Source organism: Marinactinospora thermotolerans DSM 45154, from assembly GCF_900167435.1.
Lineage (GTDB): Bacteria > Actinomycetota > Actinomycetes > Streptosporangiales > Streptosporangiaceae > Marinactinospora > Marinactinospora thermotolerans.
Map to the genome: position 1 here is coordinate 56062 of NZ_FUWS01000005.1, position 46854 is coordinate 102915.

Here is a 46854-nt window from a genome sequence, read left to right on the forward strand (position 1 = left end):
GCGCAGCGCTCCAGGAGGCGGGAGTGCAGGTAGAAGACGTCACCGGGGTAGGCCTCGCGGCCCGGCGGGCGGCGCAGCAGCAGCGACACCGCGCGGTAGGCCTCGGCCTGCTTGGTCAGGTCGTCGAAGACGATCAGGACGTGCTTGCCCTCGTACATCCAGTGCTGGCCGATGGCCGAACCGGCGTAGGGGGCGATGTACTTGTAACCCGCGGGGTCGGACGCCGGGGCGGCGACGATGGTGGTGTACTCCATCGCGCCGGCCTCCTCAAGGGCGCCGCGCACGCTGGCGATCGTGGAGCCCTTCTGGCCGACCGCGACGTAGATGCAGCGCACCTGCTTGGTCGGGTCGCCGGACTCCCAGTTGGCCTTCTGGTTGATGATCGTGTCGATGCAGACCGCGGTCTTGCCGGTCTGCCGGTCACCGATGATCAGCTGGCGCTGGCCACGGCCGATCGGCGTCATCGAGTCGATCGCCTTGATACCGGTCTGCAGCGGCTCGCCGACCGGCTGACGCTGCATGACGTTGGGGGCCTGCAGCTCCAGCTCGCGACGGCCGGACGCGATGATCTCGCCCTGACCGTCGATCGGGCGGCCGAGGGGGTCGACCACACGGCCGAGGTAGGCGTCGCCCACGGGAACGGAGAGCACCTGGCCGGTGCGGCGCACCGTCTGGCCCTCTTCGATGCTGGTGAAGTCACCCAGGACGACGACACCGATCTCGCCGATCTCCAGGTTGAGGGCCAGGCCCAGCGTGCCGTCCTCGAATTCCAGCAGCTCGTTCGCCATCGCCGAGGGAAGGCCACCGACGCGGGCGATCCCGTCACCGGAGTAGGTGACGGTTCCGATCTCCTCGCGTGCGGCGGCGTCAGGCTCGTACGACTGGACGAAACGCTGCAGCGCGTCCCGGATTTCCTCCGGTCGGATCGTCAGCTCCGCCATCTCACGTATGTCCTTGCTCTCGTTGGCGCCGCGTCCCCGGCGCCGTGCGTCTTGCGGTTGCGGATCGTCTCGTTCAGCCGGCCAGGCGCCGTCGCACCTCGGCGAGTCGCCCGGCGACCGTGCCGTCGATGACCTCGTCGCCCACGCGGATGGAGAGCCCACCCACGATCTGCGGGTCGATGTCGATGTTCAGGTGGATCGCCCGCCCGTACAGACGGGTGAGCACGTCCTGAAGCCGGTCCTGCTGAGCCTGGCTCAGCGGGACGGCCGTGCGCACCACGGCCACATAGCGCTTGGCACGCTCGGCCACCAACTGCCCGAAGTGGTCGATCGCCTGCTCCAGGGTACGTCCCCGGGGACGGATCACGGCCTGGGTGACCAGGGTGATCGTCGCCGGGGCCGCCTTGCCCGACAGCAGGTCGGCGACCAGCGTCCGCTTGTGCTCGTCGGCGACACCCTCGCGGGTGAGCGCGGAGCGCAGCTCCGGCTGCGCCTCCACGATCCGGCCGAACCGGAAGAGCTCGTCTTCCAGTTCACCGAGGCGCTGTGTCCCCTCGGCCCCGGCCGCCGTGGCGAACACGGCGGCCCGCTCCGTCGCCTCGACCATGTCGCGGGCCTTCGACCACCTGGCCTGGACGATGTCACTGACCACGATGACCGTGGTCGGCGACACCTTGTTCTCCAGCAGCCGGCCGATCAGCCCGGACTTGCTCTCAGAAGCGTTGGCCGGGTCGGCCAGCCACCGCCGCAGGGAGTGCTCCCGCTCAAGGAGCGACACGACCTCGAAGAGCTCGCGTCCCAGCGCGGCGGGGTCGGACGACGACAGCACGGCCTCGAGGCGCCGCGTCACCTCTTCCAGCGAGACTCGGCTGGCCCCCCGCATCAGCGCACCTCAGCCTGCTGCTGAGCGGTGGCGCCCTGCTCCAGCTCGTCCAGGAACCGGTCGATGACCCGGCTCTGGGCGGCGCTGTCGCTGAGGGTCTCGCCCACGATACGGGTGGCGAGGTCCGTGGACAGCGCGCCGATCTCGGTGCGGAGCTGCTGGAGCGCCTGCTGGCGGTCGGCCTCGATCTGAGCGTGCGCCGCCTCGATGATGCGACGCGCCTCGACCTGGGCCTCCTCCTTCGCCTCCGCGATGATGGCGGCACGCTGCTCACCGGCCTTCTGCAGCTCGGCTGCGTAGGACCGATGTGCCTCTTCCAGCTTTTCCTTGTACTGCTGCCGCAGTTCCTCGGCTTCAGCCTCGGCGTTCTTCGCCCGCTCGATACCGCCTTCGATAGAGTCGGCGCGCTCGTCGAGCATCTTCGTGATCCGCGGAACGGCGTACTTGTACACCAGACCGAAGATCAGAGCGAAGGCGATGAGGCCGAAGACGAGTTCGTCGATGTGGATCCGCAGAACGTTCTCTTCGGCGGCCAGGCCCAACATGGTCAGCGCCCCTTCACGTTCGGTTGCCTACTTCCTTCGCCGGTACGCCTACTGGATGGCGAACGCGAGAACGAAGCCGAGCAGGGCAAGGGCCTCGATCAGGGCGAAACCGATGTAGATGTTGGTCTGGAGGGGGCCACGGGCCTCGGGCTGGCGGGCGATGGCCTGCATGCCCATACCGAACACGATGCCCACACCGATGCCGGCACCGATGACGCTGATGCCGTAACCGATGACGTTCAGGCTGCCTTCCATTGTTTCTCCTTGAGAATCGTGGCCCGGGGGCCATCTGGGTCGTGCGCGACCCGGTCGGGCGCGCTGGGCGGTGGAAGTCGAAGAATCTCCGCAGAGACCTACCGGATCAGTGGGCCTCTTGCGCCTGGCCGATGTACAGCGCCGCGAGGAGCGTGAACACGAAGGCCTGAAGGAACATGATCACCAGCTCGAAGGCGGTGAACACGATGAAGGCCAGCAGCGAGGCACCGGAGAACAGCACCGAGATGGTGCCGAACAGCGGGCCCGCGGCAGGGTTGAACATGTACCAGCCGGCGGCCGCGAAGGTCGCCAGCAGCAGGTGGCCGGCGAACATGGTCGCGAACACACGGATGGCGTGGGTGGCCGGCCGGATCAGGAAGTTGGAGATGATCTCGATCGGCACGAGGATGGGCAGAATCCACCACGGTGCGCCCGAGGGGACCACGGCGCCCTTGAAGTACTTGGCGACCCCGCCCTGCGCCCGGATGCCCACCACGATGAAGGTGATGTAGACGATCGCGGCCAGACCCGCCGGGTAGGACAGGTTGCTCGTGACCGGAAGCTGCAGGAAGGGGATGAGCCCCATGACGTTCATCGCGAACACGAACAGGAAGAGCGACAGCAGCAGGGGCATGTACTTGTCGCCCTTGACCCCCATCATCGGCCGCGAGATCTGGTCGCGGACGAAGAGGAAGGTCAGTTCACCGATGCCCTGGGAGCGGCCGGGAACCACCGACTGCCTGCGGGCCGTCCACCACAGGAACAGCGCCACCAAGGCCGTGGCCACCAGGAGGAGGACCACGTACTTGTTGAAGCCGCCGGTGTAGGGGAGGTTGTAGTCGGCCCACGGGGACGGGAAAAAGATCCCGACGGAGGGGGCCTCGAACCCGGGGCCTCCCGGTGTGAACAGACCACCACCGCCCTCGGCAGCGAGGTTGAGCGTGTCAGCACTCACGGCGAACCCTTCCGTCGTGAATCAAGAGGATCTGGTCAGTTCTGAGCGGACCGGAAGCGACGGTCTGCGGAGATGTCTGCGGCGCGGCCGCGGAGTCGGTCGCCCCCTCGCCCGCACCGGTGAACCCCGGCCAGGCGCCGAGGCGGCTGAAGAGGGCCGGTCCTAGGACCGCGGGTGCAGTCGAAGGAAGACCATGTACAGGCCCAGGCCCATTCCGAGAAGGAGTCCGATGGGCAGGAAGAGCGCCTGGTGGTCCGTTAATCGGTCCAGCAGCCAGCCCGCACCGCCCCACACGATCATGCCCGACATGAGCAGGGAGACCACGTGCATGCCGTCGACCTTGGGCTCGTCGACGTTCTCGGGGGTCTGGTCGTGGCGCTTCCCCGGAGTCTCGCGCGGCCCGCTCATCTCGCTCCGATCGGCACGAGGGGGGCGCGGACCATCGCACATCGCGCGTCACGCGCATCACGTGGTCTCATGCCCGGACTCCGCACCAGGGGAAACCGCGCTCGGGACGGGATCGACGTGCAGGCTCTTGGAGGTGGCGATGACACGCACGTGCCCGGCCAGCCAGGCGATCACGCCGAGCAGCGCGCCGGCCGCGAAGGCCGTGGTGTCCATCCAGGTCACCGAGTCGCTGCCGCGCAGCAGCACCAGCGCGACGGCCAGGACGACCGCCTTGACGAGGAAGCCGCCCAACGTGGCCGGCATGAAAAGGTCAGGGTTGCGCTTGGTGATCTTGGCCACCACGAAACCACTGACCCCGAAGAAGGCGAGGACCAAGAGGAGTGCCACCACGGCGCCGATGGCGCCGGGCACGCCCGAGATCGCCGAGAACACGGCGGTACAGCCGGCTCCGACGATCAGAGTGGGAATCGCGGCGCCGCGGAGAACCTTGGCGTCGTGTTCCTGCATGCGTGAACTCCGGTGGGGTCAAAAATGGGGTTGCCTGCTCGTGAAAGCTATCACAAGGTTTTCCGATGCCAGCACGGGGTATCCCGTAACGTCGTTTCACGGGAGGCCCCGGGGCGCGGCGCCCGACACGATGACCCCTGGCCAGCGCGTCCAAGGACTCCATGCCCTTGACATCTCACCCTCTCTTTTTACCCGTGCGTAGCACCTGTTCTGTACGAGTTTCCGGGCATGCTCATGAATTGTGATGTTCCGTGACCTCTGCATCCCCCTGCAAACGGGATTTTCGGCGCTGGAGCCGGGGCAACGTGATCAGTCCCACGGCGCAGATGGCCACCAGGGTGGTCACCGCAAGGACCATGGACGGCTGGTCGAAGACCGACAGGGACACCGACGCGAAGGCGATGATGGCCGCCCACAGGTACATCAGCAGGACCGCCCGGGCGTGGGAGTGTCCCAGCTCAAGAAGCCGGTGATGCAGGTGCTTCTTGTCCGGGGCGAACGGCGACTTGCCGGCCAGGGTGCGGCGGACCACCGCCAGCACCAGGTCGGCCAGCGGCAGCGCCAGCACCAGCAGCGGGAGCAGGATCGGCAGGAAGACCACCAGGCCGCCGGCGTTGAACTCGCGGGAGGCGTTGACGTCGAACTGGCCGGTCACCGTGATGGTGATGGAGGCCAGGAGCAGGCCGATGAGCATCGACCCGGTGTCGCCCATGAAGACCCGCGCCGGATTGAAGTTGTGCATCAGGAAACCGATGCACACCCCCGCCAGGATGATCGCGATCATCGCGGGATAGGACTGGCGGTCGAACCCCTTGTCGACCGCGACGACGTAGTAGTAGGCGAAGAAGGCGAACGCCGAGATGGCCACGATCCCGGCCGCCAGCCCGTCCAGGCCGTCGGCGAAGTTCACCGCGTTGATGGTGACCACGATCAGCAGCACCGACATGACCGCGCCCAGTTCCGGGCCGAGGATGAGGGTCGTGCCCGGCAACGGCAGCCACAGCAGCTGCACCCCCTGCCAGACCAGGATCCCCGCCGCCGCGATCTGACCGGCCAGCTTGCTGATGGGGTCCATCCCCCAGCGGTCGTCGATCACCCCGATGACGGTGATCAGCCCCCCCGCCATGAGCAGCCCACGCCAGGTGGGCCCGAGGAAGACCTCCTGGAGGTGCGGGAGCTGCGCCGAGATCAGCAGCGCCGCGGCGAACCCGCCGTACATCGCGATACCGCCCAGCCGTGGGATCGGTTCGGTGTGCACGTCGCGGTCGCGCACCGGGGGGACCGCCCCGAAGGTGATCGCGGCACGCCGGACGAAGGGGGTCAGCAGATAGGTGACCGCCACGGCGATGATGAACGTCAGCGCGTACTCACGCACGGCTTTTCCGAGAGCCTTCCATGCGCCCGGCACGCCGAATCGACGGCGTGACACGGGGTGGGTCTGAGGATGCCCCCGACGCTAGCACTACTCGGGGGCGCTTGCCCCGGCTTCTCCCGCATCGGGCGGGCGGCCGGATCTGTTCACTCCGCCTTGGGTTCGTGTCCTCCGGCTCCTCGGTCTTCGGTTCCCCGCGGGTCGGATTCCGTCGCCTTCTCCGCGGAGGCGGCCTCAGCGGCGCCCGGGTCGTGAACCTCGGGGTCGGGCTTGGCCGCGGGCGCGGTGGTGCCGATGACCGTACCGCAGACCGCGCGCAGGCGCTCGATCGGGATCGCGCCGTCGCGCAGGACCCGGGGCACCGCGTAGGTGAGGTCCACGATCGTGGAGGGGACGTCGTCCGCGCAGGGGCCGCCGTCGAGGTAGACCGCGACGCTGTCGCCGAGCTGGGCCCGGGCGTCGGCCGCGGTCGTCGCGGCCGGCCGGCCGGAGATGTTCGCGCTGCTGACCGCCATCGGGCCGACCTCCTTCAGCAGCTCCAGCGCCACCGGGTGCATCGGCATGCGCACCGCGACCGTCCCCTTGGTGTCACCGAGGTCCCACGACAGGCTCGGTGTCGCGGCGCAGACGATCGTCAGCGGTCCCGGCCAGAACTCCTCGATGAGGTCCTGGCCGTGGCTGCCCAGATCGTCGATGAGGGCGTGGGCGGCCCGCACCGATCCGACCAGCACGGGCGGGGGCATGTCCCTGCCCCGTCCCTTCGCCTGGAGCAGGCGCGCGACGGCGGTGGGGCTGAACGCGTCGGCGCCGATGCCGTAGACCGTGTCCGTCGGTAGCACCACCAGCTCGCCCCTGCGCACGCTGGAGGCCGCGTCGGAGATCCCGCTCGCGCGTTCCTCGTCGCCGGAGCAGTCGTAACTGCGGCTCATGACCCGCCTTTCCGATTGTTCGCTCTTGACGTCGCTGCGACGCGCCGGCGGGGGCTCGGTCCCGGGGACCGCGGGTCTCCGCGGGCGCGTCAGTCGTCGGCCCGGCGCATCACGACGAAACGGTCGCGGTGCGCGAGGTCCTTGCAGTTGCGCACGTCGCGCCAGCCGAGTTCCTCGGGGAACAGTCGGGGAATGTCGATCCCCTGGCCGTCGCCGTGCTCGATGGCCATGGCCCCGCCGGGGCGCAGCAACCGTCGGCCGACCCGCTCCAGCTCGCGGATCATGTCCAGGCCGTCGGCCCCCGACCACAGTGCCGGGGCCGGGTCGTAGTTGCGCACCTCGGGCGGGATCTGTCCGGCCTCCCGCGTGGGCACGTAGGGGGGGTTGCTGATGAGCAGGTCGACCCGCCCGTCGAACTCGGGCAGCGCCGTTCGCATGTCCCCCTGGTGCGCGGTGACGCGATCGGCGTGCCCGCTGGAGTCGATGTTGCGCCGGGCCCAGGCGAGCGCCGCGGAGTCGATCTCGACGGCGTGGACGCGGGAGCGGGGCACCTCCTGCGCGATGGAGATCGCGATGGCGCCGGAGCCGGTGCCCAGGTCGACGACCAGCGGGTCGGCGACGTCCATCGCGCGCAGCGTGTCGATGGCCCAGCCGACCATGATCTCGGTCTCGGGGCGCGGGACGAACACGCCGGGACCGACCTGGAGCTCCAGGTAGCGGAAGAACGCCCGTCCGGTGATGTGCTGCAACGGCTCCCGGGCGGCCCGCCGCGCGACACACTCCCAGTACAGGGCGTCGAAGTCGCCGTCGGGGACGTTGTGCAACTCTCCTCGACGAACACCGTGCACGAACGCCGCCAGCTCCTCGGCGTCGGTACGAGGCGAGGCGACACCGGCTTCGGCCAGCCGCAGCGTGGCCCGCGCGACTTCGTCGAGCAGGAAGTTCATTACGACGCCTGTTCCAGCCTCTCCTTGGTGTCCGCGTCCATCAGGGCCTGGAGCACACCGCTCAGGTCGCCGTCGAGCACCTGGTCGAGGTTGTAGGCCTTGTAGCCGACCCGGTGGTCGGAGATGCGGTTCTCGGGGAAGTTGTAGGTGCGCACCCGCTCGGAGCGGTCGACCGTGCGGACCTGGCTCTTGCGCTCGGCCTGCGCCTCGGCGTCGGCGCTGGCCTGGGCTTCGGCGAGGAGCCGCGCCCGGAGCACGCGCATGGCCTGCTCCTTGTTCTGCAACTGGCTCTTCTCGTTCTGGCACGACACCACGATGCCGGTGGGCAGGTGGGTGATGCGCACCGCGGAGTCGGTGGTGTTGACGCTCTGCCCGCCGGGGCCGGAGGAACGGTAGACGTCGATGCGCAGGTCGTTGTCGTGGATCTCGACCTCGACCTCCTCGGCCTCGGGGACCACGAGCACGCCCGCCGCCGAGGTGTGGATGCGGCCCTGCGACTCGGTGACCGGGACCCGCTGCACGCGGTGGACCCCGCCCTCGAACTTCAGCTGGTTCCACACACCGCGGCCGGGCTCGGCACCGGCCTTGGCCTTGACCGCGATCGTGATGTCCTTGTAGCCACCCAGATCGGAGTGGGTGGCGTCGATGATCTCGGTCTTCCAGCCCTGCCGCTCGGAGTAGCGCAGGTACATCCGGACGAGGTCGCCGGCGAACAAGGCGGACTCCTCACCGCCCTCGCCGGCCTTGACCTCAAGGATGACGTCCTTGTCGTCGTTGGGGTCGCGCGGGATGAGCAGCCGGCGCAGACGCTCGGTCAGCTCCTCCTTCTGGACGGCGAGCTGCTTGGCCTCCTCCGCGAAGGAGGGGTCCTCGGTCGCGAGCTCCTCGGCGGCCTCGATGTCGCTCTCGACCTGGAGGAGTTCACGGTAGGCCGTGATGATGGGGGTGAGCTCGGAGTAGCGTTTGCCCAGCCTGCGCGCCTGGGACTGATCAGCGTGCACGGCGGGATCCGCGAGCTGCTGTTCCAGCTCGTAGTACTCACCGAGAAGGTCGTCCAGCTTCACTTCTTCGTCCCCATCGAAAGCGTGTGGTGTGGCCTGCGCCTGCCTGGGACGGCACGCTGCCGTCCGTCGAACCCATCGCCGCGGCGCCGGGCCACGCGCGACCGCGCGTGGCCCGGCGCCGCGAGGCTCGGCGCTACTTGCGCTTGCCGAAACGCTTCTCGAAGCGGGCGACCCGGCCACCGGTGTCCATGATCTTCTGCTTGCCCGTGTAGAACGGGTGGCAGGCGGAGCAGATGTCGGCACGGATGGTGCCGCTGGTGGCGGTGCTGCGGGTGGTGAACGTGTTACCGCAGGTGCAGGTCACCTGGGTGACGACGTACTCGGGGTGGATGTCGGCTTTCACGTGGATCTCCTCGCTAGGTGCGGTCGCCGGACGCATGTGCGCCGTGTGGCCGGGGGGCCGCTGCGGGCATGCGTGAACCGGTACCGCGGCGGTCGATATACCAGTTTGCCAGACCTTCAAACCTCAACTGTCCAGCTCGTATTCCCGGCGAGGCGGAGGAAGGTCGTAACCGCCCTCCGGCGAGGGCTCCGAGGGGCGCGGAACCGGGGTGGGCTCCGGGGACCGCCCACCGTCCGGGGGCGCGGTCGCGGACCGCTCCGACGGGCACAGCGCGGCCTCGATCAGCTTCCAGGCGGGCGGATCGGGATCCTCGGCGAACCGGGCCTGGAACAGGGTGACGTGGCGGTCCGCGGTGTGGACGGTCCACGTGCGGTACCCCGAGATGTTGCCCGAGTGCATCCACACCCGCACCCCACAGGAGAGGGTCTGCCTGCGCGGGCCCAGCCCGTAGCCGACCCCCTGCTCGTCGGTCGCGCGGACCTTGAGCATCTCCGTCAGCATCCCCTCGTCGAGGACCTCCCCCTCGAACAGCGCCGTGTAGAAGCGGTTGACGTCGGTGACCGTGGAGACGATCTGCGCGGTTCCGTACCAGCGGCTGGGGTCGAACTCGGTGATGCCGACCGGCTCGGGGGGCGCTCCCGGCGCGGGGCGGATCGCGAGATAGGCCCGCAGGACGGGCTCGGGCATCTCCGGCCCCTCGGGGATCGAGGTCCCGGTGAGCCCCAGCGGTTCGATGATCCGCTCCCTCACCTCCTGCGCGTAGGGACGGCCGGTGACGCTCTCGATCACCAGCGCGGCCAGCACGTAGTTGATGTTGGAGTAGGCCACGTCGGTGCCCGGTTCGAACACCGGGCCCTGCTCCTCGGCGATCTCGACGAGCTCGGCGGGTTCCCAGCGGCGCAGCGGATCCTCGACGACGGGGGGCATGGCCCGGTTGTAGCTGAACAGGCCGCTGGTGTGGCTGAGCAGCATCTCCAGGGTGATCTGCGCGCCGCCGTCGACCAGGCCGGGCAGGTGCTGTTCGACGGTGTCGTCGAGTTCCGCCCGCCCCTCCCCGACGAGCTGGAGCAGGGTGGCGGCGACGAAGGGCTTGGACAGGCTGGCGATGCGAAAGTGCGCGTCGGGATCGACGGGCGCACCCGTCGACCTGTCGGCGACCCCCGCCACCCCGGTCCAGGAGTCGGATCCGCCCTTCCCCGTCTCGACGAGCTGGGCCACGGCACCGCTGGAGCCCTCTGTGACGACCTCGTCGAGCACGTGTTGCAGGTGGGCGCGCTCGTGCGAGGACAACCGGGGAGGCGCGGGGACCATCTGGGCCACGACACGGGTGGGGGCGCCGGCCGCGAACGGTGAACCGGGCCACACGACCGGCTGGAGCACCTGGACGAGAAGCAGTGCTCCCACACCCGCCGCGCCCACCGTGGCCGGCGCGAGCCATCGTTTGCTGGTCATCGACTGGAATCCCACCACGGACGACCGTTTTTGGCGAACGGAACACGGGAATGACTACTCGGATCAGCCCCCAGCGGCCTCTCCCGGCCACCTCCCCTCCCGCGGCCGGACGCCGGCGGCCCCGCGTGCCCCGCGCGTGGCCGATGAAGCGGCGGTCGGAGCCGTCCCTGTCCGGGCGCCGGCTCAGCGGGCCGCGGTGGCGCGCATCCGGACCACCACCGCCGCGAGCACCACGAGCAGCGCCGCCAGCACCCCCAGGCCCGGGTTGAGGCCGATCCCGTAGGTCATCAGGTAGGCCAGCGCACCGGCCATCACCAGGTAGTAGGCCAGGGGCAGGAGGGTCTGGCGGATCATGTCCCCCTCGCGCCCGGCCAGTCCCACCACCGCCGAGGCCGCGACGACGTTGTGCACGGTCACCATGTTGCCCGCCGCGCCACCGACCGCCTGCGCCGCCACCACCGTCTCCGGTGCCACGCCGATCCGCTCCCCGGTGGAGAACTGGAACAGCGAGAACATCAGGTTGGAGACGGTGTTGCTGCCCGCCACGAAGGCCCCCAGCGCGCCGATCCACGGCGCGAGCAACGGCCAGGAGGCGCCGGCCAGCCCGGCCGCGCCCTCCGCGAGCGTGAGCGGCATGCTCGCCGTCATCTCCGCGCCGAACTCCGGCCCGCTGTTGATGAACACCCGGACCAGCGGCACGGCGCACAGCAGCGCCACCGCCGCGCCGGCGAGCTGGCCGCCGGCCATCCGCCACGCGGCGGCGACGCGCGCCCGGCTCATCCGGTGGAGCAGGCAGGTGACGAGGCAGACGAGGATGAAGACGCCGCCCGGGGAGTACAGCGGCTGGACCGCCTCACCGATGGAGGTGCCGAACAGGTCGCCCACCCCCACCTGCACCGCGGACAGCGTCTCCTTCAGCCACGGCACGGTCCGGGTGGCCACCAGGATCGCGGCGACCATCAGGTAGGGGGCCCAGGCCCGCGCCACGCCCATGCGGCCGGTCTCCCCCACCTCGACGTCGCCGTCGCCGGGCCGCAGCCGGCCGCTCCACCGGGCGGGCCACTCCTCTCGGGGCGGGAAGTCCCACGTGGTCTTGGGCATCAGGAAACCGCGCCTGGCCGCGGCCACCACGATGAACAGGCCGGTCAGTCCGCCGAGCAGGGAGGTGAACTCCACCCCGAGGAAACGGTTGAACAGCACCGAGGGGACCGTCAGGGCCAGCCCGGCGAACAGCGCGAAGGGCAGCACCTCAAGGCCGTCGGCGAACCTGCGGCGCCCACCGTAGAAGCCGCACAGCATGCAGCAGAGGAAGACGGGGATCACCGTCCCGGTGAGCGCGTGCAGCACGACCGTCTCCCAGCCGATCCGGGCCACCAGCTCCGGAACGGCCACCCCCAGTTCCCCGGCCCGCGCGGCCACCTCGGCCGAGCCGGACAGCCCGCCGTTCACACCGACGAGGATGGGGGTCGCGACGGCGCCGAAGCTGACCGGGGTGCTCTGGATGATCAGGCCGACGAACACCGCCGCCATCGCGGGAAAACCCAGCGCGAGCAGCAGGGGCGCGACGACCGCGGCCGGGGTGCCGAACCCCGAGGCCCCCTCGATGAAACCACCGAACAGCCAGCCGATGATCACCGCCTGGACCCGGCGGTCCGGGCTGATGCCGGTGAAGGTCGCCCGGATGGTGTGGATGGCGCCGCTCTTGGTGAGGGTCGCCAACAGCAGCAGCGCTCCGAAGATGATGTAGAGCAGCCCCACCGCGAGGATCAGCCCCTGGATGGTGGAGGCCACGACGACCTGCCAGCGCACCCCCCAGAGCAGCGTCGCCACGGCCACCACCACCAGGTAGCCGATGGGCATCGCGTAGGCGGCCGGCCAGCGCAGGCCGACCAGGAGCACACCGACGACGAGGATGGGGGCGAGGGCGAACAGTCCGAGCAGGGCGAGGTTGTCCATCCGCTGTGCTCCCTGGGGGTGGGGCCATGACCGGGTTCACGGATGGTGGGACGATAGACCGCCCTCCTCACGCCAGTAAAGCGACAAATGTGTCACCGGTCACTGCGTGGGACGGACGGGACCACTCCTTCCCCAGCAGCGCGCCCTCGCGAACTGGGACGAAACAAAAGCGGCCCTCCCCATCGGGGAAGGGCCGCCTTCGGACACGGACCGATCAGTGGTCGTTCGGACCGACCGTGGTCTTTTGGATCTGGAGCAGGAACTCCGCGTTGCTCTTGGTCTCGCGCATCTTCTCCAACAGCAGCTCCAGGGCCTGCTGGGTGTCGAGCGCGTGCAGCACGCGGCGGAGCTTCCAGATGATGTTCAGCTCCCCGCTCGACAGCAGGATCTCCTCCTTGCGGGTGCTGGACGCCTCGACGTCCACCGACGGGAAGATCCGCTTGTCGGCCAGGCCCCGGTTGAGCTTCAGCTCCATGTTGCCGGTGCCCTTGAACTCCTCGAAGATGACCTCGTCCATGCGCGAGCCGGTCTCGACCAGCGCCGTGGCGAGGATCGTCAGGGAGCCGCCGTTCTCGATGTTGCGGGCGGCGCCGAAGAAGCGCTTCGGCGGGTACAGCGCCGTGGAGTCGACACCACCGGACAGGATGCGCCCGCTCGCCGGTGCGGAGAGGTTGTAGGCGCGACCCAGCCGGGTGATGGAGTCGAGCAGCACCACGACGTCCAGGCCCATCTCGACCAGCCGCTTGGCCCGCTCGATGGCGAGCTCGGCGACGGTGGTGTGGTCCTCGGCCGGCCGGTCGAAAGTGGAGGGGATGACCTCGCCCTTGACCGTGCGCTGCATGTCGGTGACCTCTTCGGGCCGCTCGTCGACGAGGACGACCATGAGGTGGCACTCGGGGTTGTTCTCGGTGATCGCGTTGGCGATCGCCTGGAGCACCATCGTCTTACCCGCCTTGGGCGGGGAGACGATGAGGCCGCGCTGTCCCTTACCGATAGGCGCGATCAAATCGATGATGCGCGTCGTCAGGATGTTCGGCTCGGTCTCCAGGCGCAGCCGCTCCTGCGGGTACAGGGGGACGAGCTTGGAGAACTCGGGACGGTTGCGCGCCTGCTCGGGCGCCATGCCGTTGATCGTGTCGAGGCGGACCAGCGCGTTGAACTTCTCGCGGCGCTCCCCCTCGCGCGGCTGACGGACGGCGCCGGTGATCGCGTCGCCCTTGCGCAGACCGTGCTTGCGGACCTGGGCCAGGGAGACGTAGACGTCGTTGGCGCCGGGCAGGTAGCCGGTGGTGCGCACGAAGGCGTAGTTGTCGAGGATGTCCAGGATGCCGGCGACGGGCAGCAGCACGTCGTCGTCGCTGATGACGGGCTCCGGCTCCTGGCGGTCGCGGCCCCGGCGGTCGCGCCGGTCGCGCCGCCGGCCCCGACGACGGCCACCGCCGAAGTCGTCGTCGTCGGAGGGTCCGCTGCCACCGCGGCCCCCGTCCTGCTGGGCGCCGCCCCGTGGCTGTTCGGCGGCGTTGTCGTCACGGTTGGCGCGGCGGTCGTCGCGGTTGCGCCGGTTGCGCTGACGCTCGCGGCCCCCACCCTGTCCGTTCTGGCCGGACTGGTTGGACTCGGAACCGCTGGTCTGCGTGGTGCTGGATGTCTTGGTCACGCTGCTCGCGGAGGTAGAGGATTCGGTGCCGTCGGGCGGCGCCTGCTGGACGCTGTTGTCGTCCCCGCGCTTACGGGACGACCGACGGCTACGGGCGGGCCGCTCGGAACGGTCGGTCTGCTCGGCAGGGCTGTCGCCCGACGTCTCGGTCACCGCCGGAGCCTCGCTCTTGACGGCGTCCTGGGCGGGCTCGCCCTCCTTCTCGGAGGTCTTCCTGCTGGAACGCCGGCTCTGAGCCGGACCGTCGGTGGAACCGACATTACCGCTTGTAGCCGCGGTATCGGCCTTCTTCGCGGATCTGACGGTCGGCGCGGCGACCGGACCGCCCTGCTTGGCCTCGATGGCCGAGATGATGTCGTTCTTGCGCATGCGCCCCGTACCCGTGATACCGAGACTCGACGCCAGACGCTGGAGCTCGGGAAGCTTCAGCGCGGACAGCCCGGTGCCACCGGAACGGCTCCGGGAGCGCGAGGACGTGCTCTTACCGGCCGGGGGTGCGGCGTCGCCGGCATCCGCACTGGGCGCGGTCGGATTGTGCGTACTGACCGCCGCGTCCGTGTGGAGTTCGGTGGTGTCGCTCACTAAGGGTCCTTCCCAAGGAGCGGGCTGAGGCCGTCTGCGTGCTCTAACGGCCAGCCCGGTGGTGCGAACCGGCAGGGGCCGGGTCGGGCGTGCCCCACCTGGATGTGCAAAACCGCTGAAGCGGTCCTTACCCAATCGCGGCGGGCTCTGGGTACAGCCAGACAGTGGGGCGATGGGCTCGATGGTGCTGCCCGGGGACCTTCCTGTCGTCCTCGTGCGAGGAGAACGAGGGCTCGATGAGCCGGGCAGAGCCACGGGTGCGCCGTGAACTCGACACAGTGGCGACCGTGCGCAGCGCTCGCGCGGAAGAGACCGGAGAGACCACTTGCGCGGAAGGCGCGGAAGACACTGTGGCGGATGAGCACACGCCCCGCATTGGGGCATCTGGTGCTTCACCTAGCCTAACATCACCGGAGCCCACAGCTATTCCTCGACACAAGTCTATGAACGGGGAGAACTGATACATACCCCTGCCGGATCGATTCTTAAGGGGCGTATGTGCCAACCCGTACCCGTTCGTTCTTGAATTGAATCCGCTAGATCATCACTGTTTTGCACCGGACGGCGCTCCCTGTCCGTCTCAACGTCAGCGTCGGGAACGTGGCCGAGGACCAGCACGGTCGGCCCGGCCCCCGACACGACCGCGGCCAAGCGGTCGCGCTCACGCAGCGTACGGATGAGTTCGGCACTGGCCGGCATGGCCGGTGCCCGGTAGGACTCGTGCAGCCGATCCTCGGTCGCCTCGAACAACAGCTCGGGGTGACCGGAAACGGCCGCCACCAGCAGCGCGGCACGCCCCGCCGAGAACGCCGCGTCACCGTGTGGAACCGAGGTCGGCAGGAGCCCACGAGCGCGCTCGGTGGACAGACGCTCCCCAGGGATACAGACCACGGGCCGCAACCGCGGCGAGGGCGGTACGGACAGCACTCGCCACGCCTTTTCCCCGCGCCAGGCGATCGCGAAACCTCCGTGGACACAAGGGGCCACGTTGTCAGGGTGTCCCTCGATGTCCGCGGCGAGCTGGAACACCCGATCCCGGTCGAGTTCACCGGTCTCGGGGTCGCCGCCGCCCAGCAGCGTCGTCGCCGCGCTCACCCCTGCGACGATCGCCGCGGCCGAGGATCCCAGCCCGCGTCCGTGCGGGATGCGGTTGCGGCAACGCAGCTCCAGGCCGGGAAGCCGCTCGCCCGCCGCCTCGAACGTCTCGCGCATCGCGCGGACGACGAGGTGGCGCTCGTCCTGGGGCAGCTCCCCCGCGCCCTCGCCGTCGACCTCGACGACGACGCGCTCGTCGTCGCGGAGACGGACCTCGATCTCGTCGTACAGCTCCAATGCCAGGCCCAGGGCGTCAAAGCCCGGGCCGAGGTTGGCACTGGTCGCCGGGGTGCGGACGTGCACCGCGGTGCGGCGCGGTCGGGGCATGCGCTGGCTCCGGAGGAGAGGTGGGGATGGGACGGGTCCGCCCGACGGGCGGAATACGAGTCAGGCCAGGCCGAGGGCCGTCGCCGCGGCATGCGCGTCGACCGGGACCGTCGTCGCCGACGAGGCTCCGGCCAGCGCCCAGTCGGGGTCCTTCAGCCCATTGCCGGTCACGGTACACACGACGCGGCTGCCCCGCTCGATCCGCCCGGCCTCGACCGCCTGCATCAGGCCGGCGACGCTGGCGGCGGAGGCCAGCTCGACGAACACGCCCTCCTCGGCCGCGAGCAGCCGGTAGGCCGCGAGGATCTGCCGGTCGGTCACCGCGTCGATACGCCCGCCGGACTCGTCGCGCGCCTTCTCCGCGGACTGCCAGGAGGCGGGGTTGCCGATGCGGATGGCCGTGGCGATCGTGCGCGGCTGGAGGACCGGCTCGCCGTTGACGATCGGCGCGGCGCCACTGGCCTGGAAACCGAACATGCGCGGAGTGCGGGTGGACACGCCGTCGGCGGCGTACTCCTTGTAGCCCATCCAGTAGGCGGTGATGTTGCCGGCGTTGCCGACCGGCAGGCAGTGGACATCGGGGGCGTCCCCGAGGGCGTCGACGATCTCGAACGACGCGGTCTTCTGTCCCTGGAGCCGGTAGGGGTTGACCGAGTTGACCAGCGCCACCGGGTAGTCCACGGAGAGCTTGCGGGCCAGTTCGAGGCAGTCGTCGAAGTTGCCGTCGACCTGGAGCAGCTTCGCGCCGTGCACGAGCGCCTGGGCGAGCTTGCCCATGGCGATCTTGCCCTGCGGGACCAGCACCGCGCAGGTCATCCCGGCGCGCACCGCGTACGCCGCGGCGCTGGCGCTGGTGTTACCGGTCGAGGCGCAGATGACGGCCTTCGCCCCGTCCTCGGCCGCCTTCGTGATGGCCATGGTCATGCCCCGGTCCTTGAAGGAGCCGGTGGGGTTGAGCCCCTCGACCTTGAGGAACACCTCACACCCCGTCAGCTCCGACACCCGCGTCGCGGGTACCAGCGGCGTTCCGCCCTCAAGCAGGGTGACGACCGGGGTGTTCGCCGTGACGGGAAGACGGTCGCGATATTCCTCGACGACCCCTCGCCACGCCCGTGCCATGCTCACGACAGGGCCCTTTCGATGGGTGGTACAGACGGTGGAAACCGGTCAGGAGGCGGCGCGCACCAACGGGTCGGCACAGCCGACGCCAATGGACACCCGGAACAGGCCACCGCGCGGCCTCGTGATCTGCTCCGAGTCTAGGGCGTCGCGGAAGCGGGACGGAATCCGGCCGCCCCTCATCTCGGCAGGTGGAACGGCGGCGGCGCCGCGGACCGGCCCGAAGCCCGCCCGCGGCGTCGACGTCACCTGTCGCTGAACGTCTCGACGCGCATGACGCTGGCCACCGAACGCACCATGTCCAGCTCCCTGAGCTGTTCCACCGTTGCCGACAGCGCCGCGTCGGGAGCCCGGTGGCTGACCAGGACGAGCTGGGCGTCCTCGCCCATCCCCTCCTGGCGCACGTTCTTGATCGACACGCCGTTGGCCGCGAACACCTCGGCGACGCGGGCCAGCACCCCCGGCCGGTCCGCGACGTCCAGGGAGACGTGGTAGCTGGTGACGGTCTCGCCCATCGGGTGCACCGGCAGCCCGGCGTCCTCGCCCCCGTCGGCGACGGAGGTGCCCGCGAGCCTGTTGCGCGCCACGGCGACGATGTCGCCGAGCACCGCGCTGGCGGTGGGCGCCCCTCCCGCGCCGGCCCCGTAGAACATCAGCCGGCCGGCCGACTCCGCCTCGACGAACACCGCGTTGTAGGCCTCGGTGACGTTGGCCAGCGGATGCTCGCGCGGCAGCATCACCGGGTGGACGCGCACCCCCACCGACGCCCCGTCCTCGGAGCGCTGGCAGATCGCGAGCAGTTTCACGACGCAGCCCATGTCCTTGGCGCTGGCGATGTCGCCGGCCGTCACCTCGGTGATGCCCTCACGGTGCACGTCGGCCGCCGTGACCTGGGTGTGGAAGGCCAGCCGGGCGAGGATCGCCGCCTTGGCCGCCGCGTCGAACCCCTCGACGTCGGCCGTGGGGTCGGCCTCGGCGTAGCCCAGCGACTGCGCCTCCTCCAGCGACTCGGTGAACCCCGCGCCGAGGGAGTCCATCCGGTCGAGGATGTAGTTCGTGGTGCCGTTGACGATGCCCAGCACCCGGTTCACCCGGTCGCCGGCGAGGGAGTCGCGCAGCGGGCGCAGCAGCGGGATGGCGCCGGCCACGCTCGCCTCGTAGTAGACGTCGACCCCGGCGGCGCGCGCGGCCTCGTGGATCGCGGCACCGTCCTCGGCCAGCAGCGCCTTGTTCGCCGTGACCACGGACTTGCCGGACTTGATCGCGGCGAGGATGAGCGACCGGGCCGGTTCGATCCCGCCGATGACCTCGACCACCAGGTCGATGTCCTCGCGTGTCACCAACCCCATGGCGTCCGTGGTGAACAGCTCGGGGTCCAGGCCCGTGCCGCGGGCACGCCCGAGCCGGCGCACCGCGACACCTCCGATCTCCAGAGACGTCCCGACGCGCGCGGTCAGCTCGGACGACTGCTCGCGGATCAACCGCACCACTTCCGAGCCCACTACGCCGCAACCCAGCAGCGCCACCTTCAGTGCCATGAGGGGGTGACTCCCACTTCTTCGCTCATACTTCGATCCGGATCACGCCGGGCCCGTGAGGGCCGGCCGGGGGTGGCCGGGACTCAGCCTACGTCCAGGCGGAGGAGATCGTCCTCGGTCTCCCGCCGCACCAGCACGCGCGCGCTCCCGTCGCGCACCGCCACCACCGCCGGACGGGGCAGGTGGTTGTAATTGCTGGCCATGGAGTGGCAGTAGGCGCCGGTGGCCGCCACCGCCACGAGGTCACCGGTGCGCAGGTCATCGGGCAGGTACAGGTCGCGCACGACGATGTCGCCGCTCTCGCAGTGCTTGCCGACCAGGCGGGACAGCATCGGCGCCCCCTCCCCGGCGCGGGACGCCAGGGCGCAGGTGTACTCCGCCTCGTACAGCGCCGTGCGGATGTTGTCGCTCATCCCGCCGTCGACGCTGACGTAGGTGCGGATCCCCTCGACGTCCTTGATCGTGCCGACCTCGTAGACGGTGACCCCGCACGGGCCCGCGATCGCGCGCCCCGGCTCCACCGCGATACGCGGCATCGGCAGTCCGTGCGCCTCGCACTCGCGTCGCACGATCGTCAGGAGACTGTCGGCGATCTCCTTCGGCTCCAACGGGCGGTCGCCGGGCAGGTAGGCGATCCCCAGGCCACCCCCAAGGTCCAGCTCCGGCAGCACGATCCCGTGCTCGCGGTGGATCTCGGTGAGGAAGGCGCTGAGACGGCGCGCCGCGACCTCGAACCCGGCGGTGTCGAAGATCTGCGAACCGATGTGGGAGTGCAGGCCGACCAGTTCGACGTGATCGCAGGCCAGCAGGCGGCGCACCGCGGTCGCCGCGGCACCGGTGCTCAGCGCCAGCCCGAACTTCTGGTCGTCGTGCGCCGTGGCGACGAACTCGTGGGTGTGCGCCTCGACACCGGTGGTGACGCGCACGAGCACGCGCGGCACACGTCCCTGGGCGGCGGCCAACCGCTCCAACCGGTCGATCTCGTCGAAGGAGTCGACGATGATCCGGCCCACGCCGACCTCGATCGCGCGGGCGAGCTCGGCCTCGGACTTGTTGTTGCCGTGCATGCCGATGCGCTCGGGCGGGAAGCCCGCGGCCAGCGCGACCGCGAGCTCGCCGCCGCTGCACACGTCCAGCTTGAGGCCCTCCTCGTGCACCCACCGGGCGACGGCCTTGGTGAGCAGGGCCTTGCCCGCGTAGTAGACGTCGGCCTCGGCGTCGCCGAAGGCGAGCCGGTAGTCGCGGGCGCGCGCCCGGAAGTCCTCCTCGTCGAGGACGAACAGCGGCGTCCCGTACTCGCGGGCGAGCTCGCTGACGGCGACGCCGCCGATGGTGATCTCGCCGTCGACCCGCCGTGCCGTGCGCGGCCACACCTTCTCGTCGAGCTCGACCAGGCTGTGGGGCGGGATCGGCGGGTGCTCCTCGGGGAGCACGTCCGCGTGGCGTGGGCCTGCGGGGTGGGCGTAACGGCTCATGGCGGCAACTCTCGGCTGGGCGTGGCAATGATCGGAGAACAGCAGATGTCCGGCGGGCCTACAGCCTCGTGGGCGCGGCCACGCCGATCAGGGACAGTCCCGCGCGTAGGACGCCCGCCACGGCCGCACAGGCGCCGAGCCGGGCTGCGGTGACCTCTCCGCGCGCGTCGTCGGACGCGGTCGCGCCTCCGCTCTCCCCCAAGACGACATCACAGGACTCCCGCCACTCATGGTAGGCAGCGGCGAGGCCCTCCAGGTATCGAACCAGGATATGGGGTTCGCTACGCCGGGCCGCCGTGGCCAGCGTCCCCGGTCCGTCGAACAGCGCGCCCACGAGCGCGGCGGCGGGCGGCGCGGACAGGTCGGCGACCACATCCGGCCCCGCCGGGAACGGGTGCCCGGCGGGGGGCAGGCCGAGCGCGGGCGCCCACACCTCCAGCGTCGTACGGGCGTGGGCGTGGGCGTAGCGGACGGCGAAGGCCGGGTTACCGCCGCCGTGGCGCGCCCAGAGCCCCGGGGCGTCGGCCGTGGGGAGCGCGGGCAGGCCCGGCCCCGTCTCCTCCCCGGGACGGGGGCGTTCGGGCAGCGAGCGGCAGAACGCGACCCGCGCGCTCGCCTCGCCCGTGACGGCCAGCAGCCGCGCGGCCTCGGTGGCCACGTCCACGGCGCCGAACAGGGGATCGCGCCAGCCCCCCTCCCCCACCGCGGCGACCGGCGCGGCGGGGTCCCGTCGCGCCGGACAGGGGCTCGCCCCCGGCCGGGGCGCCGCCGAGACGCCGGCGGCGGCCAGGGCGATGCGCCGGCGCGCGTCGGCGCGGGCCCAGTCGCGGGCGGCGGCGACCGTCTCGGCGCGGTCCAGGGCCGAGGCGGCCCACGCCGCGGCCGCCGGCCCCGTGGTCATCTCGGCGAGGGGCGCCCCGGCCAGGTAGGCCATGCCGTCTTCGGCCGCCGCGGCCAGGAGGGAGACCCGGGAGACGGCGGTGAGGGACACGTTGACGAAACCGGGGCCGTCCACGACGGCGGCGGTCACGTGCGGACGGGTCCGCAGTTCGGCGGCGAGATCGGCGGCGACGTCCCGGGCCGGACGGCCGAGGGGCCCGGCCAGCCGCATCGGCAGCGCGGTGGCGTAGTCGCCGGGCCGTTCCGGGGGGACTCTGCGGGGATCGGCCGCGGGCAATCCGTCGGCGTCCAGGCCGGTGGCCGCGGCGCAGGCGGCGCGGAGCAGCGCGTCCAGCCGACGGGGGGTCATCCCCTCGACGTGACGCTCCCCGGCGGGTGGGGGGGTCGGCGCGGGCACGGCCCTAGTCGGCCGGTCCGACGCCGGCGAGGTCGCGCACGACGTCGATCAGCTCGGCCGGGTCGAACGGCTTGGTGAGATAGGCGTCGACGCCGATCTCGTGGCCGCGGCGCAGGTCGGCCTCCTGCGCCCGCGCGGTGATGAGCACGACCTTGACGTGTCTGGTGCGCTCGGCGTCGCGCAGCCGCTGCGCGGTCTCCCAGCCGTCGAGCCGCGGCATCATGACGTCGAGTGTGACGACATCGGGCTCGACCTCCTCGACCCGCTCCAGGCAGTCCTGCCCGTCGGAGGCCCCGTGGACCTCGAACCCCTCCAGTTGCAGATTCACGGTGATGAGCTGCCGAATGACCTCGTCGTCGTCGACGACCAGTACCCGCCCCAACGTTTCACTCACGGCCGTGAGACTAACGCCCTCGACCTGTCCGCCGCCGCCGTTCGGGGCACCCCATGCCCCGAAAGCCCCCGTGGCCGCTCTGGGCGCGCAACCCACTCCCCGACCCCTGCTAGAGTTGTCATCACAGCGAGCCCCCTTAGCTCAGGGGATAGAGCAACGGCCTCCGGAGCCGTGTGCGCAGGTTCGAATCCTGCAGGGGGCACCAGCAGGGCAGCACTGATCATCACGATCGGACGGTTCGCCCGAAAGTACGGCCGCTCTAAGAGCGGCCGTTCGTGTTTCCGGCCGCCTTGAGGACTCTGCCGGCGGACGGATCCGCTCGCCAGGCACGCGGGCGGCGGTGACCTGCCCCGCCAACCCGGCGCCGGACGGCAGCGGGCACCGTGGTGAGGACCTGGTCGACCGCCGTGGCCGGGCCGCGAGCCAATGGGGCACTGAGCGTGGAGCGGAGACCGGCCGCCGCAGTCGCCGCGTCAGCTCGTCACCGGGCCGCCTTGCGCAGCAGCGCGCGCAAATCCGCGACGGGTCGCACGCCGGGGACCGGCGGGCCGCCGTCGACCACGAGGGTGGGCACACCGGTGATGCCGTGCTCCTTCGCGCGACGCTGATCGGCGCGCACCTCGCCGGCGTAGTCGTCGCTGTCCAGCACCGCCGCCACCTGCCCGGCGTCCAGCCCGGCCTCCCCGCCCAGGCGCCGCAGGACCTGCGCGTCGGCCACGTTGCACCCCTCGGTGTGGTAGGCGCGCAACAGTAGTTCCATCATCTGGTCGGCCCGGCCGTGCCGGGCGGCGAGCTTGACCAGCCGGTGCGCGTCAAAGGTGCTGACCGGGCGGGCCAGGTGCAAGTTGAGCTCCAGCCCTTGGGCGGCGCCCAGCGCCCGGATCCGGTCAATCCGGGCGGACGCCTGACCGCCCCACCAGCCGGTCATGGCCTCGGCTGCGGGCGGGCCGGGAATGCGGCTTTCGTCCGGCGCGAGTTCGTAGCCGCGCCAGACGACCTCGACACTGTCGCGGTCGATTCCGTCCGCCAGGGCGGCTGCCAGGCGTCTCTTGCCGATGTAGCACCAGGGGCACAGCACATCGGCGTACAGTTCCAACTGCATGAACGTCCCGTACGGTGGTCGTGGCCGGCCGCGCGGGGCGGCTCACCGCTGGCATGGCGCCGGCGGGCACCCCCGTTCGCGGGAAAAGGCCAGGCGGTCAGGGCTCGCGGCGCCGCCGGGAGCCGGCCGCGTCCCGGCCGGACGCGGGGCAGCGCCACGACCGCCATCCTGCAACCTCCACCAGTGCCGGGTGGCTGAGCAGCTCCCGCGCCGCCTCCAGGTCGTGGTCGTGTTTCCAGACCGGCCAGCGCATCACCCGGCGGCGGCCGATGCGCTGCCACAGCACCGCCTCCGGCGCGTCGCCGTTGCCGGTGAGCCGCAGCAGTGGCAGGGCCTGGGTGGCCAGCCAGGTGGCGCCGGAGACGCCTGACGGTGTGGATTCTCCGGTGGGCAGGTCGGCGGCGGTGCGGATGGCGCGGTGGTCGAGGTATTCGCCGGTGTAGCCGGGGACGCGCCACCAGGAGGTGAGTGCGTGGCCGACGTGGACGTGGTCGTCGTGCAGCCGTTCGCCTACAGCAACGCCAAAGGCCAGTGTGTTGAGTGCGCAAGCGCTGCTTGGAGTAAGGCCAGCTACAGCCTTCCCGACAACAACAACCGCGTCGAGTGCGCCCACCTCTCGACGGCCGTCGCCCTCCGCGACTCCAAGAACCCCGACCACGGCCACCTCACCCTCCCCCCAGCCGAGTGGACCGCCTTCCTCGCCGCCGCTAAGGACGGCGACCTGTAGCAACAACCAGCAACACCGACGACAACAAAGCGGCCGACCCCCATTTGGGAGTCGGCCGCTTCTCCTATGCCTGGAGGGCCCGGGCGGTACCGATCAGTCCGGGTCCGGCTGACCGCTCGGCGCCGCCTTGCCGGCCGCCTGCTCGACGGTGCTCTTGGGGCGCCAGGCCCGTCCGCGGCCCGCCTTACGCGGCTTGAAGCCGGTGACGGTGCGCACCGGCGTCGCTTCCTTCTTCGGCTCGGCGGCCTCTGGCGGCGTGCTCTTCGCCGCCTTCCGGGGCCGGTCGTCGCCCGGCGCGGTCTCCTGGCTCCGGGCGCGGGTCGCCGCTCGTGCGGGCTCGGCGGCGACGGCCCGCGACCCGGCGGGTGCTGGTGTGGCGTCGCTCGGCCGGGCCTCCTCCTGCGGCTCCGGGCGGCTGCTGGGCTGCTGCGCCGCTTCGGCTGGCTGGTTGAGCACCGAGAAGTCCAGGCTGCTCGGCACCGCAGGCTCCGGCTGCGGCGTGGATTCCGGCTGTGCCTTCGCCTCCGGCTGCGGCTGTGCCTCCGGTGCCGACTGCGCCTCGGGCTCCGGCTGCCTCTCCGGCTGTTTCCCCGACTCTGGCTGCGGTGCCGGTTCCGGAGCGGGCGTGGCCTCCGGGGCGGGCGTGGCCGCTGGCTGGGCCGTGGGCTCGGCCGCGACCGGTTCCGGAGTGGGGTGCTGCTCCTCGCGGGGCTCCGGAGCGGGCGACGCGGGAGCCGCCTGCTGCGGGGCTGGCTCGACGCCGGTCCCTGCCGGTGCCGCTTCTTCCAGCGGGGCCGGAGTTTCGGCCGGAGCCGGGGTCTCCGCCGCAGCCGCTGCCTCACGGCGGTACGCGGCGGGGTTGAACGGCCGCTTGGTCCGCCGGCGGGCCGACGGTGGTGCGGCCGGGCGGCGGGGGCTCACGGGCCGGTCGGGGGACGGCGCCGCCGGGGCGCCGGTGCGCTGCGGCGTTTCAGGTTGCTGCTCCACCGGGTTCGCTGCCACCGGTGTGGTGGACTCCGGCTGCTGCGGGGCCGTCTCGGCCGCAGCGGTGCGGCCGGGCTCGGCCGGCTCGGGCCGGGGGTCCGGCTCGGCCTCGGCGGTGCCGGACGGCGCGGGCGCGGCGAGCGGTTCGGCCGGGGCTTCGGCCGGCGTGGCGGCCGCGTCGGCCGGCACCGGCCGTTCCGCTTCCCCGGTCACGCCGTCCGGTGTCGCCGCCTCTTCGCGGGTCTCCTCGGCCCGCATGGTCGCGGGCGCGGTCGCGGCGACGGCGGTGTCCTCCGCCACGGTCTCGCTGGGTTCCCGCCGGTTCGCGGCCGCCGCGCTCTCCGTGCTCCCGGTGCTCTCCGTGCTCCCGGTGCTCACCGTGGGGGTTCCCAGCAGCCACGGGTTCGCCGGTGCGGCCGGCTCGCTCTCCGTCTTGGCCGCCGGTGTGGTGGCGGCGGGGCGCTGCGCCGTCTCCTGGTCGTCCGGGTCGGACGTGTAGAACGGGTCGAACTCCTCCGTGAGCGCGGCGCGCACCCGCTCGGCCCGCGTGCTTTCGGTCCGTGCGGTCGTGGCCGGTTCAGCCGGGGTCTGGTCCGCCGCTCCCTGTTCCGTCGCGGTCTGTTCCGCCGGCTCCTGTTCCGTCGCGGTCTGCCCGGCCGGGGCCTGCTCCGCCGGGGACTCCTCGAACGGAACCTGCGGCGCCCGGGACGGCTCCGCGGACTCGCCGGACGCGGCCGGGCGCGGCGTCTCGTCCGGGCCGTTGGCGGCGATCTGGGCGAACAGTTCCTTCCAGTCCCCTGGCGCGTCCTCGGTCCGGCGGGCTCCCCGCTGGCGGCGAATGATCTCGTTGACGCGGGCGGCGTCGAGACCGGGCCAGTAGGCGTGGTAGATGCCGTTGAGCGGCGGGCTCGTCTCCGTAATCAGGCCGTCGGCCTCGATGGTGCAGCTGCCGCCGAGCGGCCAGCGGCCGAGGAGGACCGCCGAGATCCCCCGCTCCTGGCCGTGCAGCAGCAGGCCGGACAGCGCGTCCTCGTCCTCCGGCGGGGTGGCGATGAGGATCAGCGGGTCGTGGTCGTCGGAGCGGATAGTGCTGTCCGCGCGGGCGTGCAGTTCACGCTGAAGCTCGGTCAGCGCCTCGTGCATGGAGTCCACCACCCGGACCGCGTCCAGGTCGCGTTCGGCCAGCCGCCGCTTGCCGTTCGTGCCGAGGAGGACCACCGCGTCGGCGTCCGTGATGAGCACCCGGGCCGGGTGCTCGGCGCTCGGGGTGAGGGCGTTGGCGATCAGCCGCCGGGCGGCGCCGCGCGCGCCGGAGCCCGTGATGCCGATGCCCGGCACGTGGTTCAGCTCCACGTAGACGCGCCCGTCGACGTCGGTGGGCGGCGGCAGCCGGCGCGGCGGGGTGTCGTCGGCCTTGGCCCGGGGGCCGGCGGTGAGCGTCCGGGGCAGGGAGAGGGCGAGCCGGGGGGCGCCGGTGCGGCGGCCACGGCGGCCGATGAGGTAGCCACCGAGGATGCCGGCGAACGCGGCGCCGCCGAGCAGCGCCTCGTCGGGGATGGAGAGGACCACGACTCCGGCCGCGCCGTCCGCGACCGCCGCCTGTACGGCCTCCTCCGTGGAGGAGGTGGCGCCGACGAGCGCGGCCGTCTCCAGTTCGGTCTCCTCGGCGGGTTCCTCGGCCTGTTCTCTGGCCGGGGGATCCACGTCCGGGGTGCCGGTGGTTCCGGCGGTGTCTTCCGCGTCCTCGGTGCTGGACCCGGCAGTGTCCGTGGCGCCGGCTCCGCTGCCGGTCTCTTCGTCGTCGCGCTCGTCTTCGCGCTGGTCGCCGCTGCCGGCCGTCTCGCCGTCCTGCGCGTCGCCCTGGGCGGAGACGGCGGCGGCCGACGGGGGCGCGGGCGGTCCGGTGCGGACGGTGTAGCTGATCTCCACCCGCCGCTGCGCCGCGGCGTCGGCGTCCTCGCGCAGCCGCTCCGACCCGAGCCCCTCGGCCTCGATGTCGGGGGCCTGCTCGCCGAGCTGCTCGGTGATGTAGCCGGCGACGCTCTGGGCGCGCTGCTCGGAGAGCCACTGGTTGACGTCGGCGCCGCCGGAGGCGTCGGTGTGCCCGGTGACGCGGATGACGGCGTCCGGGTCGCCGTGCTTGCGGATGAGCTCGATGGTGGTGGCGAGGTCCTCGCGCATCTCCTCGGTCGGCTCGGCGGAGTTGAGCGCGAACCCGGTGACGATCCGCACCCGTTCGGTCGCCTTGTTCCGCGCGCCCGCGTCGGGTGCCGCGCTGGGTGGGGCGGTCTGCTCGCCGGCGGAGGACGTCTCGGTGTTTTCGACCGACATCGTGGTGGTGGGCACGGTGTCGGCCATGGCCTGCGCGGGGGCGGCCACGGTGCCGCCGATGGCGGTGGCGGCGATGATCTGGAGCGGGCCGAGCGGGCGGAACCAGCGGGTCCCGCCGCGCCCGCGCGCCACGATCTCCACCACGAGGCTGAGGGCGTACAGCCCCCACAGTGCCCACAGCGTGCAGATGAGGAAGGCGGTGAACAGGCCCGGCGGCAGCCGGAAGCTGCTGAGGTGGACGAGCAGGCCGGTCCACGACAGGTCGGGCTCCGGCCAGGTCAGGTGCACCAGCAGCACATAGGGCAGCCCGACCAGCAGGGCCGAGCTCAGGAGGAGAGCGCTGAGCCGTCGGATTCGTCGCATGGCCGCCTCCACAGGACGCTACGCGGTTGGTTCAGAATACGGGCGGGCGCTGGCGGTGCCGTCGACGATGGTGCCCCCGAGCGGCAGCAGGGTGAAGTTGTAGTCGACCGTGCAGGTCACGGTGACGGTGTCGCCGTTGACGCTCACGTCGCCGGTCGCGCCGGAGTTCGACAGGAAGGCGCGGGCGGCGGCGCCGGCCTCGATGGCGTCCAGCCGGGTGGGTTCGCCGGCGCGGTAGGCGGCCATGTCGATCTGCTGGGCGCCGACCCGCGCCGCCTCCTGAGCGAGGATGGCGGCCTGGTTGCGGGCGCGCAGCACGCCGCCGCCGTCGAAGACCAGGCCGAGGCAGAGGATGAACGCCGACGTCATGATGACGACGAAGGCGGTCACCTGGCCACGGTCGCGGCGGGCGGCACGCGGGCCGTCCCGATGCGCGCGGCGCGCACCGGGACGGCCCGACGGTCCGGTGTTCATGGGGTCCCCCGGTAGGTGTCGATAACGGCGGTCGACTCGCCCCGCACGGTGTAGCTGCCGGGCACGTTGAGGGCGGACAGGTCGCTGAGCGACACGTGGCAGCTCAGTGCCGCGGTGACAGCGCCGCCCGGTTCCAGGCCGCCGTGGTCGAGTTCCAGCGTGAAGTCGGCGCAGCGGAGCCCGTGGCTGGCGAGCGCCGCCGCCGCGACCTGCTGGGACGCCGCCTCCGCCTGCGCCACGTCGCGTTCCATTGAAGCGGCGCGGGCGGCGGCGTGCGCCACCTCGTCGGCGGTGCTGCGTGCGCCGGCGACCCGGCCGGCCAGGATCATCAGCAGCGCGAACGAGATCAGCAGCGGGGTCAGGATGGCGAGTTCCGCCGCCGCTGACCCGCGGTCGCGGTGCGCGCCGCGCCGGATCACGGTGCCACCTCGGCCGGGGCCGGCGGGACGAAGCGCTCCACCGGCGCGGTCAGCTCGTGGCGGACCGGCCAGGACATCCCGGGGATGATGGTGGGCACCTCCGCCGACACGACGACGCGCGCGGTGGTGGCTCCGCGTTCGATCACGATGCTCCGTTCGGACAGCATGGACCCGCCGAGGTTGTCGGCGACGGACTCGGCGTAGGACTGGGCGTCGCCCTCCTCGGCGGTCCGCGCCGCGTCGACGGCCCGCTGCGCGACGCTGCTCGCCACGTGGTCGCCGTGCATCCAGATGGCGACCTGGACGACGAGCAGGACGAGCAGCAGCAACAGCGGCGTCGCGATGGCGATCTCGGCGCTGCCGCGGTCGTCGGATCGGCGGTTCGGTCGCACGGTCAGTCCAGGCTGATGGACTCAGCCTTGTCCATCACGGTCGTGGAGATGGCCCCGACCGCGCCGAGGGCGAGCGTGACCAGGAGAGCGATGACGAGCACGGTCTCCGTCGAGTAGCCGTCGTCGCGGCCGTGGGTGCGGCGGCGGAGGAGGAAGGCGCGGATTCGGTTCACGGAATGCTCCTGGATCTTTGTGGTCAATAAGGGGACGGTGGTCTAGAGGCTGGTGAAGACGTGGCTGATGGCCGGGTAGCCCAACAGCACGAGGAAGCCGGCGAACAGCAGCACCACCGGCAGGCTCATCCGTTCGGTGGCGGACTGGGCGTCGGCGTCGAGTTCGGCGAGGTGCTGGGTGCGCAGGGTGCGGGCTTTGGCGGCGAGGGATCCGCGCACGCGGGCGCCGTCGGCTCCGGCGAGTTGCAGGCTCGCGGACAGCTCGGCGAACTCCGTGACGTCGAAGCGGTCCCCGAGCTCACGCAGCGCGACCCACGGGGGCTGGCGGTTGAGGGCGGCCGTGCGCAGCGTGAGGCGGATCTGGGTCATGGCCCAGCCGGTGCTGGCCGTTGAGGCGTCGGTGAGCGCGCCGTTCACGCCGGCGCCGCCGGCGAGGGACACCACGACGAGGTCGGCGAACCCGGCGAGCGCGTGCCGCATGGCCTCGCGGCGTTTGCGTGCCTCGTCCCGCAGCGACAGGTCGGGGGCGAGCCAGGCGATGACCGCGAACAGCGCCCAGGCGCCGACGGCCGGCAGCGGGGGCAGGTCGGCGCCGGCGAAGCTCATCATCGCGCCGATGGCCGGCGGGGCGGCCAGGCCGAGGAGCAGGCTGGTGAACTTCTCGGCGAGGTAGCGGGCGGCGTCGCGGTCGCACACTTCCAGGTCGCGGCGGGTCCGGGCGGTGGGCAGGCCGAGGGTGGAGAGGATCGGGATCCCGATGGTGCCGAGGCGGGCCGCGAAGCCCTCGTTCCCGGTGCCGGCGCGCCGCGCCGGGGCGATCGGCATCGGGTCGGCGAGCCGCTCGGCCAGGCTGGGCCGCGCGAACCGCACGGCCACGACCAGCCACAGGCCGAATCCCACCAGGATTCCGCCGATGGCGGCGAGCAGCAGCGTCTGGGTGCTCATGCGGCGGCACCTTTTCGGGTCGGAGCACCGTGGCCCGGGCGCGGGCGCCGGGCGCACGGAACGGGCACGGGGACGGGGGTGAGCGTGCCGGCAGCCGGGTTCCGCCGCCGGAGGTTCGCAGCCGGGCTGCTGGAGGGGAGCATCAGGCCGGCACCTCCTCGCGCCGCTTGCCGGGAGCGAGGACCCGCGGCCCGAGCTTGGGCCGGGACAGCCGGACCAGCCAGGTGAGGGCGGCGGCCCACAGCACGCCGATACCGCCGAGCACGAGCTGGCCGAGGAAGCCGTCGAACGGCTCCAGGTAGTCGGGGCTGAACAGCATGAGCAGCACCGCCATGCCGAGCGTGACGGCGATGATGATGCGCGTGGAGGTGCGCACCCGGGCGCGGTTGGCGGCGGCGCGGACCAGCATCGCCGACTGCTCGCGGGCGGACTCGGCCAGGGTGCCGAGCAGGGTGCCGAGGTCGGCGGCGTGCTTGGAGGCCGCGGTGCTCAGGGCCGCGGCGACCAGGTCGGCGGTGGGGTTGTCGACGTCGTCGGCGAACTCCGCGAGGGCCTCGTGCGGCGGGCGGCCCAGGCGCAGCTGCTCGCTGAGGCGGGCGACGTCGGCCTGGATGGGCGCCGGCGCGATGGGCAGGGTCGCGGTGATGGCCTGGTGCAGGCCGGAGGCGCCCGCCATCAGGTCGCGGAGCATCTCCGTCCAGGCGGCCACCGCCTCGATCCGCTCCACCTGCTGCTGGTGGTACCGGTCCGGGCCGAGCATGGCGGGCAGCCACCAGCAGCCGACCCCGGCGAGGAGCCCGGCGACCGGCCAACCGGTGACGGTCCACACGGCGACGGCGCCGACGATGGCCACCGTGAGCTTGAGCGGCCGGCCCTGCTCGAAGGGGGCGGAGCGCAGCCGGCGCAGCCTGCGGCCGGCCTCGGGGTCGGCGAGCGCGGCGAGGACCAGCCAGACGCCGGCGCCGATGACGGCGCCGGCCGCGATGACGGCGATGGTCTCGATCACACGGACCACCCGCTCACGTCGGCGTCCACGCGGAGCAGGGAGGTGTCGAAGCCGGCCTCGACCAGCGCGTCGATGGTCTCCGGTCCGGGCGGGGCGGCGGGCAGGGCCCGGCCGTCGGGGCCACGGCGGTAGATCTCGTTGGAGACGACCTTGCGGTCTTCGGCGCCGACGACTTCGCGGACGCTCGTCACCCGCCGGCCGCCGGTGGGCGAGGCGGACACGTGCACGACGAGGTGCACCGCCGAGGCGACCAGGGCGGCGGTCGCCTCCAGGGGCAGCCGCTCGGCGGATTGCGCGGCGTAGGCGCCGAACTTGGTGAACGCGCCGGCGGAGTCGCTGGCGTGCAGCGTGGTGAGGCTGCCGTCGTTGCCCTGGCTCATGGCGTTGAGCAGCGGCACGGTTTCGTGGCCGCGCGTCTCGCCGACGATCACCCGGTCCGGCGACATGCGCAGCGCGGTCCGCACCAGGTCGGCGATGGTGATCTCGCCGACGCCCTCGATGTTGGCGGGGCGGGCCTGCAGGGCGACGCAGTCGGGGTGGGCGGCGGTGTCGCGGTCGAGGCCGAGCTCGAAGACGTCCTCGATGGTGACGAGCCGCTCGCTGGGCGGGATCTCGGAGGCGATGGCGCGCAGCAGCGTGGTCTTGCCCGCGCCGGTGCCGCCGGTGATGACCATGTTGCGGCGGGAGCGCACGGCGGCGCGGAGCAGGGCGACGAGGGTGTCGTCGAGCGTGCCGAGTTCGCGGAGGCGCTCCAGGGTGGTGCTGGTGTAGCGGTGCCGCCGGATGGAGACGGCGGGTTCGCGGGCCACCTCCATGATGGCGTTCATGCGCTCGCCGCCGGGCAGCGGCATGTCGAGGATGGGGGCGCCGGGGTCGAAGCGCCGCTCGCCGGTGGTGGACTCGGCGGCGATGCGCCGCACCAGGGCGATGAGTTCCTCGGGGCTCTGGAAGACGGCGGGCCGCTGTTCCCTGCGGCCATCGGCGTAGCGGACCCACACCTTGGTGCCGTTGATGTTGATGTTCTCGATCTCGGGGTCGTCCAGCAGCGGCTGGAGCGGGCCGAGGCCGGACACCTGGGCGAGCACCCGCCGGGCGATCATCGACTCGGTGTCGGGATCGAGCACCGGGCGGCCTTGGGCGAGCGCGTCGCTGGCCACCTGGTCGAGGATCTGGGCGATGACGCGCTCGGCGCGGCGGCGGTGCTCGGGGCCGGTCTCCTCGGCGCCGTCGCGCATGGACGCGCTGAGCCGCCGGGTGGCTTCGGCCGCGACCCAGGTGGTCCACTCGTCGACCTGCCGCAGCAGGTCGCGGTCGACGACCTGGCCCGGGTCCTCGTGGAAGGGGATCTCGTCAGTGCTCATGCGGCCGTCCCCGTGGGCTGCGGGTCCGCCGGCGCGGGCTCGGCCAGGTGCCCGGCCAGGGTGGCGGCGGCCTTGAAGAGCGGGCGGCGCTGCGGGCGGGAGAGACGGCGTTCGCCGCGCAGGAAGGCGGCGGCCTTGTCGTCGGGGCCGATCTGGGCGAGCACCGGGATGCCCATGACGTTGGCGATCTCCTTGGCGGACTCCGCGCCGCCGACCACGACGAGCCGCAGGCGGCTGAAGGACTCGGTGAACGCCGGGGCGGACTCCTTGACCCGGCGCAGCTGGGCGGTGTCGTCGCGGGTGACGAGGAGCGCGGTGTCGGCCTGCAGTGCCAGCCGCGCGGTGGCGGAGCGCGGGGCGAGGCGGCCGAGGTCCGCGATCACCGCGGGTCCGGGGCCGGTGGCGAGCGTGGGGTTGTTGTCGGCGAGCAGCCGGACCGCTCCGCCGGCGCGGTCGGCGGTGACGGGGGCGACGCAGACGGGCAGGCCGCCGGGCAGGGTCTGGGTGTGGGCGCTGGGCCCCTCGCCCGCGCCGGACTGGCGGTGCCGGGAGGCGGCGGCGAAGTCGGTCAGTCCCGGGGAGGCGGGCAGCCGGTGCCAGGTGCCGATGTCGCCGCCGGCGGCGTCGGCCTCGACCAGCACGGCCCCGGACTCGTCTGGCCACACGCTGGCCAGCGCCATGGCGAGCGTCGTCACGCCCGGGGCGCCGCCCAGGGAGAAGAGCGCCACGGTGCGGGGCATCAGGCGCCCCCGTTCGGGGAGACCTGCACCACGGTGATCTGCTCGGCCGCGGCGGCGGCGGAGATCTGCGCGGCGTCGGCGGCGTCGACGACGAGTTCGATGACGGCCGGGCCGTCGGCCGCGGCGGCCTCGAAGGTCTGCACGTGGGCGGGGTACGCCTCGACTCCGGCGCCGCGGGCGCCGCCGGCCTGGCTGTTGGTGACGACGACCGACACCTGCGCGCCGGCGCGCAGGGAGACGGGGAACCGGCCGGGCGGCAGGGAGGCGCCGACCATGGCCTGGCCGGCCTCGGGGTAGCCGGCCTCGGCGCCGAGCGCGGTTTCGGGCAGGACGGCGCCCTCGGTGACCGGGACAGTGAGGGTGCGGCCGATGGTGGCGGCCAGCTGGTCCTCGCCGACCACGGAGAGGTCGTCGGTGCCGGAGAGCCGCGCGACCCGCAGGTCGCTGGCCGTGACGACGTGGCCGGCGGGCAGGTCGCCGCTGGCGACGAGGACGCCGCGGCGTTCGTCGAGCCCCTCGACGGCGAAGGCGGCCACCAGGCTGCCGGCCGCCATGAGCGCCACGCCGAACCCGAGCCAGCGCCAGCGCCGTGGCCCGCTGCCCAGCAGCCGGACCGGGGTCCCGCCGGCGGCGGGTGGCTTGGGTCCGGTCGTCGCTGTCTCCACCAAACTCTCCTCGTAGATCTGTGTCCGGGGGCGGGCGCCCCCGGCGGGTGCCGTCCGTGGCTTCCGCCGCGCGGCGGCTCCGGCCGAAAGGACCGGAGCGCGCCGGGTGTCACGGGGCGGACGGCACCCGGGGGTCGGTCGGGTCCGCTGGCGTGGCCGCCGCCCGGGGTGGGGGCTGGCCCGGGCCTCTGCGGGCCGGGCCGGCGGCGCGTGCGGCCCGTTAGTTCTGTCCGGCGTCGGTGACCAGGCTCTGCGACTCCTGGACCCGCAGGTCGATCTCCGACGATGTGGTGATGGGCGCCATCTCGCCGCTGCCGCCGTCGGAGGAGTCCCAGTCGACCCCCCAGGAGATTTCGGCGCGCACGGTGAACATCTCGTCGGGTTCGCCGATCGAGGAGCGCTCGTAGACGTGACCGCAGTCGGGCGATTCAGCGTCCGGCTCGTGCTGCTGCGGGTCGAAGGGGGTGCCCGGGCCCTCGCAGACCATCTCGGTGCCGTCACCCAGGATCCACTTGACCTGGGTGGGGGTGGCGGTGATGTTCAGGGACCAGCCGGGGATGACGGCGCTGGCGGTGGCGGGCTCCCACGACTCCTGGTCGAGCCAGAACCATACCGGCGTGCGGACCAGGATGGGCGAGTCGGGGCTGGGGGAGGTGACGATCTCGGGGGCGGGGACCTCGAAGGAGTCCATGGACTCCTGGATGAGCAGCTCGGGGTCCACCGGCGGCTCGCCTTCTTCGCCCTGGCCGCTGTAGTCGATGGCATCCCAGTCGATCGCGTCCCAGTCGACGGCGTCCCAGTCCACCGCGTCCCAGTCGATGGCATCCCAGTCGATGGCGTCCCACTCGGAGCCGCCGCCGGACTGGCTGCCGTTCTGGCCGCCGGTGCTGGGGGTGCCCGGGGAACCGCCGCGCTCCTGGAGCCACCGTAGCAGGACCGAGCAGCCGGATCCGCCGTTGGTGCCGCACTCGATCTGGCTGAGGAAGGAGGAGGACGAGGTGGGCTGGGCGTGCGCGGGGGATGCGCTCATCATCGCGATCGCCGTGATCGCCACCGCGGTGGCGGAGGTTCGTCTCAGCATGTGCCGGGCTCCCAGATTCGCAGTTCGGAAACGCGCCAGACGAGTCCGTCGTGGGTGACGTCGGCGTCGACGCGACGTTGCCCTCCTCCCCCGCCCCCGGGACCGATGGCCCAGGCCGAGTCGTCCAGGCAGTCGGTGATCTCGGCCTGTCCGGGCTCGGCGATCTCGACCTCGGGGTTCAGGACGGGTTCGCCGGACACCTGGGCGCCGGCGGCGCCCTCAAGGGCCTGGCGCATGATGATGAGGGCACCCCCGGTGGCGTGCCGGTCGAGTCCGTCGGGATCGGCGTCGCCCTCGTGTGAGGCGGCGACGACGAGGTCCCACATGTCGGTGTACGCCTGGAGTGCCGCTTCCTCGGCCGCGACGGTGGGGCTGGGGGCGGCGGGGGTGGCCGCGGAGTCGGCCGCGGGCTCCGTGGAGCTGCCGCAGCCGGCGGCGAGGAGGAGCACCGCGGCGCATCCCATCGCGGTCGTCCGGCGGCCCGCGCTGGAGGCCCTCATCTCCTCACCCCTGTTCCATCCGTTCTGACCAGCGGCATTCCAGGGTGTGGGGGCGGAAATGCGCTGGCTCCAAACGGTGTCGGGTACCGATTTTTCGACCGGCTCCGGCCGTTCCTTCGGCCTTTACCGTGAGCGATCCTAGAGGGCGGAATGACTAAAGGCAACCATTACTGGAAAGTATGACCGGACCGAAATACGGACGCGCGGTGACGCTGTCCCGTGCCCCCTCCCCGGTGGGACGGAGCACAGCCGGGCGCCGGGGGATCACGCGCTGCACGACACCGGCTCCCCCCGCCCAGCAGGGGTTTCCGCCACGCGGCCGCCACACCGGCGGCTGGCGGCGCGGGCGGCGGCCGGGGTGCGGGCGCCGCGCGTTTCCGTTTCCCGCGCAGCCGAATATCCGGCCACGTTTCACCCGCCGATCACGTTCACCACGACCGGCGGATACAGCTGGATGTCAGAAATGAAAATGATGGGTTAATTCGAGTCGCTGCCGACTCCATTTCTTTACCGAAATGCCATCTCCTGGCGGCGGCCGTGCCTGGGCGGGCATGCCACGGGGGGAGCCCACAGCCGCTCCCACCTGGAGCGGGACCCGTTGGGGCCGATCCGGCCACTCACCACCCCAAGGCAGGCATATGTGGCATCATATGCTCTTCCCGTTGGCTTCACGTGACCCCAGGAAAGTGGCGCACCTCACACACGCCCGCGACCTGGAAATTCGCGCCGTTCATCTTCGGGACACCACGTATTCCCATGTCACCGCTCGTCCGGCGGTAAGAGGACTCTGGCAGTGCGGCGAGCCCGCAGCCGGCCTCGCCGCCCCGGCGGCCCCCGTCCCCGTGCACTCCGGGCCCGGAGCCGACCGGGGGACACTAGCACCCGCGGGACGCCCGGGCGCACATGGCTAGAGTGTTCGAGCCCCGAGCCCGAACGGCAGCCTGGAAAGGGAACCCTGCCGATGGAGTACCGGACCATGACGCCGCACGCCCCCGCGCGCGGGCGCTGTTCGCCGGGGACCCGGCGCGCGCCGGCCCTCCCGCGCGCGGCCGTGCGCGGCACCGCCGCCGTCGCGCTGCTCGCCCTCGTTCCGATGGCGGCCCCGGCGCACGCCGCAAGCACCGAGCCCTCCGCTTCCCCCAGCGCCGCCCACTCCGCCTCCCCCAGCGCCGAACCGGCCGCGCTACCGCAGATCGCCTCGCTCAAGGCGGCGGACGACCCCTGCGTGAGCGCCGGCACCGACGTGGTGGCCGAGGCGCCGTGGACGCACAACGCGCTCGGGCTGGCCGAGGCGCACGAACTGAGCCGTGGATCGGGCACGACCGTCGCCGTCCTCGCCACCGGCGTGGAGGACGGCGCGGGGGCGCTCTCCGGCGCGGTGTCCGGCGCCGGCACCGACTGCCTCGGGTTCGGCAGCTTCCTCGCCGGGCTCGCCGCCGCCCGGCCGCAGTCCGACAGCGGATTCGTCGGTGTCGCGCCGGGCGCCCGGATCACCGCCGTGCCGACCGGCGAGGACGACACCGGTCTCACCTCCGCCGGCCAGATCGCCTCGGGGATCCGGGACGCGGTCGCCGCCGGCGCCGACGTGATCCTGGTCGGCACAGCAGCGCTGGCGGGCTCCGAGGCGCTCGACTCGGCGGTGGCCGCCGCCGTCGACGCCGACGCGGTCGTCATCGCCCCGTCGACGGCGAATGGCCCCGACGGCCCGCTGCCCGGCTACCCGGCGCAGAACCCCGACGTGCTGAGCGTGGCGGCGCACGACGTGGCGGGCGTCCCGGTGCGCGAGGCCCCGGTCACCGGGGAGGACGGCGAGACCGCCCGGGTGGACGTAACCGCGCCCGGCGACCGGGTCATGGGGGTGGGTCCCGGCGGGGACGGGCACTTCGTCAGCGCCGGTGACGGGGTGGCCGCCGCGTTCGTTGCCGGCACGGCGGCGCTGCTGCGCTCCCACGCCGCCAGCCTGACCGAGGCCCAGGTGCGGGAACGGCTCGCCGCGACCGCCTACGCCTCCCCCGATGGCGCCGATGACCCGCTGTCCGGCCACGGCCGGATCGACCCGCTGGCCGCCCTGACCAACCAGCCGGCCGCCGGCGACACCCGCGTGGCGGGTGACGAGTTCGTCCCCGACCCGTCGCCGCGTGGCTCGGTGGAGGCCGCCACCACGGCCGCGGTGGCTGGCGCCGCCGCGTTCGTCGTCGTCTTCTCGGTGCTGACCGGGGCCGTCCTGCGCAAGGGGCGGGCCCGCAAGTGGCGGCCGGCGGCGGCCGGCGAGCGCCCGCCGGACATCGACACCCGCTGGGGTCCCGGGCGGACGGTCCCGGACCGCGACGATTCCTGACCGGGCTCGCCGTCCCGGCGTCCGCGCCGCCGTGGCCGCTGCTCCCGCACCGGCCACGGCGGCGGTTCCGTCACTCGTCCCAGGGGCTGCCCTCGGCGATGGCGAGCTGGACCTCCACCGGGTCGCGCCGGGAGATCCACAGCGCCCGGCCCGGCGGCAGCTTCTGCGCCCGCACGTTGCCGAACAGCATGCCCTCCGACGGCGGGGTGGACAGCATGATCGTCGGGGTGTTGCCGTCGATGAGCCCGCGCAGGACCGGATCCATCGAGGCGCGCCCGAAACCACCCGCCGCGTGCACCACGATCAGGTGCAGGCCGATCTCGGCGCCCTGCGAGAGCATCGGGAGCAGCGGGGTCAGCGGTCCCGGCCCGCTGCCACTGACCATCTCCAGGTCGTCGACGATGAGGAACAGCTCCGGCCCGGTCCACCAGTCGCGCTTGCGGATGCGGTCTGGGGTGATGTCGGGGCCGGGAAGCCGCTCCTTCATGGCCCCCGCGGCGGCGGCCATCATCTCGCGCGCCGGGTCAGCGGCGACCGCGTAGCCCAGCTGCATCTCCGGCGGGATGGCGTCGTACAGCTCGCGGCGCTGGTCCACGAGCACCACCCGCGCGGTGTTCGAGTTGTAGTGGGTGCGGATGGCGTTGGTGATGTGCCGCAGCAGCGTGGTCTTGCCGGTCTCGGTGTCGCCGACCACAAGCAGGTGCGGGGTGGCGGAGAAGTCGTGCCAGAACGGCCGCATCCGGCGGCTCTCCAGCCCGAGCGCGATCTTGAGGCCGGTGGGGGTGAGCTCGGCCGGGGGCAGCTCCGCCGCGCGCAGCTTGAGGGGCAGGGTACGGACCGGCGGCGCCGAGGGGCCGTCCCAGGCGGCGCGCACCCGTTCGACGATCTCGTTCATGCCCTCGGAGAGGCTGACGGGGTCGGCGCTGCCATCGGCACGCGGTAGGCCGGTGAGGAAGTGGTGCTGGTCCTCGGTGAGGCCACGGCCGGCGATCCGGGGCACGGTCTTCGCCTTGCGCATGTTGATCATCGAGTCGACGGAGTCGCCCAGCCGCAGCTCGAAGCGCGTGCCCATCAGGTCGCGCACCCCGCTGTGGAAGTCGGACCAGCGCGGCGAGGACGCGACGACGTGCACCCCGTAGTTGAGGCCGCGCTGGGTGATCTGCACGATCGGCGCGATGAGGTCCATGAAGTCCTGGCGGATGGTGGACCAGCCGTCGATGACGAGGAAGACGTCACCGTAGGGGTCGTCGGCGAACTCCCCGGCGGCGCGGCGGCGCCGGTAGGTGTTCATGGAGTCGATGCCGTGTTCGGCGAACTGCGCCTCGCGGCTGTCGAGCAGTTCGGTCAGCTCCATGATGGTGCGGTTGATGCGGCGGGCGTCGGTGCGGCCCACGACGCTGCCGACGTGCGGCAGGCTGCTGAGCGCCTGCAGCACGCCACCGCCGAAGTCCAGGCAGTAGAACTGCACCTGGGTCGGGGTGTTGAGCACCGCGAGGGAGGTCATGAGGAGGGCGAGCAGGGTGCTCTTGCCGCTCTGCGGGCCGCCGGCGATGCCGACGTGGCCGCCGGCCCCGGTGAGTTCGGCCGTGAGCGGCTGCCGCAGCTGCTCGAAGGGGCGGTCGATGATGCCGAGCGGCACGGTCAGCTTGCTGCTCTCAGACCAGAGGAGGCCGCCCTCCGGCAGGGTGACGCCCATCATGGACAGCAGCTCGTCGATGAGCGGCGGGACGCCGAGCGGCGGCAGCCACACCTCGCGGGCGGGCGGGCCCTGCTGGTACAGCCGGGCGAGCGCCACGCCGAGCAGCGGCTCGGCGGTCTCCTCCGTGGTCTCCTCTTCCTCGACCTCCTGGACCGGCGCCCGGCCCGGCACGTAGGCATCCAGGAACGGCACCACGTCGGCGAGGGCTTCGCTGCGGGCGATGCTGCGCTGCCGGGCGTGGTACGGGCCGGACACGTAGGCGGCCTTGAACCGGGTGAGGGTCTCGGTGTCGCTCTTCAGGTACCCGTTACCGGGCGCGGAGGGGAGCTGGTGGGCGTCGGGGACGCCCAGGACGCCGCGGCTCTCGATGGCGGAGAAGGTGCGCAGGCCGATCCGGTAGGAGAGGTGGCTCTCCAGCTGGTGCATGCGCCCTTCGTCGAGGCGCTGGGAGGCGAGCAGCAGGTGCACGCCGAGGCTGCGCCCGAGCCGGCCGATCATGACGAACAGGTCCATGAAGTCACGGTGCGCGGCGAGGAGCTCGCTGAACTCGTCGACGACGACGAACAGCGTGGGCATCGGCTCCATGGTGGGGTCGGCCTGCCGCGCCTTCTCGTACTCGTGGATGGAGCTGTAGTTGCCGGCGGCGCGCAGCTGCTCCTGGCGGCGCACCAGTTCGCCGTGCAGGGCGTCCTGCATGCGCTCCACGAGGATGGCTTCGTCGGCGAGGTTGGTGATCAGCGCCGAGGTGTGCTGGAGGCGGTCAAGGCCGATGAAGGTGGCGCCACCCTTGAAGTCGACGAGGATGAAGTTGAGCGTCTCGGAGGAGTGGGTCAGCGCGAGGGCGAGCACCAGGGTGCGCAGCAGCTCGCTCTTTCCGGACCCGGTGGCGCCGATCAGCATGCCGTGCGGGCCCATGCCGCCGAGCGCCGACTCCTTGAGGTCGAGCTCCAGGGGCGCGCCGTCGGCGGTCATCCCGATGGGGACGCGCAGCCGGTTCTTCGGGTGCAGCTCCGACCACATCCGGTGCACGTCGTGGTTGTGCAGGTTGGGGATGCCGAGCAGCGTGGTCAGCTCGAAGTCGGTGGTCAGCGGCTCGGTGATCTCCTGGGCGACGCTGACCCGGTAGGGGGCGAGCAGCCGGGCGAGGCTCTCGGCGCGGGTCCGGCTGAGCTGGTCCGGCCGGCCGAGCGGGGAGTACACGGGACGGCCGCTGTGGTCCTGGGAGATCATCTGCAGCCGGTCGCGCGCCACGTCCAGCGCCAGGGTGTAGGGGTCGTACTCGGGCGGCAGGGGGTCGTCCACGTCGATGATGACGGCGTTGCGGAACCCGCCGCCGGTGAAGCGTGACCCGGGCGGGATCTGCCCGCCGTCCACGATGATCACCGTGTACGGCTCGTCGCGGCTGGGGACGGCCGTCGGGTCGAACCGGGGGCGGTCGGCGAACTCCTCGCCGATGAGCCCCTCCAGTTCGACGGCGTCCTGCGCCAGCAGCCGCAGCGGGCCAGCGCCGTCGTGCTCGGTGGGGTGCTGGGCGTGAGGCAGCCACTTCAGCCACGACCAGTGGGCGCGGCGGTCGTCCGCGACGCAGGCGGCGACCCGCAGGTCGTCGTGGGTGTGGAAGACGACGAGCTGGCCGATGAGCGCCCGCACCATGGCCCGGGACGCCTCGGCGTCGCCGCGCAGCGACATGTGCGCGTAGCCGCGCAGGTAGACCGAGATGGGCTGGTTCTCCACGGTGGCGTAGGCCCGGATGAACCGGCGCAGGGCGTGCGCGCTCAGCGGCTCGAGGTCCTCGACCGGCTTGGAGGAGACCGGGGAGATGGTCATGCTCATCTCCTGCTCGCCGACGGCCAGCCGGACCTCGGCGAAGTCGTCGTCGGTGGAACGGCGTTCCCAGAGCCGGGAGGTGCGGACGATGGACCAGAGCGCGTCCGGGTGTGGGGCGCGCCACAGCATGGCGTCCCGCTGGTCGATGACGACCTGGCGGAGCCGGGTGCGCATCTGGCCGAGGTAGCGCAGGTAGTCCCGCCGGTCGTCGTTGAGTTTGTGGCGGCGTTCCAGAATGGTGCGCACGTACTGCCCGGCGAGCATGAGCACCGCGCCGGTGAGCATCATGCCGCCGACGATGTAGGGCATCACCCCGTTGCCGGATCCGCCGGGCCGGATGAACAGCATCATCATGGCCAGTGAGGTCATCGCCATCGGCAGATACATGAAGACCGACGAGACGCTGGACTGCATCTCCGGCAGTTCCGGCGGCTCTTGCAGGCTGATATCGCCGGAGGGCATGTCGGGCCCGGGACGCCTCGGGGGCCGGCGGATGAGGATGGTGCTCACAGAATGATGTCCTCCTGCACCACCATGGGGGCGGTCTGAGATGAAATGTCCGTATTGGTGCTACGCGTGGCAATGACGAACTACAGCACGCGCCCAAAACGGTATCGTTACGACTTAAGGTCACATGACCAAAATCTTGGTCTCACCCAATTCCAAAAGGGGTGGGGCGATGTTAACGTCCTCCCCGTCTGCCGCGCAGTCCCGCACCCCACGAGTAGGCCCGTATGAGCGACCCCACCGCCACGGAGCTGTGCCGGCTGGTGATTCGAGCCCCCAGCCGGTCCTTCGAGATCGCCGCCCCCTCCGACGTGCCGATCGCCGAGCTGCTGCCCACCTTCGTGCTGTACGCCGAAGGAGACGAGGGCGAGGACCTCGACGAGAGCGGCCTGGAGCACGACGGCTGGGTGCTGCAGCAGCTCGGGGACGACCCCCTGGACGAGGACGAGACGATCCGCTCGCTCGGCCTGTGCCACGGCGAGACGCTATACCTTCGGCCCCGCCGGGACCAGCTTCCCCCTATCCACTTCGACGATCTCATCGACGGTGTCGCCAACGGCATGGCCGAGCGCCCCGACCGGTGGCGCCCGGCCTTCACCCGGATGCTGCTCCAGGGCCTCGGCCTGAGCGTGCTGTTCCTCGGGCTGGCTGTCCTCTACCTGGGCGGCGCCGGCCACCTGACCGCACTGATCGGGGCTTCCTCCGCGGTACTGATGCTGCTCGCCGCCTGGGCGTCCTCCCGGGCGATGGGCGACCCGCTCGCGGCCACCGGCCTGGCCGGCGCCGCGCTCCTCTACATGACGCTGGCCGGCGCCGCCATGCCCACCGGGGAGCCCGGCACCACGCTGCTCGGCGCCCGGATCCTCACCGGATCCATGGCCGGCGCCGGGGCGACCGTCCTCGGCCTCGCCGCCGTCGCCGGGTCGGTGCCGTTCTTCCTCGGCGCCCTCGTCGTCCAGATCTTCGGTGTCCTCTTCGCCGTCTTCCTGATGTTCCTGCCCAGCGCGACCCTGTCCGGCTGCGCCGGCCTGGTGGGGCTGCTCGCTCTGCTGGTGAGCACCTTCGCCCCGCAGCTCGCCTTCCGCATCTCCGGAATGCGGCTGCCACCGCTGCCGGGCAACCCCAAGCAGCTCCAGGAGGCCATCGAGCCCTACCCGGCCCGCGACGTCCTGGACCGGACCCGGCTCGCCGACGGCTACCAGAGCGCCCTGCTCGCCTCCACCGGCCTGGTCCTCGCCGGCTGCCTGGTGATTCTGGCCCGCGCCTCCGGCTGGGTGCCCATCACGCTGTGCATCGTGGCCGCGCTGATCATGCTGCTGCAAACGCGCGGGCTGGCCAGCGCCTGGCAGCGGATGTTCATGGTGGCGCCGCCGTGTGCGGGGCTGACCGCCCTGCTGTTCTCCTTCGTCTGGGACGCCGAGGTGCTGGCCCGGCTGCTGACCCTGCTCGGGCTGTACGCCGTGGTCACCTCGCTGGCGCTGGTCTCGTGGACGCTGCCCGGCCGCCGCCCGCTGCCGCACTGGGGACGCGCCGCGGAGATCATCCAGTCGCTGCTCGCCGTGGCGCTGGTGTCCCTCGTGCTCGGCAACCTGGGCGTCTTTACCGCCCTGCGCGGGATCGGCGGGTGACCCTGTGCAGACACGACGCGACCGGGTCCAGGCGCACACCTTCGTGGTCGGGCGGCTCGGCACGGCCATGCTCGAAGCCGACCCCGACGCGGTGGACGCCCCAATGCGCCGCACCCGCACCGGCTCCTTCATCGGGCTGGCGATCGGTGCGCTGCTGTGCGTGGGTTTCCTGGTCTTCGGGCTGATCTTCCCCGGCGGTGCCCAGTCCTGGCGGCAGGAAGGCCGGCTCATCATCGAGAAGGAGACGGGCGCCACCTACCTCTACTCCGGCGGCGTGCTGCGGCCGGTCGCGAACTACGCCTCGGCCCGGCTGATCCAGGGCGCGGAGATGACGGTGGCATCGGTGTCCAGCGCGTCCCTGGAGGGCGTGCCCAAGGGCGGCACGGTGGGCATTGCCGGCGCGCCCGACACGCTGCCGGCCCCGGAGGGCGACCCGCAGACGTGGCTGCTGTGCGCCATCCCGCCGACGTCCGAGTTCGACGCCCGCACGGCCCTGACCGTCACATCGGGGGCTGATGTGGCCGCCCTCCCCTCCGACTTCGGGGTGCTGGTCGCCGACCCCGAGGGCGGCCGCCACCTGCTCTGGCGCGGCACCCGGCTGCGGCTCGACACCGACAACGGCGCGCTGGAGGCGCTCGGCTACGGCACCAGCCCCGTCCTACCGGTGACCAGCGCCTTCCTCGACACCGTGCCGGCCGCGCCCGACCTCGCCGCCCCCACCGTGAGCGGTCTGGGCGAAGAGGGACCGGCCATCGCCGGACGCCCGGCCACCGTCGGCCAGATTTTCGTCGTCAGCGGCGACGGGCAGCCAGACCAGTACTACCTGCTCACCCGCGACGGGCTGGCCCCGCTCACCGCGACCGAGTCCCGGCTGCTCCTCACCCACCCCGCCGTGCGGGCCGGCGCCTACGGAGGCGAGACTCCGGCCGCTATTTCGCTCACCCCCGCCGACCTCCGGGGCGTTCTCGCCGAGGACAGCACCATCGACCGCCCCGAGGACAGCCCGCTCCCGGCCAGCCCGCCGGAGCTGGTCCCCCTGGACGGCGACACCGCCTGCCTGCGGCTGGGTGACGACGGCGGACTCGGCCTGGCGATCCGGCCGGTCAGTGACATCCAGGCGTGGCCGGTGCAGGAGGCGCCCGAGATCGCCCCCGGCTGCCCCACCCCCGACCTCATGGGCATCCCGTCCGGCGGCGGCGCCCTCGTGGAGGCACGGCCCGTGGGCGGCAGTACCGAGACCCCGACCTACTACATGGTCACCGACGCCGCTGCTAAGTTCCCCGTGTCAAACCCCGACACGGTCGGCGCCCTCGGTTTCGATCCGGGCGCGGCCACCCCCGTGCCGACGTCGTTGCTGAGGCTGATCCCCACCGGCCCACTACTGGCTCCCGATGCCGCGCCGCTTCCCCTGGCGCAAAATCCGGAACCACCGCAGACCGACTGTCCCGAGTGAACCGATCGACGACCGAAAGGACCGGGTCCCATGAACCAGATGCAGAATCTTGACGCCGCCAACCAACAGGCGGCGGATGCCCTGGAGACCTCGCACACCACCTGCAACAACGTCTACACCAGCGTCGACGCCGCCCGCGACACCCTGCGGGGCTCCTGGGCGGGTGGCGCCGCGAACAAGTACTTCGAGGCCCTCGCCCTGTGGCTGGAGGAGCTGCGGATCATCACCAACGAGATGAACAACATGATCGGCAACTACGGCGGCACCGTGCAGCAGATGCACGCGGTGGAGGACGAGAACATCGTCCAGGCGTCGAGCTGGAACAACGTCCTCAACCCGAACTAACCGTCATCGCACCGGCTCGGGACGGGTACGTCCACGCGCCACCCCCAGTGCCCCCGGCTCTCCACCCCCACACGCAGGAGGATGCTCCATGACTGACGGCTTTTCCATGAAGTACCAGGGCGCGGCGCTGACCGAGGACGCCCTCCGCCAGCAGACCGAGGTCGTCGCGAAGGCGATCGAGGACCTCGCCGCGCGCATGCAGGTCATCAAGCAGCAGAACATCGGTTTCGCGTCGGACGAGTTCGACACGGCGGTCGCCAAGTGGCGGCTGCACGTCGATGACATGCGCACGCTGCTGAACAGCGGGCAGCTCGCGCTCGGCAACATCGCGCAGAACTACAACGCGACCGACCGCCGCGAGGCCGCCCGGTGGCAGGCCCTGCAGTAGTGACGCCCCGGAGGGCGGTTCCGGGCGACCGTCCGTGACCGCCCTCCCCCATCGGTGACCGGCCCACGCGGGGCCGGTTGGGTGACAACAGCGAGGAGGAGCCCGTGCCCGAGCTGCACGAGACCATGAACATCTTCGCGGACTCCAAGGAGGACGGAGCGCACCCGCCCATGCCCGCGATGAGCGAGGTCACCAAGGAGCCCTGGCTCACGCACGGGTACTACCACTTCGGCAAGGTGTGGAACTGGCACAAGTTCGAGAACATGAACTTGTGGTTCAGCTGGAACGAGACGGTCGGTTACTACACGACGACGGACTATTCCGGTTACTGGTTCGAACCGAATCTGTACGCGGCGGACTCGATCGAGAACAAGTTCCGGCAGCGGCTGATCGACCTGCGCAACGTCATGGTGGTCGGCACCTCGGTAAGTTCCCAGAACTACTCGACCCAGACGCACTGGGACATCGCGTCCCTAATCGCGAAGGCGGACGACTTCTTCGTCACCCAGCGCGACGGCATCTTCGAACAGTTCAAGAAAATCGACGTCCCGGACAGCCCGATGCAGGGCGACGGCGCCGCAGCGTTCGCCGCCCACCTGTACAAGCTGGGCACCTACCTCGAGTCGCTGACCCAGCAACTGGACGCCTTCCACAACGCCGTCAACGATGTGCGTCCGGGCATCTTGAGCGCGATCAGGACGCTGGCTCAGCAGATCGACAACTGGAACGCCAACTACAAGGGCATCTACGACCTCGTCTACGACTGGTACAACACCGCCAACGCCAACATCCGGTTCAACGAACCCCGTGACCAGATGGAAGTCCTCGTCAACCCGGACACGAACGACTGGGGCATCGTGGGTGACGCGCCGACCGACGCCCGGGTCAACGCGCTGCTGCACGACCGCTGGCGGAAGCAGCTCGACGGCGTCGTCGACGCCGCCGTAGAGCTGCACGAGAAGATGGGCACCCACTACGACTCCATCGCCGGCCGGGTCCCGCGCATCCTCCCTATCGCGGGCAACCAGCCGCCGGGGTACACACCGCCTGGCGGCGAGGGCGGTCCGGGCGGTCCGGGCGGTCCCGGCGGCGACAATCCGTGGAATGACCCGCCGGACTGGCTCAACGAGTACCTGAACACTCCGCCGCCCAAGCTGGAGTTCGGTCCGCCGCCGGACTACCAGGTCCCGCCCCCTCCGGGCCCGGGGCCGGGCAGCGGCATGCCGCCGCCTGGCGGCGGCAACTTCCAGCCGCCCCCCATGCAGTCCTTCAGCGGCCCGGGGGCGGGCAGCAGCATGCCGCCCCCGCCCGGAAGCGACTACCAGCCGCCGCCCATTGAGTCCAGCGGCCCGGGGGCGGGCAGCA

General features: G+C 71.9%; 42 protein-coding genes, 1 tRNA gene and 1 pseudogene (1 of these 44 only partly in view). 8 read left to right on the forward strand and 36 right to left on the reverse strand.

What is annotated here, in order from left to right:
- The 21 genes from atpA to B5D66_RS10320 all read right to left on the reverse strand — a co-directional run.
- Positions 1 to 941, reverse strand: the 5' portion of a protein-coding gene (atpA, locus tag B5D66_RS10215) for a F0F1 ATP synthase subunit alpha (protein ID WP_078761447.1). Its footprint begins 703 nt before the window's first position; the window shows 941 of its 1644 coding nt (coding positions 1-941); its start codon is at positions 939 to 941; the stop codon falls past the left edge of the window.
- A 73-nt stretch (positions 942 to 1014) separates the two neighbouring features.
- Entirely contained in the window at positions 1015 to 1824 is an 810-nt protein-coding gene (locus B5D66_RS10220) for a F0F1 ATP synthase subunit delta (protein ID WP_078761448.1), read from the reverse strand.
- Complete coding sequence (locus B5D66_RS10225; RefSeq protein WP_078761449.1) at positions 1824 to 2369, reverse strand: F0F1 ATP synthase subunit B; 546 nt, start codon at positions 2367 to 2369, stop codon at positions 1824 to 1826. Before B5D66_RS10225 ends, B5D66_RS10220 begins: the two co-directional genes overlap by 1 nt.
- A 48-nt stretch (positions 2370 to 2417) precedes the next feature.
- On the reverse strand, positions 2418 to 2624 hold the full coding sequence (gene atpE / locus B5D66_RS10230) for an ATP synthase F0 subunit C (RefSeq protein WP_078761450.1): 207 nt from the start codon (positions 2622 to 2624) through the stop codon (positions 2418 to 2420).
- A gap of 106 nt (positions 2625 to 2730) precedes the next feature.
- Positions 2731 to 3579 carry a F0F1 ATP synthase subunit A gene (gene atpB / locus B5D66_RS10235; protein WP_078761451.1) on the reverse strand — a complete coding sequence of 283 codons (849 nt, stop codon included), beginning with the start codon at positions 3577 to 3579 and terminating at the stop codon, positions 2731 to 2733.
- A gap of 162 nt (positions 3580 to 3741) precedes the next feature.
- The gene (locus tag B5D66_RS10240) at positions 3742 to 3987 is read right to left on the reverse strand and encodes an AtpZ/AtpI family protein (protein ID WP_078761452.1); all 246 of its coding nucleotides are present in this window, start codon (positions 3985 to 3987) and stop codon (positions 3742 to 3744) included.
- Between the two features lie 57 nt (positions 3988 to 4044).
- Positions 4045 to 4494 (reverse strand): Cg1360 family ATP-synthase-associated protein, encoded by a 450-nt coding sequence (locus B5D66_RS10245; protein WP_078761454.1) that lies wholly within the window; start codon positions 4492 to 4494, stop codon positions 4045 to 4047.
- A gap of 232 nt (positions 4495 to 4726) precedes the next feature.
- Positions 4727 to 5869, reverse strand: a complete 1143-nt coding sequence (locus tag B5D66_RS10250; RefSeq protein WP_078761455.1) for a glycosyltransferase family 4 protein — start codon at positions 5867 to 5869, stop codon at positions 4727 to 4729.
- A gap of 143 nt (positions 5870 to 6012) precedes the next feature.
- Positions 6013 to 6795, reverse strand: coding sequence for an L-threonylcarbamoyladenylate synthase (locus B5D66_RS10255; protein WP_078761457.1), 783 nt, complete (start codon positions 6793 to 6795; stop codon positions 6013 to 6015).
- An 89-nt stretch (positions 6796 to 6884) separates the two neighbouring features.
- A complete protein-coding gene (gene prmC / locus B5D66_RS10260) occupies positions 6885 to 7742 on the reverse strand; it encodes a peptide chain release factor N(5)-glutamine methyltransferase (RefSeq protein WP_078761458.1) in 858 nt (285 codons plus the stop codon).
- Positions 7742 to 8806: a peptide chain release factor 1 gene (gene prfA / locus B5D66_RS10265; protein WP_078761459.1), complete on the reverse strand. Its 1065-nt coding sequence runs from the start codon at positions 8804 to 8806 to the stop codon at positions 7742 to 7744. The genes prmC and prfA overlap by 1 nt, the downstream gene beginning before the upstream one ends.
- A 133-nt stretch (positions 8807 to 8939) precedes the next feature.
- Positions 8940 to 9149, reverse strand: coding sequence for a 50S ribosomal protein L31 (rpmE, locus tag B5D66_RS10270; RefSeq protein WP_078761460.1), 210 nt, complete (start codon positions 9147 to 9149; stop codon positions 8940 to 8942).
- A gap of 123 nt (positions 9150 to 9272) precedes the next feature.
- Entirely contained in the window at positions 9273 to 10601 is a 1329-nt protein-coding gene (locus B5D66_RS10275; RefSeq protein ID WP_078761462.1) for a serine hydrolase domain-containing protein, read from the reverse strand.
- A 183-nt stretch (positions 10602 to 10784) separates the two neighbouring features.
- Complete coding sequence (locus tag B5D66_RS10280; protein WP_078761464.1) at positions 10785 to 12557, reverse strand: L-lactate permease; 1773 nt, start codon at positions 12555 to 12557, stop codon at positions 10785 to 10787.
- A 214-nt stretch (positions 12558 to 12771) separates the two neighbouring features.
- Positions 12772 to 14796 carry a transcription termination factor Rho gene (gene rho / locus B5D66_RS10285; protein ID WP_078761465.1) on the reverse strand — a complete coding sequence of 675 codons (2025 nt, stop codon included), beginning with the start codon at positions 14794 to 14796 and terminating at the stop codon, positions 12772 to 12774.
- A gap of 441 nt (positions 14797 to 15237) precedes the next feature.
- Positions 15238 to 16218, reverse strand: a complete 981-nt coding sequence (thrB, locus tag B5D66_RS10290; protein WP_078761466.1) for a homoserine kinase — start codon at positions 16216 to 16218, stop codon at positions 15238 to 15240.
- A gap of 60 nt (positions 16219 to 16278) precedes the next feature.
- A complete protein-coding gene (gene thrC, locus B5D66_RS10295; protein WP_078761467.1) occupies positions 16279 to 17337 on the reverse strand; it encodes a threonine synthase in 1059 nt (352 codons plus the stop codon).
- Positions 17338 to 17582: 245 nt separating this feature from the next.
- The gene (locus B5D66_RS10305) at positions 17583 to 18875 is read right to left on the reverse strand and encodes a homoserine dehydrogenase (protein ID WP_078761469.1); all 1293 of its coding nucleotides are present in this window, start codon (positions 18873 to 18875) and stop codon (positions 17583 to 17585) included.
- 83 nt (positions 18876 to 18958) lie between these two features.
- The gene (gene lysA, locus B5D66_RS10310; RefSeq protein WP_078761470.1) at positions 18959 to 20350 is read right to left on the reverse strand and encodes a diaminopimelate decarboxylase; all 1392 of its coding nucleotides are present in this window, start codon (positions 20348 to 20350) and stop codon (positions 18959 to 18961) included.
- Between the two features lie 58 nt (positions 20351 to 20408).
- The gene (locus B5D66_RS10315; protein WP_078761471.1) at positions 20409 to 21599 is read right to left on the reverse strand and encodes a DALR anticodon-binding domain-containing protein; all 1191 of its coding nucleotides are present in this window, start codon (positions 21597 to 21599) and stop codon (positions 20409 to 20411) included.
- A 52-nt stretch (positions 21600 to 21651) separates the two neighbouring features.
- Positions 21652 to 22041 carry a response regulator transcription factor gene (locus B5D66_RS10320; protein WP_235000903.1) on the reverse strand — a complete coding sequence of 130 codons (390 nt, stop codon included), beginning with the start codon at positions 22039 to 22041 and terminating at the stop codon, positions 21652 to 21654.
- Positions 22042 to 22171: 130 nt separating this feature from the next.
- On the opposite strand from B5D66_RS10320, the gene B5D66_RS10325 reads away from it, so the two are divergent.
- A tRNA-Arg gene (locus B5D66_RS10325) sits at positions 22172 to 22246 on the forward strand.
- Positions 22247 to 22522: 276 nt separating this feature from the next.
- Here B5D66_RS10325 and B5D66_RS10330 read toward each other — a convergent pair.
- Entirely contained in the window at positions 22523 to 23143 is a 621-nt protein-coding gene (locus B5D66_RS10330; RefSeq protein WP_078761473.1) for a DsbA family oxidoreductase, read from the reverse strand.
- Positions 23144 to 23240: 97 nt separating this feature from the next.
- Positions 23241 to 23675, reverse strand: a complete 435-nt coding sequence (locus B5D66_RS26605; RefSeq protein ID WP_455429559.1) for a type I-G CRISPR-associated protein, Cas3-extension family — start codon at positions 23673 to 23675, stop codon at positions 23241 to 23243.
- On the opposite strand from B5D66_RS26605, the gene B5D66_RS10340 reads away from it, so the two are divergent.
- Positions 23640 to 23870: a DUF397 domain-containing protein gene (locus tag B5D66_RS10340; protein ID WP_235000940.1), complete on the forward strand. Its 231-nt coding sequence runs from the start codon at positions 23640 to 23642 to the stop codon at positions 23868 to 23870. The genes B5D66_RS26605 and B5D66_RS10340 overlap by 36 nt on opposite strands.
- A gap of 93 nt (positions 23871 to 23963) precedes the next feature.
- On the opposite strand, the gene B5D66_RS10345 is transcribed toward B5D66_RS10340, so the two are convergent.
- The 12 genes from B5D66_RS10345 to B5D66_RS10395 all read right to left on the reverse strand — a co-directional run bounded on the left by B5D66_RS10345 (position 23964) and on the right by B5D66_RS10395 (position 35304).
- Complete coding sequence (locus tag B5D66_RS10345) at positions 23964 to 27548, reverse strand: OmpA family protein (RefSeq protein WP_078761475.1); 3585 nt, start codon at positions 27546 to 27548, stop codon at positions 23964 to 23966.
- Positions 27549 to 27566: 18 nt separating this feature from the next.
- The gene (locus tag B5D66_RS10350) at positions 27567 to 28022 is read right to left on the reverse strand and encodes a TadE/TadG family type IV pilus assembly protein (RefSeq protein WP_144390072.1); all 456 of its coding nucleotides are present in this window, start codon (positions 28020 to 28022) and stop codon (positions 27567 to 27569) included.
- The gene (locus tag B5D66_RS10355; RefSeq protein WP_078761476.1) at positions 28019 to 28441 is read right to left on the reverse strand and encodes a TadE family protein; all 423 of its coding nucleotides are present in this window, start codon (positions 28439 to 28441) and stop codon (positions 28019 to 28021) included. The genes B5D66_RS10350 and B5D66_RS10355 overlap by 4 nt, the downstream gene beginning before the upstream one ends.
- On the reverse strand, positions 28438 to 28833 hold the full coding sequence (locus B5D66_RS10360) for a TadE/TadG family type IV pilus assembly protein (protein ID WP_235000904.1): 396 nt from the start codon (positions 28831 to 28833) through the stop codon (positions 28438 to 28440). The genes B5D66_RS10355 and B5D66_RS10360 overlap by 4 nt, the downstream gene beginning before the upstream one ends.
- A 2-nt stretch (positions 28834 to 28835) precedes the next feature.
- On the reverse strand, positions 28836 to 29006 hold the full coding sequence (locus B5D66_RS25715) for a hypothetical protein (protein ID WP_200813605.1): 171 nt from the start codon (positions 29004 to 29006) through the stop codon (positions 28836 to 28838).
- A 42-nt stretch (positions 29007 to 29048) separates the two neighbouring features.
- Positions 29049 to 29951, reverse strand: coding sequence for a type II secretion system F family protein (locus B5D66_RS10365; protein WP_235000905.1), 903 nt, complete (start codon positions 29949 to 29951; stop codon positions 29049 to 29051).
- 142 nt (positions 29952 to 30093) lie between these two features.
- Positions 30094 to 30966, reverse strand: coding sequence for a type II secretion system F family protein (locus B5D66_RS10370; RefSeq protein WP_078761477.1), 873 nt, complete (start codon positions 30964 to 30966; stop codon positions 30094 to 30096).
- Positions 30954 to 32318, reverse strand: coding sequence for a TadA family conjugal transfer-associated ATPase (locus B5D66_RS10375; RefSeq protein ID WP_078761478.1), 1365 nt, complete (start codon positions 32316 to 32318; stop codon positions 30954 to 30956). Before B5D66_RS10375 ends, B5D66_RS10370 begins: the two co-directional genes overlap by 13 nt.
- Entirely contained in the window at positions 32315 to 33058 is a 744-nt protein-coding gene (locus B5D66_RS10380; RefSeq protein ID WP_078761479.1) for a CpaE/TadZ family protein, read from the reverse strand. The genes B5D66_RS10375 and B5D66_RS10380 overlap by 4 nt, the downstream gene beginning before the upstream one ends.
- The gene (locus B5D66_RS10385; RefSeq protein ID WP_235000906.1) at positions 33058 to 33723 is read right to left on the reverse strand and encodes an SAF domain-containing protein; all 666 of its coding nucleotides are present in this window, start codon (positions 33721 to 33723) and stop codon (positions 33058 to 33060) included. The genes B5D66_RS10380 and B5D66_RS10385 overlap by 1 nt, the downstream gene beginning before the upstream one ends.
- A gap of 220 nt (positions 33724 to 33943) precedes the next feature.
- Positions 33944 to 34804 (reverse strand): hypothetical protein, encoded by an 861-nt coding sequence (locus B5D66_RS10390; protein WP_078761481.1) that lies wholly within the window; start codon positions 34802 to 34804, stop codon positions 33944 to 33946.
- Positions 34798 to 35304: a hypothetical protein gene (locus tag B5D66_RS10395; RefSeq protein WP_078761482.1), complete on the reverse strand. Its 507-nt coding sequence runs from the start codon at positions 35302 to 35304 to the stop codon at positions 34798 to 34800. Before B5D66_RS10395 ends, B5D66_RS10390 begins: the two co-directional genes overlap by 7 nt.
- Positions 35305 to 36265: 961 nt before the next feature.
- Here B5D66_RS10395 and B5D66_RS10400 point away from each other — a divergent pair.
- Positions 36266 to 37642, forward strand: a complete 1377-nt coding sequence (locus B5D66_RS10400) for a S8 family serine peptidase (protein WP_235000907.1) — start codon at positions 36266 to 36268, stop codon at positions 37640 to 37642.
- Positions 37643 to 37712: 70 nt separating this feature from the next.
- Here B5D66_RS10400 and eccCa read toward each other — a convergent pair whose 3' ends face one another.
- A complete protein-coding gene (gene eccCa / locus B5D66_RS10405) occupies positions 37713 to 41678 on the reverse strand; it encodes a type VII secretion protein EccCa (protein ID WP_078761483.1) in 3966 nt (1321 codons plus the stop codon).
- Positions 41679 to 41902: 224 nt separating this feature from the next.
- Here eccCa and eccD point away from each other — a divergent pair, with 224 nt between their 5' ends.
- From eccD to B5D66_RS25450, 5 genes and pseudogenes are all read left to right on the forward strand, one after another.
- Positions 41903 to 43303 carry a type VII secretion integral membrane protein EccD gene (gene eccD / locus B5D66_RS10410; protein ID WP_078761484.1) on the forward strand — a complete coding sequence of 467 codons (1401 nt, stop codon included), beginning with the start codon at positions 41903 to 41905 and terminating at the stop codon, positions 43301 to 43303.
- Between the two features lie 4 nt (positions 43304 to 43307).
- Complete coding sequence (gene eccB, locus B5D66_RS10415; RefSeq protein WP_078761485.1) at positions 43308 to 44756, forward strand: type VII secretion protein EccB; 1449 nt, start codon at positions 43308 to 43310, stop codon at positions 44754 to 44756.
- Between the two features lie 30 nt (positions 44757 to 44786).
- A complete protein-coding gene (locus B5D66_RS10420; protein WP_078761486.1) occupies positions 44787 to 45101 on the forward strand; it encodes a WXG100 family type VII secretion target in 315 nt (104 codons plus the stop codon).
- A gap of 88 nt (positions 45102 to 45189) precedes the next feature.
- Positions 45190 to 45489, forward strand: coding sequence for a WXG100 family type VII secretion target (locus B5D66_RS10425; RefSeq protein ID WP_235000908.1), 300 nt, complete (start codon positions 45190 to 45192; stop codon positions 45487 to 45489).
- 104 nt (positions 45490 to 45593) lie between these two features.
- Positions 45594 to 46854, forward strand: a pseudogene (locus tag B5D66_RS25450) (hypothetical protein); the annotation flags it as partial.

What these genes read in the sequence shown, in the direction of transcription:
- B5D66_RS10220 (WP_078761448.1), bottom strand. Translation starts at nt 1,824, where the DNA reads ATGCGGGGGGCCAGCCGAGTCTCGCTGGAAGAGGTGACGCGGCGCCTC.
- B5D66_RS10400 (WP_235000907.1), top strand. Translation starts at nt 36,266, where the DNA reads ATGGAGTACCGGACCATGACGCCGCACGCCCCCGCGCGCGGGCGCTGT.
- atpE (WP_078761450.1), bottom strand. Translation starts at nt 2,624, where the DNA reads ATGGAAGGCAGCCTGAACGTCATCGGTTACGGCATCAGCGTCATCGGT.
- B5D66_RS10330 (WP_078761473.1), bottom strand. Translation starts at nt 23,143, where the DNA reads ATGCAGTTGGAACTGTACGCCGATGTGCTGTGCCCCTGGTGCTACATC.
- B5D66_RS10280 (WP_078761464.1), bottom strand. Translation starts at nt 12,557, where the DNA reads ATGGACAACCTCGCCCTGCTCGGACTGTTCGCCCTCGCCCCCATCCTC.
- B5D66_RS10225 (WP_078761449.1), bottom strand. Translation starts at nt 2,369, where the DNA reads ATGTTGGGCCTGGCCGCCGAAGAGAACGTTCTGCGGATCCACATCGAC.
- B5D66_RS10365 (WP_235000905.1), bottom strand. Translation starts at nt 29,951, where the DNA reads ATGAGCACCCAGACGCTGCTGCTCGCCGCCATCGGCGGAATCCTGGTG.
- thrB (WP_078761466.1), bottom strand. Translation starts at nt 16,218, where the DNA reads ATGCCCCGACCGCGCCGCACCGCGGTGCACGTCCGCACCCCGGCGACC.
- lysA (WP_078761470.1), bottom strand. Translation starts at nt 20,350, where the DNA reads ATGAGCCGTTACGCCCACCCCGCAGGCCCACGCCACGCGGACGTGCTC.
- B5D66_RS10345 (WP_078761475.1), bottom strand. Translation starts at nt 27,548, where the DNA reads ATGCGACGAATCCGACGGCTCAGCGCTCTCCTCCTGAGCTCGGCCCTG.
- B5D66_RS10350 (WP_144390072.1), bottom strand. Translation starts at nt 28,022, where the DNA reads ATGAACACCGGACCGTCGGGCCGTCCCGGTGCGCGCCGCGCGCATCGG.
- B5D66_RS10315 (WP_078761471.1), bottom strand. Translation starts at nt 21,599, where the DNA reads ATGACCCCCCGTCGGCTGGACGCGCTGCTCCGCGCCGCCTGCGCCGCG.
- B5D66_RS10240 (WP_078761452.1), bottom strand. Translation starts at nt 3,987, where the DNA reads ATGAGCGGGCCGCGCGAGACTCCGGGGAAGCGCCACGACCAGACCCCC.
- B5D66_RS10425 (WP_235000908.1), top strand. Translation starts at nt 45,190, where the DNA reads ATGACTGACGGCTTTTCCATGAAGTACCAGGGCGCGGCGCTGACCGAG.
- thrC (WP_078761467.1), bottom strand. Translation starts at nt 17,337, where the DNA reads ATGGCACGGGCGTGGCGAGGGGTCGTCGAGGAATATCGCGACCGTCTT.
- prmC (WP_078761458.1), bottom strand. Translation starts at nt 7,742, where the DNA reads ATGAACTTCCTGCTCGACGAAGTCGCGCGGGCCACGCTGCGGCTGGCC.
- B5D66_RS10380 (WP_078761479.1), bottom strand. Translation starts at nt 33,058, where the DNA reads ATGCCCCGCACCGTGGCGCTCTTCTCCCTGGGCGGCGCCCCGGGCGTG.
- B5D66_RS10275 (WP_078761462.1), bottom strand. Translation starts at nt 10,601, where the DNA reads ATGACCAGCAAACGATGGCTCGCGCCGGCCACGGTGGGCGCGGCGGGT.
- B5D66_RS10245 (WP_078761454.1), bottom strand. Translation starts at nt 4,494, where the DNA reads ATGCAGGAACACGACGCCAAGGTTCTCCGCGGCGCCGCGATTCCCACT.
- B5D66_RS10255 (WP_078761457.1), bottom strand. Translation starts at nt 6,795, where the DNA reads ATGAGCCGCAGTTACGACTGCTCCGGCGACGAGGAACGCGCGAGCGGG.
- B5D66_RS10375 (WP_078761478.1), bottom strand. Translation starts at nt 32,318, where the DNA reads ATGAGCACTGACGAGATCCCCTTCCACGAGGACCCGGGCCAGGTCGTC.
- eccD (WP_078761484.1), top strand. Translation starts at nt 41,903, where the DNA reads ATGAGCGACCCCACCGCCACGGAGCTGTGCCGGCTGGTGATTCGAGCC.
- B5D66_RS10395 (WP_078761482.1), bottom strand. Translation starts at nt 35,304, where the DNA reads ATGAGGGCCTCCAGCGCGGGCCGCCGGACGACCGCGATGGGATGCGCC.
- B5D66_RS10305 (WP_078761469.1), bottom strand. Translation starts at nt 18,875, where the DNA reads ATGGCACTGAAGGTGGCGCTGCTGGGTTGCGGCGTAGTGGGCTCGGAA.
- B5D66_RS10390 (WP_078761481.1), bottom strand. Translation starts at nt 34,804, where the DNA reads ATGCTGAGACGAACCTCCGCCACCGCGGTGGCGATCACGGCGATCGCG.
- B5D66_RS10420 (WP_078761486.1), top strand. Translation starts at nt 44,787, where the DNA reads ATGAACCAGATGCAGAATCTTGACGCCGCCAACCAACAGGCGGCGGAT.